The sequence below is a fragment of the Mesorhizobium sp. WSM4841 genome (assembly GCF_055811515.1).
The window spans coordinates 1-47,129 of the sequence record NZ_JBVVQC010000042.1; the positions used below are offsets into that span (position 1 = coordinate 1).

Sequence of the window (47,129 nt, forward strand, 5' to 3'; positions counted from 1 at the left end):
TGGCCGCCAAACCGTCGAACAAAGGGATGGCCGCCTTGAAAAGGCCCCTTGACAGCGAAAGCCCCATACAAGGTGGCGCGGCGAAGCCGCGACGGAGAGGGGGACTGCGCCCGCAATGAAAGACCCCTCTCTCCGTCCGCTTCGCGGCCACCTATCCCCCCGTTTCGCGTGGGCGAAGAACCAGGTCTTGAGAGGCTGGAGGGACGGCACCCGCGTTCACGCCTCGAGCCAAACCTTGTCGAAATGCTGCTCCAGCGACTGGTGCTGCTCGCAGCCATGCACGCCCTTGCGGAACGTCCGATAAACCGAGCGCCAGTAGGGCTGGATGATGATGCCGGAGTCGCGCAGGTTCTGCTCGATCTTGGCCATGATCTCGCGGCGCTCGCCGGCGTCGGGTGTGGCCAGCGCCTTGTCGAGCAAGGCGTCGAACTCTGGATTGGCGTAGGCGGTCTCGTTCCAGGCGGCGCCGGATCTGTAGGCCAGGGCCAGCACCTGGACGCCCAGCGGCCGGCCGAGCCACTCGGTGCAGGAGAAGGGATATTTGCTCCAGTCGTTCCAGAACGTCGCCGCCGGCAGCACGGTTCGTTTGACCTTCAGCCCGGCGTCGCGCATCTGCGCGGCGATGGCGTCGCCGGTGTTCTTCTGCCAGTCGACATCGACGGAGATGAGGTCGTATTCGTGGTCGGATTTGCCGGCCTCGGCAAGCAGCGCCTTGGCTTGATCGATATTGCGGACGGCCGGGCCAATATCGGCGTATTCGGCGTGCATCGGGCCGACATGGTGGTTCTCGGCCGGCTTGCCGCGGTCGTCCATGCCGATCTTCAGGATTGCGGCGTTGTCGACGGCGAGCTGGGCGGCGCGCCGCACCCTGATGTCGTCATAGGGCGGATTGCCGACGTTGAAACGCGCGACGATGGTCGAGCCGGTGGCAAGCTCCGAATTGCTTAGCTCCATGGCATCGGTTTGCGAAACCGTATCGGCGGCGGTTTCGTGGTTGGTGTCGATCTCGCCCGATTCAAATGCCGAAAACATCGCATTGGGATCGGAGCCGTAGTCGACCCATTGGATGCCGTCGAGCCAGAAGTCGCCTTTCCACCACGGCTTGTCCTTGCGGCGGACCTCGGCGCCGACTTCGGCGTCCCATGCCACCAGCTCGCAAGGTCCTGTGGTGATCGCCAGCGCCTTCAGCGGATCGCCGTCGCCATCGTAGCTGCGATGCATGATCAGCGCCGGATAGTCGGTCATGCCGGCAATCAGCGAAACGTCGGGCTTCGGCAAATTGAGCCGGACGGTAAAGTCGTCGACACGCTCGATGCCGCCGTCGACCGGTTTCTTGGTGGCGGCGTCGACCAGCGCGCCCATGCGCTCGGCGACCGAATTGCCGGCAACGCTTGCATCGCACCAGCGCATCAGGTTGTGGACGACGTCGTCGGCGTTGAAAGTGTCGCCGTTCGACCAGGTGATGCCCTTGCGGACGTGCAGCGTGAGCACGCGAGCGTCATCACTGGTCTCCCAGCTCTCAAGCAGCCACGGCTCGAAGGTGAAATCGCGGTTCCAGCGCACCAGATATTCGTTGCACTGGCGGGCGACGTTGGACATTTCGACGCCGTCGAAGGTGCGCGGGTCCTTCCAGCCCTTGACGTTCATGGCGACGCGCAAGACGCCGCCGCGCTTCGGCTCCTGCGCCCTGGCCGGGGAGGGCGCAAGGCCGCCAAGCGCCAGCGCGCCGGCGGCGCTGACGCCAAGTGCTGCCATGGTGGCGAGATATTCGCGCCGGTTCATGCCGCCCTTCTTGAAGCCGTCGGCGACGGGCTCGGCCTGCGGATGCAACGCTCTGTCGGTCAACATGAACTTCATCGTCGAATCCTCCCTGCCGGCGCCCGGTCGACCGCGTCGCGGGGGCGGATGCGGCCGCCGGGCGCCTTTGTCCATGGGCAATGATAGTGTGGGATTTAGCGGGAAAGTGTTCGGGTTTCCGCAGCTGTTGTGCGCTGTTCCGCAGAGGTGAAGAGTGGGGTGCTTGTAAGGCCCCCTCATCCGGCCCTTCGGGCCACCTTCTCTCCCCGGCGGGGAGAAAAGGCTGGCACCGGCGTGGGCGATCTCTTCTCCCCTCGGGGAGAAGGTGGCCGCGAAGCGGCCGGATGAGGGGGCCTTCGCGGGTTCCCTACAACCAGTCGCCCTTGCCGAGCGTGGCGATGGCGGCGACGATGCGGGTGAACGCTTCGCCGGCCCGCGGCACGGTTTTGCGGGCGCGCAGGAAACTGTGCACGAGGCGCTGCTCCTCGTACCACCAGGCGCGGCCGCCGGCGGCAAGGATGCGGTCGCGATAGGCCTCGCCGTCCGATGACAGCGGATCGCATTGCGCTGTGACGATGACCGTCGGCGGCAGGCCGGAGAAGTCGCTGTCGTGCAGCGGCAGGAAGGTCGGGTCGTCCGGCGACTGTGCCTTGCCGGAGCGGACCTGGCGATAGAATTCGATGTCGCTGAGGGTGAGCAGCGGCGCCTCGGCGTGCTCAACATAGGAGCCGGCGCTCTCGTCACCGCCCAGCTCGGGGTAGACCAGCACCTGGCCAATTGCGCGGCGAGGATGGCGGCGCGCCGCGTGCGCGACCGCGGCGGCAAGATTGCCGCCGGCGCTCTCGCCGCACAGCACAACCGGCAGCCCGCTTGTCGCCGCCCATTCGAACACCGCCAGCGCATCGTCGAAGGCGGCCGGATGCAGATGTTCGGGCGCCAGCCGGTAGTCGGCGGATAAGACCGCAAAGCCGGTGCCGGCGCAGATCTCGGCGCAGATGTCGTCATGGCTGTCGAGGCCGCCAAGCACAAAGCCGCCGCCGTGATAATAGACGACCAGCGCCTGCGGCGCCTTGCCCGCCAGCTGGTAGCGCCTGATCGGGATCGCGTGGCCGCCGGCAACAACCGTGCCGTCGCTGGCTTCAACGCCTGCGGGAGTGCCCGCGTGAAACGCCCGGCACATCGCGTCGTAGACCGACCGCTGCTTGTCGACCGGCAGGTCGATTTCGGGCGGATACCATGCGTTGACCCGGTCGATATAGGCCCACAGCGCCGGATCGAGCAGCGTCGCGTATTTTTCCCGTTTTGCTTTTTCGGTTTTTTCGGCGCCGCTGACCATCGCCATCCGGTCCCACCTGGAAGCATCAGAGCTCGTCGTAGAGCCGGGCCGCATTTTCATAGGTGAAGCGCAAAGGCACGGAACCTTGGACCTGCCATGCATCGACCGTCTCGCCTGCCATCAGCCGGCAGGCGCCGTCGGTGGTGGTCACGGCGCCGCCATAGAGCCGGTTGGCAAGGTTGAGGATTGCGGTCTGGTGCATTGCCGTGCTGCCGCTGCCGCAGGCATCCTTGACCAGCAGCACCCGAAAGCCTGATGACACCGCATCCCTAACGGTGGCGTCGATGCAGGCCTCGGTCCACACGCCGGCAACGACCAGCCACTCGATCCCTTCGGCCTTGAGCCGCCCCGCGGCGGGGCCTGCACCGAAGGCGCTGGCCTCGGTCTTGACCAGCATCATCTCGCCGGCGACCGGCGCCACTTCCGGACAGATCGCCGTCAGCGGATCGTCCTTGTCGGAGAAGGCCGACCTGCCATTCGCATCGACCGGATGGAACCGCCGCGCCTCCCTGGTGAGATCGACGATATAGGCCGAATGGTAGAGCAGCACATCGTTGACCCGCGCCGCCGCCTGCAGGCGCTGGACGTTGGCCAGAATGTCGGCAAAACCCTCGACCAGATAACGCTTGTCCTGCCGATGCTCCTCCTGGAGGTCAACGAACACCGCGGCCACCGTGCCGCGTTTGATCGAGACCGGGCTCTTCATTCGGATACCTGAACTTCGTCATTCCAGGGCGAATCAGCCGCGAAGCGGCGTCGCGAAGACCCTGGAATCCATGCCGTTACCTCTAGTGAAGAATGCAGCGGAACAGAGTTCTGCACCGTCTCGAAGCCTAGATGTAACGGCATGGATCCTAGGGTCTGCGCCGCGTCGCTGCGCTCCTTGCTCCGCCCTAGGATGACGAAAGCATGAGCGCTGCGGTTAGTCCCGAAGATTTGCGATACCGCACCGCGACCAGTGGTGGATGCTGGGATCAAACCTGTTTCTCCAGAAAATCGTCCTCATAGGGAAAGCGCGACAGAAGTTCGGTGCCGGTCTCGGTGACCAGGATCTCGTCCTCGAGCTTGACACCCTCGCGTCCGCCTTTCTCGCCAATATAGCTTTCGACGCTCACCACCATGCCGGGTACGACAAAACCGTCGCGGCCATAGGTCTCGTAGTCCATGGCGTGCGCGATGAACGGCGTCTCGCCATGCATGCCGACGCCGTGCATGACAGACGTATAGCGCTGGTCGACGAAGCGATCCGGGATATTCCAGGCCTTTTCGGCAATCTCGCGAAACGCCATGCCCGGCCTGACGATCGAGATGTTGTGCTGAACCTGATCGTGGGCCATGCGGTAGAGCGACTTCTGATAATCCGTCGGCTTGCCCGGCCCGCAGCGGAACGTGCGCGAGAAGTCCGAATAATAGCCGTAGCAGCCGATCGTATCGGTATCCAGCGCCAAAAGTTCGCCCGGCCTGATCTTGCGGCCGCTGGCCTCTTTGAACCATGGGTTGGTGCGCTGGCCCGAGGTCAGCAGGCGGGTTTCGATGAACTCGCCGCCTTGCCGGATCACCTCGTGATACATGATGGCGAACAGATCGTTTTCGGAAACGCCGGGCTTGATTGACTCGCGCACCGCATAGACGGCGGCCTCGGCGCCGGCCATCGACACCTGCAGGCATTTTATTTCCTCCGGCGTCTTCACTGCCCGCACGGCCAAGATTTCACCTTGGCAATCCCGGACCTCGCAGCCGCGCTTTTCCAGCGCCAGCGCCTGCAGATGGCCGCAGCGGTCGAGGCCGAGCTTCATCGAGCCGCCGCCATGCGCCTTGAGCAGTTCGGCGATCTCGTCGGCGAAGGGACCCGCGGTTTCGTCGTCGCGGCCCGAAACGGAAGACCAGACCAGCTTGGACGGACGCGCCTCGTCGATCGTGTCGAGCACCATCGAGACATGGTAGCTCTGCGGATACTCGAACAGCACGATCGGCCCTTCGGTGGGGATGAAGAAATAGCGTGTCGAGTTGCGCAGAAAATAGCCGAACATGTTGCGCGAGCCGGTGGCATAGCGCTGGTTGTAGGGATCGAATAGCACGACGGCGCCATAACCGGCCTCGCGCATCCAGGCGCGCAGCTTGGCTAGCCGCCCCTTGCGCAGCGCGTCCGCATCGATGAAGGACGGCTCGGTGTCTGACAGCCACATGCCGCCTGCCGGATCGGACGCCGCCGGGTGGCGCATGCGGTCTTTGAAATCCACGTCCTCGGTGCTGTCGGGGTCGAACACGACAATGCTCATGGGGTGCCTCCTGAAGCGGGGAAGATGAGCCATGCGTCGTTCAGAGGCTGTGCGGGATACCGCAGATGTTGTGCGGGATGCCGCTTGAAGTCGTTGCGTGGCGCTCTACGGCGCCCCCCTCTGTCCTGCCGGACATCTCCCCCACAAGGAGGGAGATTGGCAGCTGCGGCGCTCCGCTCACCCTTGCGACGCTGGAGATTGGCGAAAGCCGGGATGACAAGCCGATCTCCCCCCAAGTGGGGGAGATGCCCGGTAGGGCAGAGGGGGGTGCTGTCCCGCCGACGTCTTGGAGTCAAATTCCCCTGCGCCGAAAATCTACTGCCTGCGCGCCACCTTCGGCGCGTGGCCATGCTCCTCCCTGAACGCCCGCGCAAAGCTCGACATCGAAGCAAAACCGCAGGCGAGCGCCACGTCGCGCACCATCAGCGTCGAATGCGCCAGGAGATCGGCGGCGCGCTTCAGCCGCAGGCGGCGGTAATAGCCGTTGGGCGAGATGCTGAGCTCGGAGCGGAAGTTTCGTTCGAGCTTGTCGGAGGAGACGCCGAGCTTTTCCGCCAGATCCGCCATGCCGAGCCGCTCCTCGACCGCATCCTCCATGATGGCGATGGCCGACAGCACCAGCTCGTTCTGGACGCCGGTGCGTAACCGCAGCGGCATCAGCTTGCGGTCGACACTGGAGCGCAGCGGGCTGTGCACGAACCACTCGGCGACGCCGGCCGCGAGTTCGGCGCCAAAATCGTTGGTGATGATCTCCAGCATCATGTCGAGGCTGCCGACCCCGCCGGCCGAGGTGAAGCGCTTGCGGTCGATGACATAGAGATCGCGCCTGAGCTCGATGTCCGGGAACGCCTCGGTGAAGGCCGCCTGGCTGGTCCAATGCAAGGTGCAGGCATGGCCGTCGAGCAGGCCGGCCCGCGCCAGGAAGAAGGCGGCATCCGCCACCGCGCCGATATGAGCGCCGCCGCGCAGGCTCCTGCGGATCCACCCCACCGCGTCCTCCGCGACGAGATGATCGGCATCACCGCCCGAACAGACGACGATGCGGTCGACCTTCGGTGCATCGCCGGCGAAAAAGCCCGGCTGGATGACGACCCCGTTCGAAGCCTCGACCGGCCCTTCGGCGGCGCCGATGATGATCCAGCGGTAGCATTCTTTCTTGGCCAGCACGTTGGCCGCGCGCAACGGCTCGATCACCGAACTGAACGCCATCATGGGAAAACCGGGGAAGACCAGCACCGCGAAGGTGAGGGGAGTGTCGGCTGCCATCGGTTGGTGGTGCTCTCGAGTGGTCATGACTTCAACCGTGCCTGTGGGCAATTGCAGGGAAGGCCAGAATTCCGCCGGATACCACTCAGGTCAACGGGCGGTGGGTCAGTTTGAAAATTCCATCGCGCCTAGGCGTTGTCGCCTATCGGGCCGAACTCCTAAATGCTTGCCGAGCATTGGAGATAATGGTGGGGGCGCTGCGCGGCTCGTGCAAGCAGCGGATTTAGGTAGCTACAATTAGCTTCATGACCTGTTTACGGTCTTCCGGCGACCATTGCTTCGGGTCTTCCCCGTGAGCGATCGCGCCGTGAAGCTCGACATGCTTCATCACTTCCGCCTCGGTCTCTGCCGTGAACGTCGCTGGACAGGCCTCGTTTCCCGGATAGTCCCTGCAACGATACGAGTAAGCCATGACTTTCCCTCCAGGTTGCCCCGATAGCAAAGCGAGGGTACGTCGCCTTGTCAATTCACAGTTGGATGCGCCATTTAGCCGGGAAGTTTCAAACTGACCTCACTACCCAACGGGGCACGGGCCCCGCTCAACAGTCCCGCTTGGCCAGGACGTTGGCCGCACGCAGCGGCTCGATGACCGAGCTGAACGCCATCATCGGAAAGCCGGGGAAGACCAGCACGGCGAAGGTGAGCGGGGCGTCTGTAGGCTTTGGTGGGTCGCGCGGGTTCATGGGGCAGCGGTGCTCGTCGACAATTGCACGAAGCACAATTCTGCCGGACGCGCGTCAGGTCAACTGGTAGTCGGTGCTGATCCGCAAGGCTCGTTGCAAAAGCAAGGCGTCGATGCGCAGATATCGAGCCCACGAGCGGTAATGCGCTACAGCCCCGAGATATCAGGCTTTCCCTGGACGACGAAAGCTTCGAGCATCGCCCAGCAATTGTCGCGCAGGTAGGTTTCGGTCCCGGCGAGCCTGTCGCGCCATTTCGGCAGAAGCCCATCATGCATCTGGGAGACCAGGGTCTGCTCATAATCCTGATGGAGGTCCCAGGCCGTTCTTCCGGCGAGCCTCGGCGGATGCTGCCTTAGGAAGGCGGGGAAAGATAGGCTCGCATAGGCCAGTTCCGCCGCGTTGACGAGGTCCTTTACCAGTTCGGCCTGCGTCTCGACATCCTGGCGGTTGCCGGGACGGTCGATGTGGCCGGCGACAAGCGTTTCGAAATCGTAGGCAAGAACTTTGCGATGCGCCTCGACAAAGCCCGGAATGTCGATGGCAATGCCGAGATTCTTATAGGGCATCCAGCCGGGATAGACGACGTCGATGAACATGAGGGTCTTTTGGCGAGGCGCGAAGATGAAGATGTTGTCGATCGAATGGTTGATGCCCCCATACGCCAGTTCGAGGCGCTGGTTTCCCTGTTCGAGCGTGTAGGCCGTGTCGAAGGTTACGGTTGGGGCCGGACGTCGCGGGTCTTTCCGCGAAGCGAGCAGTTCGGCCGTCCGGGCGTTGGCGACGATCGTGACGTCCTTTGCGAACAGATGCGCACCGGCAATATGGTCGACATGTTCGTGACTGTAGACCAGATGCGTCACCGGCTTGTCTGTGACTTCAGCAATGGCCTTGAAGTAATTCTCCCCAAGCGTGGGTGGCGCATCGCAGGCAACCACCCCGGCCGACGAGACCATGAACATTGTGCTGTACGCACCGTCCGTAACCCAATAGAGCCCGTCGCCAATCTGCTGGACGAGGTAGCCCTTGCCAGGATCGACCAGAGGGCCCGTGCCGGACGCCGCGATGGTGCCGTCGGCCGCGAGCGCCGGATGAAGTCCACATCCGCAAAACCCGGCCTGCGCGACCGTGGCTGCGGCCACACATTGCAGGAAGTGGCGGCGGCCTCGATCGGCGCCGCCTTTGCTCGGTGCGCCGCGACCCGGCAAGTCCTCAGCTTCGGCTATTTCGGACATGCGGCTCCGCTCGTCATCCAGCTTTCGGCATCCTTCGTGAATTCCTCATAGGGGACGGGCGGGGTCGTTCGTGTCTTCCCGGTCCGGTCGACGCCTGGCGACCAGGCCCATCTGACGAGGGCCGATCTGAGATGATCGATGACCTGACCGCCATTGCGGTTTCCGTTGTGTTGTGGATCCTTCAGGTGTTCGCAAAGCTCATGTTGGGAAAGGCCGTCCCAACCCATGGTGAGGGGCGCGAGCCGCCACTCGTCGTTGGCGCCGGGAACGCCGCTGGCTGCGTTGTTCGATCGTCCGTGACAGGTGGAACAGGGCAGGCCGGCCGCACCATCATCCGCGGGTCCACGCTTTACATGGAACATGTGTCGATGCCGGTCGTCGCCCTGGCGCGGAAAGTCCGTCAAGGTGTGGCAATTCTGACAGCGAGGGCTGACCATGACGCGGGCAATCGTGTCGAAGGCGTCGGCCGACGACGTACTGTCGCCCTTCGTTTGCGACCACAGCGGCGGCACGAAGGCCAAGGCTGCCATCGCGCCGAGCATCACGCCGGCGAGTGCTCGCGCCTGAAGCGGACGGCCAATCATCACGCACCGCGCACGGCGCGATGCACCGCGGCGCGGATGCGGGCATAGGTGCCGCAGCGGCACAGATTGGTGATTGCCGCGTCGATGTCGTCATCGGTTGGATGCGGCCTATCTTTAAGCAGCGCGGCGGCGGCCATGATCATGCCGGATTGACAATAGCCGCATTGTGGAACCTGTTCCGCAATCCAGGCCTGCTGCAAGGGATGCGAGCGGTCGTCCGATAGCCCCTCAATCGTTGTGACCTGCTTGTCTTCCGCGTCAGCGAGCGAAAAGGAACAGGAGCGTACTGGCTGGCCATCGACGTGCACTGTACAGGCGCCGCAGGCAGCGATGCCGCAGCCGAATTTGGTGCCGGTCAGCCCGAGGTGGTCGCGCAACGCCCATAGCAGCGGCATGTCCGGATCGGCGTCGACCGTGACCGCACTCCCATTGACTGAAAATCTCGTCATTGTATGGCTCCCGTCAGACCAACTGATAGCCGCTGCGCGAAATCGGCAGGGTCCGGATGCGCTCGCCAGTCGCGGCGAACACGGCATTGCAGAAAGCGGCCTGCGTCGGCACCGGACCAATCTCGCCGACACCGGTCGGCTTGCCGCCGCTCTCGACGAATTGTGTCGTGATGACTGGGGTTTCCGACAGGTGCAGCGGATCGAATTGATCGAAGTTCGTCTGCTCGATCTCACCGTCCGCGAAGGTGACTTCCGTGCGCAGTCCGGAAAGGCCCCAGACCACGCCGCCTTCGATGTTGGACGTGGCAATGCCCGGGTCGAGCGTCTGGCCGACATCGACGGCGCTCCAGACATGGTGACACTTGATGTCTCTGACCTTGACGGAGATTTCGACGACTTGCGCGATATAGCCGCCGAACGCCTTGGCGAGCGCCAGGCCGCGGAACCGTCCGGCGGGCAGAGCATTCGACCAGCCGCACAGTGTGCCGACAGCTTTCAGCACAGCGACCGCACGAGGGTCGGAAGCGGCAAGCTTCAGCCGATAGGAAAGCGGGTCGTCCTTGGCGCGGTGCGCCAATTCGTCGACAACACTTTCCAGGACAAAGTTGTTCGGCCCGTGGCCGGTTGTGCGCCAAACGGAAACGGCAAGCGGCGTGTCGACGCGATGCTGCTCGACGGCGTAGTTTTGAATGGCATAAGGCGTCTTTGTCAGACCTTCGACCGCCATGCTGTCATAGGCTGCCGGCGGCATGATCGGCCGCGCCCAGTCGCCCTCTGCCTTGATGGCGCCGCGCGGGAAAATGTAGAGCATGTGGGAAGGCGAGACGACACGATGCGTCATGGCCACCGGCAGGTCGTCATTGCCGAGAGACGCCTTCACCGCATGAAGCATTGGCGGGCGGTAGGCGTCGTAGCGAAAATCTTCTTCCCGGCTCCAGATGACCTTGACAGGGCGGCCAGCGGCCTTTGCAACGATGATAGCGATCTTGGCGAAATCCGCGAGCAGCCGCCGGCCGAAGCCGCCACCGAGCAACGTCCTATGGATAATGATCTGGTCGTCCGCGAGGCCCGTCACCTGCCTGGCGACGGCATGGGTGATCTCGACGCCCTGTGTCGGAATCCATAACTCGCACCGGTCCTGCGTCACATGGGCCGTGCAGTTCATCGGCTCCATTGTCGCATGCGCCTGGGCGGGAATTTCGAATGTGACCTCCAGCACGTCGTTCGCAGCCGCAAGAGCGGCAGAGGTATCACCCGCTTTGACCATTGTGTCGAACGGGGCGGATTTCAGCAGCGCGACATATTCGGCCTTCTGGCCATCGGTTGAATATCCGGCGAGCGGACCAGGCGTGAATGAAAGATTGGCCCGATCGAGAGCCTGCTTCGCCGTCCAGTAGTCATTGGCAACGACGGCGAGGCCGGATGGAATTTCGACGACGGCAAGCACGCCACGTTCGGCCTTGATCGCCGCTGCATCGAATGCCGCGAGCGATCCTCCTTGCGAAGGGGCCCGGCGGATGGCGGCCACCACCATGCCAGGCACTTTCACATCGATGCCGAAGATGGCTGATCCATCGACCTTCGGGGGTATGTCGACGCGCGGCTGCGGCTTGCCGATCAGGTCCGAGCTGCTTGCCGGCTTGATCTGGGGATCTTTCGGGACCTCAAGCCTCGCCGCGTCCGCAGCAACCGAGCCAAAGGTCAGCATCCGGCCTGTCGGATCATGGTGGATGCGGCCCTTGTCGACGCGAAGACTGGCGGCCGCAACATCCAGACGCGCCGCGGCTGCCTCGACGAGCATCTCGCGCGCGGCAGCGCCGACGGTCCGCATGATCGGGAAGAAGGTCGGGATCGATTCACTGTTGCCGGTGAACATCCACTGATATTGCGGATGCCGGTATGCGGGATCGAAATCGGACCATTCCAGCCTTACCCGCGACCAGTCGGCGCCGAGCTCGTCCGCGAGCGCCAGGGGAAGGGTGGTTTGGATGCCCTGTCCCATTTCCGACTGGGACAGCACTATCGTCACTTGATCGTCCGGATCGATGCGCAGCCAGGCATTCACGAATTTGTCCGGGGATGCGGCCTGCGCTTTCACGGTCAAGTTCGCCGATAAGACTAGCGCGCCGGCCATGCCCAGGAACTGCCTTCGATCCAGTGATCCGGGCTTTGTCGCAACTGGGGTGCGCATCATGTTCAGCAATTCCCTTCCAAGCTCCACAGGCCATGGCAGTACCGGCGTCTAGCCATCGATCATAGGATTTGCCATTATTTGATCAACTGAAATCTCTAGATATGCGATATGAATGAAGTTGATATCGCTGAAACAGGTGATCGCGTGGCGAAGAGGAGATGCAGTTGATGCGCAAAGCCAATACCGATCAGCTGAAGCTGCGCCGGCTGGACTTCACCATGCTAGCAATCTTCCGCGATCTCGTACGGCTGCAGAAAACCACGCTTGTCGCGGCAGCGCTGGGCGTAAGTCAGTCCGCCGTCAGCCATGCGCTCGCGCGGCTGCGGGAGCTGTTCGACGATCCCCTATTCATCAGGCGTCCGAACGGGCTGGAGCCGACGCCTCGCGCCTCACAGCTTCTTCCGCAGATTGAAATCATTCTTCGGCTTGCCCACGCGGCGCTCGACGTTCCCACGCATTTCGAACCTGAAACATCATCGCGCACCTTCAGGCTCGCGGGCAACGACCTGGTCGGCGCCGTGATTGCCCCTCCGCTGATAGGGATGCTGCGCGCCGAAGCACCTGGATGCCGGGTCGCGTTTCAATTCGCTGTCGGAGCCGAAAGCCTGAACGCCCTGCGCACGAACGAAATGGAGATGGCGATTGGGCGCTTCTGGGATTTGCCGGATGAATTCCAGGCGATGCCGGTCTTCGATGAGGACTTTGTCGTCGTGGTCAGGAAAGACCATCCCGTTGCGCACGGTCCGATATCGCTCGACCACTACCTGGCACTCGATCACGTGCTTGTCTCATTCAGAGGCGGCTTTCATGGCATGGTCGATCAGGCTTTGAAAAAGCGCCGGCTCCGGCGGCGGGTCGTCGCGAGCGTTCCAATGTTCATGACCGCCATGGGCGTTGTCGCGAATAGCGATCTCTCGTCAACGGTTCCGGCCAGACTCGCCGCCAAATACGCCAATCAATTCGGGCTTGCGGTGCTTGAACCGCCGCTCGCTGTCGATCCCTTCACGTTCACCCTCGTGCGGCATGTAAGATCGGCATCAGATATTGGCCTGGATTGGTTGTCGGAAAAGATAATCGAGTGCGCCGGCTTGCCGCGGACCGGCAGCACAATCAGGCAAGGCAAAGCGAATGGCGCCGACAGTGATAAACCCGATCAATGACAGGCGCCGGCGAAGTTCAGTTGCTTGAAATGCGGCGCAGGTCAACGGACTAACCGCATGAACGCCCCTCAGCTCGCCAGCGCCTGATCCAGATCCGCAATCAGATCGTCACCATCCTCGATCCCGGCCGACAACCGCACCAGCGAATCGGAAATCCCGATCTCGGCCCGCTTCCCGGCCGGGATCGAGCCGTGTGTCATCAGCGCCGGGTGCTCGATCAGGCTTTCGACGCCGCCGAGGCTTTCGGCCAGCGTGAACAGTTGCGTGTGTTCGAGGAAGCGTTTTGTGCCGGCGAGGTCGCGGTCGAGCTCGACTGTGATCATGCCGCCGAAGGCGTGCATCTGCCGCCTGGCGATGGCGTGCTGCGGGTGGCTGGGGAGACCGGGATAGATGACGCGGCGGATGTCGGGACGGCTTTCCAGCCAGTGCGCGATCTTCTGGCCGTTCGACGAATGGCGCTCCATCCTGAGCGCCAGCGTCTTGAGGCCGCGCAGCGCGAGAAAGCTGTCGAACGGCCCGGAAATGGCGCCAATCGCGTTCTGCAGGAATTTCAGCCGGTCGGCCAGATCCTTGTTGTCGCCGACCACGGCGACGCCGCCGACCATGTCGGAATGGCCGTTGAGGTATTTCGTCGTCGAATGGACTGATATGTCGATGCCGACCTCCAGCGGCCGCTGCAGATAGGGGCTGCAGAAGGTGTTGTCGGCAACCGAGATTACGCCCTTGCGCTTGGCCAGCGCGGCGACCGCCTCGAGGTCGACGACACGCAGCAGCGGGTTCGTCGGCGTCTCGACCCAGAGCATTTTGGTTTCCGGGCGGATCGCCGCCTCGACCGCGGCCAGATCGGTGAAGTCGACGAAGTCGATCTGGAGGTTGGCCGAGCGCTTGCGCACCCGCTCGAGCAGCCGGAAGGTGCCGCCATAGATGTCGTCGGTGGCGACGACATGGGCGCCGGAATCGAGCAGTTCGAAAATGGTGGCGATCGCCGCCAGCCCCGAGGCGAAGGCGAAGGCGGCTGCGCCGCTTTCGAGGTCGGCCACGGCGCGCTCGAAGGCAAAGCGGGTCGGGTTCTGGCTGCGGGCATATTCAAAACCCTTGTGCACGCCCGGGCTCTGCTGGCCATAGGTCGAGGTCGCATAGATCGGCACCATCACCGCACCCGTCGTCGGGTCGTGGCTCTGGCCGCCATGGATCGTGCGCGTCGAGAAGGCCAGGCGATTCCTGCCCGATACGGTGGCTTTGATGGTCATCGGGCGCGCCTCAGATGGTTGATCAGGTCGATGCGGGTTATCAGGCCAATGAATTCGTCGCCATCGAAGACGATGGCGACTTCGTTGCGGTCGAACACCGGCAGTAGCGCGTCCAGCGTCTGGCTGGCCTGCAGCGTGTGCAAATTGGAGGTCATCGCCGTGCGGACCGGGGCCTTAAAACGGTCCCAGCGGCTGTCATAGGGGCCTTCGACGTGGGCGAGGATATCGCTTTCGTCGACGATGCCGACCAGCTTGCCGTCGTCCAGCACCGGCAGTTGCGAGACATCCGAACGGCGCATGCGGCCATAGGCGTTGAGCAGGCTTTCGTCCGGGCCGACAGACACGATGTCGCCGGTGCGTAGCGTGCGCATCACCAGATCGCGCAGATCGCCATGCTGCTCCTGCTCGGCCAACCCTTGCTCGGCCAGCCAGAAGTCGTCGAATACTTTCGACAGGTACTTGTTGCCGCTGTCGCAGACGAAGGTGACGACCCGTTTCGGCACGGTCTGCTCGCGGCAATAGCGAAGCGCGGTCGAAAGCAGCGTGCCGGACGACGAGCCGGCGAGGATGCCTTCCCGCGAAAGCAGGTCGCGCACGGCCAGCATGCTCTGCTTGTCGGTGATGGAGTAGGCCTTCTTGACCAGAGACAGATCGGCATTGGGCGGGACGAAATCCTCGCCGATACCTTCCACGGTCCAACTTCCGGCCTCTATCATCTTGCCGGTCTTGATCAAGGGCGCCAGCACCGAGCCGACCGGATCGGCGAGAATCATCTCGGTCTTCGGCGAGACCTTTGCGAAATAGCGGCCAAGCCCGGTCAGCGTGCCGCCGGAGCCGACGCCGACGACCACGGCATCGACGTCGCCATCGAGCTGTTGAAAGATTTCCGGACCGGTCGTGGTTTCATGGGCGAGCGGATTGGCCGGGTTGGCGAACTGGTTGGCATAGAAGGCGCCGGGCAGCTCGGCGGCGATCTTTTCGGCCATGTCCTGGTAGTATTCCGCATGGCCCTTGCCGACGTCGGAACGGGTCATGCGCACTTCTGCGCCGAGCGCGCGCAGATGCTGGATCTTTTCGCGCGACATCTTGTCGGGCACGACGAGAATGATGCGGTAGCCCTTGGGGATGCCGACCTGGGCGAGGCCAAGACCGGTGTTGCCGGCGGTCGCCTCGACGATGGTGCCGCCGCGCTTCAGCTTGCCCTGCTTTTCGGCGGCGGCAATCATCGACAGCGCGATGCGGTCCTTGATCGAGCCGCCGGGGTTCTGGCTTTCAAGCTTGATGAACAGCCGGCACTTGCCGATGTCGAATTTGGTCAGCTCGACGACCGGCGTCTGCCCGATCAGGTCAAGAACTGATGCATAGGGCGGACGCAGGCGGGACATTGCCCTGTCTGAGGATGGGGCCTCGTCCGAATGGGCACTGCCCGAGGGGGAACTGTCGGGTGCGGCAATCTTATGCTTGCTCATATCAGATGCTCCATGGTCAAGCGACCGCCTTGGGCAGGCTGTCAGCCTATCTTCTTTTCCAGCCGTTTGCAGTCTGAAAGAAGATAGATCGTGCCAATCCATTGGCCAGACGGGGAATGGGATTCCGGCTTTCGCTGCCGGTGGTCCCAACCCAAATGCCTTCTGCCTGCAACGATCCTTCCCACCCCCCTCCGGCATCAACAGGTTCTGCCTCACCCCAGCAACCGCTTGCCCAGCCGCGCGCACTGGACGCGAATATCCGGAATGGCGTCGATCTCGAAGAAGGTGCCGCGCGTCAGTGGCCCGACCGCGAGAATCTTGGCCGATACGGTGCCGTCGCTGGCGATGACCTCGCAATTGTCTGATACGTCGAGGCCAAGGCGCAGCGGGTCCGGCCGCGCCAGCCCGCGATCGACCAGCGATCGCACCACGCTGTTCGTGGTGGTAGAGATATCCCTGGCGATGCCGGTGCAGTCGTAGATGCGGGCGACTTCGAACGTCTCGATGTTTTGCGTGTGGCGCGACTGGACCTGCACGCTGAAATCGTCACCCGCGGTGATTCCGACGACGCGCCCGGCGACCAGCCGGATGCAGCCCGATTGAACCGCCTCGGTGACGCGGCCATAGACTTCCGGCGCCATGCGATGGCGGTGGATATCCCACCACGCCTTGGTGTGCTCGACGAAGCGGCGCTTGGCCGAAGACGGCCAGTTCTGCCAGATCTTCTGGTTGAACGGCCTGAGACCGTCGACGACGTCGCGCCAGTCGATGCCGGCCTTCTGGTTTTCCCGGATCAGATCGCGGAACCAGCCGACAAAGTAGGAAAGCTGGGTGCCGAGCGGAATGTCGGCGACGTCGAGCTTGATCGGATTGCCCTTGCGATGCGGCGAAGGCAGCAGACCGCGCCGCGACACCGCCACGATCTCACCGCGATGGCCGCGCTGTTCGAGCGACAGGAAGGCATCGACCATGCTCAAGCCGGTGCCCAGCACCAGGACTCGGGATTCGGGGTCCAGCGCGGTGTCGGCCTCTGATCCCATCCTGATCGCGTGGCCCTGGCCGGCGCCCGGCTCCTCGTCATGCCCGGTCGCCAGCACGGCAAGATGGGCGACGACGCTGGTGCCGTTGGCCAGCGTCACCTCGACCCCGGACGCAGTCGGCGAGATCGACAGGCTCTCCTCGCGGATCAGCCGAAGACGCCCGGTCTCGCGAGCCTCGAGCTCGTCCAGCAGCTCCTTCAGATAGCGGGCATAGACGCTGCGCGGCGCATAGGCCGGCGCCTGCTCTGGAGTTGCCAGGCCGCGTTCAAGCAGCCAGCGCCAGAAATTGCCGGGGTCGTCGGCATAGGCGCTCATGCCGGCCGCGCTGACATTCAGCACATGCGCCGACAGCAGCGTGGAATAGGCGATGCCCTGTCCGAAATGCGGACGCTTTTCGATCAGCGTGACGCGGAGATCGGGATTGGGCAACTTCAGGAGATGCGCGGCAAGGACGACGCCGCTGGCGCCGCCGCCGACAATAATGATCGAATTCGGGACGATCGAATTTGCGCGACCGGTCATGCGCGCACCAATTGCCTCGGGAGCCGTCGGTTCCGGCTCAGGCCTGAATCTCCAACGCAACCGAAAGGTCTTCTTCGCCGGCGATATCGCGCATCTCGGCGAGGCTGCGTTGATCCAGCACCTCGGCGATCGCTTGCCGGACCTCCAGCATCAGATGTCGGACTTGGCATGTCGCCTCGTTGCAGTCTTCACAGCGCTGATATCGGGTGCGGCTGGCGCAGGGGATGGGGGCCAGTGGCCCGTCGAGCACGCGCACCACATGGCCGATCTTGATTTCATCCGCCGGCCGCGCCAAGCGATAGCCGCCCTCCTTGCCCTTGCGGCTCTGGACGAAGCCGGCGTTACGCAGCTCGACCAGGATGGCATCGAGAAATTTCTTCGGAATGTTGTTTCCGGTGGCGATATCGCCAACGAAGGCGAGCTGTCCAACCGGCAGCCGCGCGAGATGGACGAGCGCCTTGAGGCCGTATTTGCCCTTTTTCGTGAGCATAGACCGAACGTTTCTCTGTTGTGCGATGGCGCAGGGCCACCGGTTGTGAAACGCCTGGCGGGCGTCCCCACCGCGTCCAAGCTTACATGACACATAAATTCTAGTGACATGATATACAAGCCGAGCACCGTTGATTTTGCTTCGTTTTCAAGCCGCTGCGGCCATTTTGGCGGACGTTTTGCGCCCTTGAGGGCATAGAGGCAGCTGGGCAGCCAGCGCGCTCGGCATTGAAGGCGGATGCCCCGCCGGCGATCGATATGGAGGCTGCCGTCGCTCATCATTCTCTCCAATTTCTGTAATGTCGATAAGACTACTATACTTAACCGCGAATACAGGGATCAGTTTTCAAATCCTCGGCCATCCGCAGCATGGATTTGCCTGAGGAGGATGCAAAACGAGAAATGTTTGCAGCCGGTTGCCCGAAACGCGGTGAAGGGTACCCGGCCTGATCAATGATCCATTTCAATGTGAATGTCAGGCCAGTATCAATGTCAGGGGCGCGAACGGTTCGCCCACACCAATCCGCCCAGCCCGACCAGCACGGTGACGATGCCGATATAGAGCCATTGCGACTGGCCGGTCATGAAGCTGCCTCCGACCAGGCCGACGCCCTGCAGCGACCAGAGCGCGCCGATGGCGAGCACGATCAACGCCAGCAGATTTTTGATCAATCTCATCGTCGGAATTTCCTTCCCAAGTCGATCCTCAATTCAGCCATGACCGCCACGGCAAAGCGAAAGGAAGCGACCCGATCGCTCTCACATCTACTTGCATGATAAGGCCGGTTCTTGCCGGCAACACCCGGGTGCGGGTGCGAAGACCACCAGACATACATCGGCACAATCTAAACATTCCCTGACAGACTGTTTCCCGCCGACTCCAAACGTGTACAGTAGTCATGGAACCGCCAGACGATTGCCGCATTTCGTGCCACATTCGATCCGTAACGGCCGGGTCTGTCAAACGGAGCCATTTGCCGCAGATGAAGAAACCAAACCAGACCGCGCTTGTCGCGGTGACGATCGCGGCTGGCCTGATGGTCGCCGCATCCCCTGCCGCCGCTCAATGCGGCCGCGCCTCCTGGTACGCGCTGCACTCGAAGACCGCTTCCGGCGAGCGGATGAACCCGTCGGCGCTGACCGCCGCGCACCGCACCTTGCCTTTCGGCACAAAGCTGAAGGTCACCAACCGCAACAATGGCCGCAGCGTCGTCGTGCGCATCAACGACCGCGGCCCGTTCATTAGAGGTCGCGTGATCGACCTGTCGAAGGGCGCCGCCAGACGGCTCGGCTTCATCAGTTCGGGCCATACCGCTGTGTGCACCGACCGCGTGTGATGCCACGCGTCTGAGATTATGCTGTAGCGATTGCCCGTTGCCGGCCTTCGCATTCGCACAATAAGCCGGCTCCCGCCGTTCAAAGCCGGTTTTCAACAGCTTAAACGAAAGTATGAGCATAAATCACTTCACTTGACGTATTGCATCGCAGCAGTTTGTTGTTAACCTCCGCGCGAGAGATTCAAGGCTCGACGCTGCTGTCGTCCCTTCGGTCGCAGCAGCGGGGTTCTCGATGTTCTACCAGTTCTACGAATTTAACCACGCCGCCGTGCAGCCGGCCCGCCTCTATGCCGATGCGGTGCGGATGTTCTATACCAATCCGCTCAATCCATTCACGCACACGTCGTGGGGCCGCTCGGTCGCGGCAACCGCCGAATTGTTCGAGCGCACGACGCGCCGCTACAGCAAGCCGCGATTCGGCCTGACCAAGACCGTGGTCGACTGGAAAAGCGTCGATGTCACCGAAAAGACCGTGTGGTCGCGGCCGTTCTGCAATCTCCTCCGATTCGAGCGGGCGGTTTCCGCCGGCCGCCGGCCTGATCCGAAGCTGCTGATCGTGGCGCCGATGTCGGGCCACTATGCAACGCTCCTGCGCGGCACGGTCGAGGCGATGCTGCCCCATGCCGACGTCCACATCACCGACTGGGTCGACGCCCGCATGGTACCGCTCAGCGAGGGCAGCTTCGACCTCGACGACTACATCGACTACATTGTCGACATGCTGCATGCGCTGGGGCCCGACACCCACGTCATGGCGGTGTGCCAGCCTTCGGTGCCGGTGCTGGCGGCGGTGGCACTGATGGAAACGCGCGGCGACCCGTTCGTTCCCTCGACAATGACGCTGATGGGCGGGCCGATCGACACCCGCCGCAATCCGACCGCGGTCAACCTTCTGGCCGAGGAGAAGGGCGTCGACTGGTTCCGCGACAACGTCATCATGCAGGCGCCGTGGCCGGTACCGGCCTTCGGCCGCGAGGTCTATCCCGGCTTCCTGCAGCTTTCGGGCTTCATGAGCATGAATCTCGACCGCCACATCATCGCCCATAAGGACTTCTTCATGCATCTGGTGAAGAATGATGGCGACAATGCCGAGAAGCACCGCGACTTCTACGACGAATATATGGCGGTGATGGATCTGACGGCGGAGTTCTACCTGCAGACGGTCGACACCGTGTTTGTCCGCCACGCCTTGCCCAAGGGCGAAATGACGCATCGCGGCGTGGCCATCGATCCCTCCGATATCCGTAATGTCGCCCTGTTCACGGTCGAGGGCGAGAACGACGACATTTCCGGCCTCGGCCAGACCCAGGCCGCGCACGACCTCTGCGTCAACATCCCGGCGGACAGGCACGCTCACTACATGCAGCCGGCGGTCGGCCATTACGGCGTCTTCAACGGCTCGCGCTTCCGCTCCGAAATCGTGCCGCGCATCATCGACTTCATCACCAGTTATGGCCGCCAGACCCGCGTTGCGGTGAAGCCGAAGCTGGTCCGCATCGCCAGCAAGTAAGGGAGCGGCCGGTGGAACGGCGGTCTCGTGTCCGCTCAGTCGATCTGTTGCACAATAGCCGCTGTTTCGGCCGCGCGGGTAACCATGTCGCAAAACTGGCCGTTGGTATAATTGACAGGGACTGTCAATCGCCCTTAACCTTTCGTTAACAACAAGGGACGAGGGGGACAATGATTTCCTCACCACTGGCGAGAACGCTACGCGTGTGCGCACTGTTTGGGCTGGCACTTGCGGCAGGCTGGTCGACGACGGCATCGGCGGCCGGACCAATGGCAACCGGCGGGCCGACATCGCAGCCGATCGGCCACTATGATTTCTGCAAAACCAGTCCGGCCGAATGCTCGATCCACCCGGGCCATCTCGCCCCCGCCACCATGACCGGTGCGCTCTGGCGCAAGATCCTCAGCGTCAATGCCAGGGTCAACACCGCCGTCAAGCCGATAAGCGACATCGACATCTATGGCAGGGACGAGGTCTGGGCCTATCCCGTCAAGGGCGTTGGCGACTGTGAGGACTATGTCCTGGAAAAGCGCCGCGAATTGAATCGCTTGGGCCTGTCCTACGCCAATCTTCTGATGACCGTCGTGCGCAAGCCGGACGGCGAGGGCCATGCCGTGCTGACGGTGCGCACAAGCAAGGGCGACTACATCCTCGACAATCTGGACGGAAAGGTCCGCTCATGGGACCGAACCGGCTACCGCTTCCTCAAGCGACAAGCGATCGACAATACCGGCCGCTGGGTCTCGATCCGTGATGGCCAGCCGGTTCTGGTCGGCGCGGTCCAGTAGCAGGCCGTCACTTTGGCTGCTTCAGCGCGGCGCGGATCGATGCGGTGATGCGGCGAAGCGCCGCTTCGTCGAGTTTTTCGATGTTTTCGGCCAAAACATTGGCAAGCTCGGTGGCGGCGGGGCTGAGGCCCGACGTGTCGAGCTTCACCCGTGGGTGCGAGGTCTCGGCCAGCCGTGCGAGTTCCTCGGCATCGTCCCATATGACGTTGAAATAGCCGATGATCTTCTGGATCAGCGTCCAGGTCGGCGCGCCGCGGCGACCATGCTCCAGCGCCGACAGATAGGCGGCGCTGACGCCGATCGCCTCGGCCATGGCCTTCTGACTGACGCCGCGTTCGCTTCGCAGGGCGCGAAGCTTTTCGCCGAACGGAGTCACAAGTGCATCCTCATGGGGTGCATTCTCATGTGCGCGCGCGCCGCAGGCGGACGTAGAGCGCGCCCGAGCCGCCATGGTTGCGGGCAGCATGGTCGTGGCTGGAGACGAGCGGCCTGAATGCGGGTGTCGACAGCCAGGCCGGCACGGCGCGCCGCAGGATGCCGTCGCCGCCCGACGAGGAGCCTTTGCCGGTGATGACCAGCACGTAGCGAATGCCGCCGGCGTGCGCCCGGTGCAGGAAGGAAAACAGCAGCGAATAGGCTTCGTCCTGGCTCAGGCCATGCAGGTCGACGCGGCCTTCGATCGGCAGCCGGCCCTTCGACAGCTTTTCCAGCGTCGGTTCGTCGAGTGCATGCGAAACATGCTGCGTCTTGGCTTTCGCCGCCGCAGCCGGAGCCATCGCCTGGACACGCGGCGGTGGCTTCGTGTCATCAGCGATGCCCGGGCCGATGTCCGGACTGTCGATGGCGGACTTGCCCTTCAGCGGCTTGGCGGTGCGCGCCACCAGGTTCCACAGGACCCGGTCGTCCTCGCTCAGCCTGTCGATGCGCCGGGTCATCGCCCCGCTCCCGGTACAAGCGGACGCGGTATCAGCGCGTAGAAATCGGCAGGGTTGCGGATAACGCCGGCGATCTCGCCGCCCGCATGTCCCGTTCCGGCGAACAGGTCGCCACGGGCTGGCCCGATAATGGCAGAGCCGGTGTCCTGCGCGATCATCAGCCGCCGGAACGGCTTGTTGCCGAAAGCGGTCAGCGACGGCCCATCGATGTAGAACGGCGTCCCGAATGTATGCAGCAGACGGTCGACAGCGACGGAGCGGCCCGGTGTCAGCGGCACTTTGGCGGCAGCGATCGGCCCGAGTTCCGGGTCGTCGACAGCCGCCTCGCTGACCGAAGTCTCGCGGAAAAAAATATAGGAGCGGTTGCGCCACAGGATCTCGTCGATGCGATCCGGATGCGCCTGGAACCAGGCGCGGACCGACTGCATGGTCACCGCTTCGAGCGGGATTTCGCCTGTCTCGCTCAGTATCTTGCCCGGTCCGGTAAAGCGCTGGCCGGATTTGGCGGCATAGGTGACGCGGCAAAGCCGGCCGTCGGTCATGGTGAGCCGCGCAGAACCTTGTACGTGGATGAAGAAGGCGTCGACCCTGTCGGCGAGCCAGGCGATTTCCAAACCCTTGCCAGCCAAACCCTTGCCAGCAAGCGCGCCGCGCTCGATCTCGCCGCGGTCGAAATACTCGACCGGTCCGTTCGGCGTGGCGCGGCCGAAGGCGAGATAGGGATCCATGCCGTGCGGCCGGTTGGCGTCGTCGATGTCGACGAGATCGGCCGGACGCGACAGCAGCGGCACCGCAAATCGTTCGGTTCGCACCGGCGAGGCGTCGACCACGGGTTCATAGAAGCCGGTGACGAGGCCGGCGCCGCCGCTTTCGGCTCCTATGTGCGCCGGGATGAAATGCCGCTCGAAGAAGGCGCGGGCTTCGCGCCGGTCGGTTGGCGACACGGTGCGGGCTGCAGCGTAGACTTCGGTGAAGGCATTGAAGTCGACGCCGAGCCCGCCGGAGCGATAGGGTTTCGTCATGACATGAAAAGCCGAGCGCCGGAAAGCGGCGAACGCAGCCAGATGGTCGTCCTCGTCCCAACCGGGCAGATCGTCAAAGGATTTTTCGCTGAACGCCTGAGAAAGCGACACGACAGACCCCGCCGTGGTCCGGGCTCAGTCTTCTTCTTCGGTGGCGACGAGCTTCCAGTTCGGGTCGCGCGAGCGCGTATCGCGGGCAAAGGTCCAGACATCCTTGACCTCAGCGACGGTTTCGGGATCGCCGTCGATGACGGCGCCGGCCTTGTCGCGCGTCGCCGAAATCAGTTCGCTGACGATGCGCAGCGTGATATGCGCCTCGCTGCCCTTCATCTCGGCGGAAACGATGTCGGCCTTGTCGATGCCGACGAAGGAGGACTGGATCTTTTCCGATTTCGCCTCGCGGTCGCCGATGGCCGCGACAAAGCCGTCATAGACCTCGCGCGACAACAGGTTCTTCAGCGTCTTGCGATCGCCATCGGCATAGGCCATGACGATCATCTCATAGGCCATCTTGGCGCCGTCGACGAAGGTCTTCGGGTCGAATGCCGGATCATTGTCCTTGATCGTGCGCAGGCCCTTGTTGAGATCGGTGTCAGGCTTGGCGAAGGCGTCGATCGCCGCATAGGCGTCGCTTGCCGGCTCTCCCGGCGCTCGCTTGCGCGGCAGCGAGACCACATTCTCGGGCTTCTGGGCGTCCTCGCGCGTGCGGCCCGCCGTATAGGGATCGAATGGCGGGCGTTCGCTGCCGGTGCGGCGGCCGAGCACATTGCGCAGCTGGAAAAAGATCACAACCGCCGCAACCAGAAAGAAAATCGTGCCGAAGTCGAAGAATCCCATATCTTCCGCCAATCAATCCCTACTCCGGCCGGACCGCCCGGCCAGGCAATGGCTGCGGTCGCATAGCGTTCAACATCCAAAGCATATAGAACGCAAGCTGCAATCATTCAAATTAAAGGCAGCCATACCTATCTAAAAGGTTCAGTGCCAGCGGCGATTGCTCGCCGGCCGGCAAAACATCGAAACGATCGGTCAAGATTTGCGCATTTCGCTGCTTCCCCTGTTCATCCTCGCGCTTCCGCTTCTGGAGATCGCCGGTTTCGTCATTGTCGGCCGCCAGGTCGGCGCGCTGGCGACGGTCGGCCTGGTGCTGGCTTCGAGCATCGCCGGCGCTCTGTTGTTGCGATACCAGGGTTTCGGCGTCATGACCCGGGTCCGCGCCGAAATGGACGCGGGACGTGATCCAAGCCGCCAGCTCGCGCACGGCGCCATGATCGTTCTGGCCGCGATCCTGCTCATCATTCCCGGCTTCATCACGGACATTTTCGGCATTCTGCTGTTCCTGCCGCCGGTCCGCGACCTCGCCTGGCGCCTGTTGAAAGGCCGCATCGTGCTGGCCACCAGTTTCGGCACCGGCGGATTCGGGGCCCGGCAACGCGACAAGACCATCGACCTCGACGACAGCGACTATTCGCGCGGCGACGAGCGCGGCCCGGATCACAATTCCCCCTGGCGCCGCCTCAAGGATGAGTAGGTCGCCTTTAAGGACGAGCAGGTCGCCAAACCTTGTCTTGTCATGCCGACCATGGTAGCGAACGCCCGATTTCAATCCGGTCAGCAACGCTGCCGAGGCAAAAGGACAAAGGCTTATGGCCAGCAAAGACGACGCGCCGACCGGCGCGGCCAGTGGCAACGGCGACGCGACGCAGCCTTCGCTCAACGTGCTTGCCCAATATGTGAAAGACCTTTCGTTCGAAAGCCCCGGCGCGCCGAACTCGCTGCGCGGCCGCGACAAGGCCCCCGGCATCGCCATCAACGTCAATGTCAACGCCAACCCGCTTTCGGACAAGCAGTTCGACGTCAATCTGACGCTGAACGCCAAGGCGTCCTTCGATAAGGAAGTGCTGTTCAACGTCGAGCTGGTCTATGGCGGCGTGTTCGCCATCAGCGGCTTCCCGCAGGAGCACATGCTGCCGCTGCTGTTCATCGAATGCCCGCGGCTGCTGTTCCCGTTCGCCAGGCAGATCATCGCCGAGGCCACCCGCAATGGCGGCTTCCCGCCGCTGATGCTCGACCCAATCGATTTCGCGCAGATGTTCCAGCAGAAGCTGGCCGAGGACCAGGCCGCCGGCAAGGCCAAGGCGAGCTGAGGCGATTGCTCGGTGACGTTTGAAAAACCCGGCCTCGCGCCGGGTTTTTTCTTTGGGACGCCGGAGGGACAGCGCCCCCTCTGTCCTGCCGGACATCTCCCCCACAAGGGGGGAGATCGGACTTCACACCGGCTTTCGCCAATCGCCAACCTTGCCGGAGTGAGCGGAGCGCCGAAACTGCCAATCTCCCCCCTCGTGGGGGAGATGTCCGGCAGGACAGAGGGGGGCGCGAAGGATCGCTACGGGTCGGCTGATCCTGAACGCTGCATTCTTCGGCTGAGGTAACGGCATGGATCCAGGGGTCTGCGCCGCGTCGCTCCTTGCTCCGCCCTAGGATGACGAAGTGGAGGGGCGTTTTCGGCCAATCTCGAAGATTTGCATATCGACGCCACTGCCGATCGGCACCCGTCAAAATCACTATGCCGCGGAACTCGCTTCGGGGGCGACGCGCAGCCAGAGCGCCTTTTCGCCTAATGTGCCGACCATGCTCGTGTGCGCGCTGCGCTCTGCGTCGGTCAGGCGAGACGGCAGCGCAATCGGCCTCACGCCGATGCTGATGTCAATATCGTCGACATTTCTTCTGCCGCCGGCCGGCGCCGTGGCACTGTCGAGGATGAGCGCCGCCTGCTTGCCGCCGATGAGCTCGATATAGACCTCGGCCAGCAATTCCGAATCGAGCAACGCGCCGTGCTTGGTTCGGCGAGCATTGTCGATGCCATAGCGCCGGCACAGCGCGTCCAGCGAATTGGGGCCCATCGGATGCTTGCGGCGCGCCAGCGCCAGCGTGTCGACGACAAGTCCGGGATCAACGACCGGGTGGCCAAGCCGACCGAACTCGACATTGAGGAAAGCGATATCGAAAGTGGCATTGTGGGCGACCAGCTTGGCGCCGTCGATGAAGGCAAGAAACTCCTCGGCGATGTCGCTGAAGGTCGGCTTGCCCATGAGGTCGGCGGCGCTGATGCCATGAACGGCCTGCGCCTCCGCATGAATCGGTCGTCCTTGCGGATTGATGTAATGGTGGAAGGTGCGGCCGGTCGGGAACCGATTGACCAACTCGATGCAGCCAAGCTCGATGACGCGGTCATCACGGAAATCGAGACCGGTGGTTTCCGTATCGAAGATGATCTCGCGCATCGAATCAGTCCGTTGGTTCCGGCGTTATTTCAGCCGAATCATGATTGGAACAAATTGGCAACATATTACGCCGGACGCAAGCGCCGTTAAGCAGGCTTGCCGGCTTTATCCCCGACCAGTTCGGCGACAATCGCATTAACCGCCGCGCGCGCCGCATCAAAACCTTGTCCGGTGTCGATGACGAAATCGGCGGCCTTACGCTTTTCGGCGTCGGGAACCTGCCTGGCCAGGATCGACGCCAGTTTCTCCTCGCTCATGCCCGGCCGCGCCAGCACCCGGGCGCGCTGGACGTCGGGCGAGGCGGTGACGACCACGACCTTGTCGACGCGGTCGCGGCCGCCGGTTTCGAACAGCAGCGGGATGTCGAGAACGACAAGCGGTACGCCGGCGCGGTTCCTGGCCAGGAAGGCGTCGGCGTCGGCGCGGACCAGCGGGTGGATGATCGCTTCCAGTCGTTTCAGCGCGGCTGCATCGCCGAGCACCCGCTCGGCCAGCTTGGTGCGGTCGACCGACCCGGATTTTGTCGTTCCGGGAAAAGCCGCCTCGACCAGCGGAGCGGCCTTGCCGACGTAGAGGCGATGTACCACCTCATCCGAATCGTGGACGGGCACGCCGGCTTCGGCAAACATCTTTGCCGTCGTCGACTTGCCCATGCCGATCGATCCGGTGAGGCCGAGCACGATCATGCTTTTCATTCCCTGGTCATTGCTTGGGCGCCAAGATCGGCGACAATCATCTGCCGCAATTCGGCAGTGACCTGCGGCCTGATGCCGAACCAGCGCTCGAAGCCGGGCACCGCCTGGTGCAAAAGCATGCCGAGCCCGTCGACGGTCTTCAGGCCCCGTGCTCTGGCTGCGGCCAGTAATGCCGTTTCCAACGGCACATAGACAATGTCGGTGACGATGGCATGGTGCGGCAGCCTGGCCGGATCGGCGGACAGGCCTTCATTGCCGTGCATGCCGAGCGCTGACGTGTTGACCAGCAGGCCGGCATCGGCAAGCAGCTCGCCGGTCGCGGCCGTGCTGTGGGCCGAGACCCCGCCGAAGCGGTGGCGCAGCTCCTCGGCTCGGGCGAGCGTCCGGTTGACGATGCGGATATCGTCAACCCCGCGCTGCTTCAGCGCATGGATGACCGCGCGCGAGGCGCCGCCGGCGCCGAGCACCACGGCCGGGCCATTGTCTGCCCAGCCCGGCGCATGCTCGTCGAGATTGGCGGCAAAGCCATGGGCGTCGGTGTTGCCGCCCCACAGTTTTCCGCCCTCGAACCAGAGCGTATTGACCGCGCCGATCTGTTCGGCCGCATCGTCGCGGCGCGCCGCCAGCGCGAAGGCGGCCTCCTTGTGCGGGATGGTGACGTTGCCGCCACGGTAGCCATTCGCCGCGAGCGTTTTGACAAATTCGGCAAAAGCCTCCGGCGCGACGTCGATCGCCCGGTAGCTGCCGTCGACACCGTACTTCGCCAGCCAATAGCCATGGATCTTCGGCGACCGGGAATGCGCTACCGGGTGGCCGGTGACGAAGGCCTTTTTCGCGGCCTCAGCCATCGATGGCGCCGAGGTCACGCAGCTTGGCCAGGACGGGCAGAAGCGGCAGGCCGACAATGGTGAAATAGTCGCCTTCTATTCTTTCGAACAGCTGGATGCCCTCGCCTTCGATCTGGTAGGCGCCGACGCTGGACAGCGCCTTGGCGCCGACTCGCGCCAGATGGCGGCCGATGAAGGCGGGCTCGAGCTTTCGCATGGTCAGGCTGGCGATGCCGACATGCCGCCACAGGGCCGCGCCGTCGCGGGCCAGCACGACGGCGCTGTTGAGTTGATGGGTCTTTCCCGATAGCGCCAAGAGATGGCGGCGCGCGGCTTCCATGTCGGCTGGCTTGTGGAACACTTCGTCGGCGAGCGACAGCGTCTGGTCGCAGCCGAGCACAAGGGCGCCGAGCTTTCGCTCACTGACCTCGGTGGCCTTGGCCTCGGCAAGCACCAGTGCGACGTCCTCGGGCGAGATACCGCTGCCCTGCAAGGGCGCTTCGAGCGCGCGCTCGTCGACTTCCGCCGGAACCGCCTCGACCGCCACGCCGGCATGGACAAGCAGCGCCTTGCGAAACGAGCTGCTCGAGGCAAGGATGATTTTTTCGGCCATTTTTTATCGCCCGATTCCTGACGCTCACTAGGGTGTGTCGAGATTCAGGTCAGGCCGAGCCGAAAATGGTGGCTTCCGAGAACCGGAGCGGAGCGTACTTTTCGTACGTGAGCACCGGAAGCGCAGGAAGCCGCCGTTTGCAGGCCGGCATCACCTGAATATCACACGCCCTAGCGCGTCTTGCCGCGCAGGGCAACGATAGCCGCCGCCGTCTCCTCGATCGAGCGGCGGCTGACGTCGATCATCGGCCAGCCATGCCGGGTGCAGATCTTGCGGGCATAGGCAAGCTCTTCGCTGATCGCGGCGCGGTCGACATAGTCGGTAGGCTCATAGGCGCTGGTGTTGCCGAGGATGCGGTTCTGGCGAACCTGCGAGATGCGCTCGGCGGTGGCGATGAGCCCGACGATCAGCGGCTTCGCGGCGTTGACCAGGCTTTCCGGCACCGGCACGCCGAGCACGATCGGGATATTGGCGGTCTTGATGCCGCGATTGGCGAGATAGATGCTGGTCGGCGTCTTCGAGGTGCGCGAAATGCCGACGAGCACAATGTCGGCATCGTCCATATTGGCCGGCAGCTGTCCGTCATCATGCTCCATGGTGAAGTTGAGCGCGTCGATGCGGCGAAAATATTCGGCGTCGAGGACATGTTGGGCGCCGACGCGGCGGCCGGCCGGCGTGCCGAGATAGGACTGGAACACGGTCAGCACCGGTTCCAGCACGGAGACGCAAGGCAGGCCCATTGCCGCGCAGCGTTCGTCGATGCCGCGGGCGAGGTTCTGGTCGACGACCGTATAAAGGATGATGCCCGGCTCCTCCTCTATGTCCTCGAACACTTTCGTCACCTGCTTTTCGGTGCGGATGAGCGGGTAGATATGCTCGATGGCGCGCGCATCCTTATATTGCGCGGAAGCCGCGCGCCCGGCCGCCAGCAGCGTTTCACCGGTGGCATCGGAAATCAGGTGAAGGTGAAAGAAGCTCTGGGGTTTGTTCACAGGGGTTCGTTCCAAGCTGTGGGCCGATGTGGATAAGGTCGGTCGGAAAGATCGGCCGGTTCGGGGCGACTGTATCAGATGCCAGTTTGTCCACAATTCGATGCGCTGTCGGCTTCGTCGGGCGGCTGGGGACAAGTTCGGGGACGGGCTTTTTTGACTAGGCGTCATCCACAGGTCCGTTTTCTTTGCGCGGGCGGCAACGCATTGTTCCCAGTTGGAAATTTCCAACTGTCCCCAAAGTCCTCCTATCCGGCAGAAGAAGCACGCGACAATATGCTGGCTGGCCTTTTCCGGGGCAAAGCGGGACAGGAAACAACCACCGATACCAACAGACTCTTAGAATCATAAGATTCCTAGAAATAGAATATTTAATTATAGAGAAGCCTGGAGAGGCGAGTGCTGAATGCCTGAAAACCGGATCATGCTGGACGTGTTGAAGGGCAAGGCTGCGTTTCCGCCGCCGATCTGGATGATGCGCCAGGCGGGCCGCTATCTGCCGGAATATCGGGAGACACGCAGGCGGGCCGGGTCATTCCTCGATCTTTGCTACGATCCCGATCTTGCCGTGGAAGTGACACTGCAGCCGATCGAACGCTTCGGCTTCGACGCATCGATCCTGTTTTCCGATATCCTTGTCGTGCCGCATGCGCTGGGCCGCGACGTGCGCTTCGAAGAGGGACGCGGGCCGCTGTTGACGCCGATCTCGGTGGCAGAGATTGCGGCTCTCGACGGCGAAACGTTTCACGTGAATCTCGAACCGGTCTATGAGACGGTCAGACGTTTGCGGGCCAAGCTGCCTCATGAAACGACGCTGATCGGCTTCTGCGGCGCGCCGTGGACGGTGGCGACCTATATGATCGCCGGCCACGGCACGTCCGACCAGGCGCCGGCGCGGCTGTTTGCCTATCGCGAGCCGGCGGCTTTCCTGCAGCTGCTGAACGTCCTTGCCGATCATTCGGCCGCCTATCTGATCCGCCAGATCGAAGCCGGCGCCGATGTGGTGCAGATCTTTGACTCGTGGTCCGGCGTGCTCGATGAAGTTTCCTTCGAGGCCTTTTGCGTCGCGCCGGTGGCGGAGATCGTCAGGCAGGTTCGGGCCGTCCATCCCAACGTTCCGATCATCGGCTTTCCCAAGGGCGCCGGCGCCCACTATCGCAGCTATCGCCAAAAAACCGGCGTGACGGGGCTGGGGCTCGACTGGACCGTGCCGCTGACGACGGCGAAGGAACTGCAGCGCGGTGGCGCTGTACAGGGCAATCTCGATCCGTTGCGGCTGGTGGCCGGCGGCAAGGCGCTAGCCGACGGCGTCGAGGCAATCCTGAAAGCACTGGGTGATGGGCCGCTGATCTTCAATCTCGGCCACGGTATCACGCCGGAGACGCCGATCGCGCATGTCGAGGCGATGGTGAAGATGGTGCGGGCACGTCGATGACCGACACGAACAACGCCAACAGTGTTGCGGGTAGCAGCGGCGGTGCAGCGATGCGTCGAGCAGCGATCGCCATCGTCATCTTCCTCGTCCTGGCTGGGCTTCTGTTCCTGTTCGGGCCGGATGATTTCTATCCCTGGGCAAAGGCGATCCATGTCATCGCCGTCATCTCCTGGATGGCGGGCATGCTCTATCTGCCGCGGCTGCTGGTCTATCATGCCGACGCCGAGAAAGGCTCCGCCCAGTCGGAAACCTTCAAGGTGATGGAGCGCCGGCTGCTACGCGGCATCATCAATCCGGCCATGATCATCACCTGGGTATTCGGCCTCTGGCTGGCCTGGAAAGGCTTTGCTTTTCAGGGCGGATGGCTGCATGCCAAGATCGCCGCGGTGCTCGGGCTCTCCGCCGTTCATGGCTATCTGGCAGGCGCGGTCCGCAAATTCGCCGAGGACCGCAACGAAAAGCCCGCGAAGCACTGGCGGATCGTCAACGAGATCCCCACATTGCTGATGATCGTCGTCGTCGTGCTGGTCATCGTGAAGCCGTTCTGACGCCGCCGCATCGGCCAGAAATCGGAATCGATTTTCGGAAAGTACGATGCGGGACTCGAAAAGTCTTACAGCGTCCCTTTGCGCGTCAAGAGAGACGCGCAGCGGCCACAAAAGGCGGCTTGCTCTTTTAGTCGACCGACGATAAAAGACGGGTCTTCCTTCCCGTCATGCGCCGCCCATTCATCGCTTCGGCCGCGCCCGGCATTTGTCGCATCCCGCCGATATTTTCCCCATGCTTACTCACTCAGAGTCCGTCTAATGATGCAAGAAATGAAACTCACCGAGTTCAAGAACAAGAAACCGCCAGAGCTGATCGCCTATGCCGAATCGCTCGAGGTCGAGAACGCCAGTGTGATGCGCAAGCAGGAGCTGATGTTCGCGATCCTGAAGCGGCTGGCGACCCAGGATATCGAGATCATCGGTGACGGCGTTGTCGAAGTGCTGCAGGACGGTTTTGGCTTCCTGCGCTCGGCCAATGCCAATTATCTGCCGGGTCCGGATGATATCTACATCTCGCCGTCGCAGATCCGCCGGTTCTCGCTGAAGACCGGCGACACGGTCGAAGGCCCGATCCGCAGCCCGAAAGAGGGCGAGCGCTATTTCGCGCTGCTCAAGGTCAACACGATCAATTTCGACGACCCGGAAAAGATCCGCCACAAGATCCATTTCGACAATCTGACGCCGCTTTATCCGACCTCGCGGCTGAAGATGGAAATGGATGTTCCGACCTCGAAGGACATTTCGGCCCGCGTCATCGACCTGGTGGCGCCGCTCGGTAAAGGCCAGCGCGCCCTGATCGTGGCGCAGCCGCGCACCGGCAAGACGGTGCTCTTACAGAACATCGCCCACTCGATCACCACCAATCATCCGGAATGCTATCTGATCGTGCTCTTGATCGACGAGCGGCCGGAAGAAGTCACCGACATGCAGCGTTCGGTGAAGGGCGAGGTCGTCTCCTCGACCTTCGACGAACCGGCGGTGCGCCACGTCCAGGTCGCCGAAATGGTGATCGAGAAGGCCAAGCGCCTTGTCGAGCACGGGCGCGACGTCGTCATTCTGCTGGATTCGATCACCCGCCTCGGCCGTGCCTACAACACCGTGGTGCCGTCATCCGGCAAGGTGCTGACCGGCGGTGTCGACGCCAATGCGCTGCAGCGGCCGAAGCGCTTCTTCGGTGCCGCCCGCAACATCGAGGAAGGCGGCTCGCTGACCATCATCGCCACCGCGCTAATCGACACCGGCAGCCGTATGGACGAGGTCATCTTCGAAGAGTTCAAGGGTACCGGCAACTCGGAGATCGTGCTCGACCGCAAGGTCGCGGACAAGCGCATTTATCCGGCCATGGACATCCTCAAGTCCGGCACCCGCAAGGAAGACCTGCTGGTCGCCCGCCAGGATCTGCAGAAGATCTTCGTGCTGCGCCGCATCCTGGCGCCGATGGGCACCACCGACGCCATCGAGTTCCTGATCGACAAGCTCAAGCAGACCAAGACCAACGCGGATTTCTTCGATTCGATGAATACGTAAGGGGTTGGACAGCGCTGCCCCTTCCTGCCTTCTCCCACAAGGGGAGAAGGAGAACCGCGCACCCCCTCACCTATCCGCGCCGCAACCGCCGCTCGAGCTCCTCAGTGTCCGTTATCACCGGCAGGCAGACCTGCCCGGTGCACAGCCAGGCGCCGGGCTCGGTCGTTGGCGGCAGAACGCCGCCTGGGAGCATCGGCAGGTTTGTCGCCGAACCGACCGGCACGATAGTGTCGATCCGGCGCGGGTCCGGATTTCGATTCGCGACCGGAACAAGCCCCGGATTCTCCGGGTTCTCCACCAGCACCAGCTTCAACGGCTCGATCGCCAAGGCACAGGCGTTGACGACACCCGCTTGGCCATAGGCCTGGTGCGCCGCACGGCCGGCCGCGTGTTCGGCGATCCTCAAGGTCTTTTCCTGCAATTCGAGATCGCCCGAAAGCGAAGACAATCGAACCAGAGCCTCGATGATCTGGCCGGCCGCTGACGGAATGGCCTCGTCGACATCGCCCCTGATGCGGATCGGCACGTCGCTGCTGTCCGACGCGGTGAGATAGTAGCCGATGTTGTTCTCATCGCTATGCCATTGATCGAGCTGCGCGATGAATTGGCCGGCCAGCTTGGCATAACTCGATGTGCCGGTAGCCTCGAACAATGAGATCGCGGCGTTGGTCATGGCGGCGTAATCGCTCGACAGCGCCGGAAAAAGCTTCTTTGCGCCAAGCATCGAATGCGGCAGCCGGCCGTCTCGACCAGCGCTGGCAATGGCAGCAAAGGCCTGTTCCGCCGCCTCGATCCAGTCGATCCGTTTCAGAGCGCGCCCGGCTTCGGCGAGAGCCGCGATCACCAGGCCGTTCCAATCGGTCAGGATTTTGCCGTCACGCCCGGGTCTGACGCGCTGCTCCCGGGCTGCCAGCAATTTTTCTTTCAGCGGAATGAGCCGGTCGCGATCGGCGACGCTTTGCTTTTGCTGGGCCTCAGTCTGGTGGATGATCGGCTTGCCCTCCCAGCCATGCGGGCCGGAAAGCGTGAAGTATTTGAAAAATAAGGCTGATTCGTCGCCGAGAGCGGTTTCGATCTCATCCCTGCTCCAGGTGTAGAACAACCCCTCTTCGCCCTCGCTGTCGGCGTCGAGGCTGGCAGCGAAGGCACCGCCATCGACGCGCATCTCGCGCAAGAGCCAACGAACAGTCTCTTCGATTCGTATCCGGAACAAATCACTGCCTGATGCCGCATAGGCCCAATTGCACAGCCGGATGAGCTGGGCGTTGTCGTAGAGCATTTTTTCGAAATGCGGCACCAGCCATTCGGCATCGGTCGAATAGCGGCTCAGCCCGCCGCCGACATGGTCGTAGATGCCGCCCGCCAGCATCTTCTCGAGGCTGAGCAGCACGGCATCGCGGTGAGACGTTGTGCCGTCGCGCAGCCAGGACAGCCAGAGCGTCTGCATGAATGGCGCGTTGGGAAATTTGGGCGCGCCGCGCAGGCCGCCCAGATCCCTGTCGATCATGCCGCCGATGCCGTTGGCGAGCGTTGCGAGCGTGTCGCGGTCGAGCACGGCCTTGGCGTGCGTGCCCGCCAGCCGCGCCTCGACATGCGTGGTCAGGCCATCGGCGCTTTGGTTAACGCTTTCTTTCTTCTCCCGCCATGCTTTGTCGACCGCCTCCAGCACCTGGACGAAGCCCGGCCGGCCGTAACGGGCTTCGCGCGGAAAATAGGTGCCGCCCCAGAATGGCTTCCCGTTGGGCGTCAGGAACATGGTCAGCGGCCATCCGCCCTGCTCGCCCATCGACGACAGCGCGGCCATATAGATCTGATCGATGTCCGGCCGCTCCTCGCGATCAACCTTGATATTGACGAAGAGACGGTTCATGACGGCGGCGACGTCGTCGTTCTCGAAGCTTTCGTGGGCCATGACATGGCACCAGTGACAGGCCGCGTAGCCGACCGAGAGCAGGATTGGCCGCTCGAGCGCCCTTGCCTCGGCAAGCGACGCCGGCGACCATGCCCGCCAATGCACCGGGTTGCCGCTATGCTGCTGCAGGTAGGGGCTGGCCTCTTCGGCAAGTAGATTTTGCGCGGGCAATGTCACGGTTGATAACTCGGCAATTGTCAATGAACAAGCGAAGCTAGGGCGGTTGTGCTGGGTCGGCAAATGATTTCCGGTGATTCCATAGTTGCCCTGTCGAGCGGCCGCCTGCCCGCCGGTGTTGCCGTGATCCGCATTTCCGGCTCGAAGAGTCGATTCGTCGTCGAAACGATTGCCGGTTCGATTGTTCAGAACCGTGTTGCCGCATATCGCAAGTTCAGGGCGCCCGACGGATCGGTGCTCGACAGCGGCCTGGTCGTCTTTTTTGCCGGGCCCAACAGCTTTACCGGCGAGGACATCGCCGAATTCCATGTCCATGGCGGGCGTGCCGTGGTGGCGAAGATGCTGGAAACGATCGCCGGCTTTGACGGCGTCAGGCATGCCGAACCGGGCGAGTTCACCCGCCGTGCGTTTCTCAACGGCAAGGTCGATCTGGTCGAGACCGAGGCGCTGGCCGATCTCGTCAATGCCGAGACGGAGGCGCAGCGGCGCTTTGCCGTGCAGAATGCCGAAGGCGCGCAGAGCGAGCTCTATGTCAACTGGCGCCGTCGGCTTATTCATGCACGGGCGATGATCGAGGCCGAGATCGATTTTGCCGACGAAGACGATGTGCCGGGTTCCGTTGCGGAGACGGTCTGGTCGGACGTCCGCGCGATGATCGACGAGATCGAACGTCATGTCCAAGGGTTCCGGGCCGCCGAGATCATCCGCGACGGGTTCGAGGTCGTCATCCTCGGCGCACCGAATGCCGGCAAATCCAGCCTGTTCAACGCTCTGGCCCGGCGCGAGGCGGCGATCGTCACCGAAGAGCCCGGCACCACCCGCGATCTGCTCGAAGTGGTGCTGGATCTGGAGGGGATGCGGGTAAGAGTAACCGACACCGCCGGCTTGCGTGAGACACCCGGCAGGATCGAGGCGATCGGTATCGAAAGGGCGAGGAGCAAGGCCGGCACTGCCGATTTGTTGCTGGTGTTGGAGGATATGGTGGAGCCGGTCCCCATCGGCGCAGTTCCAGCCGATGTCCCGTCATTGAGGATCGGGACGAAGGTCGATTTGCTGCGGGATGAATCGCTTGTGGCGCGCTACGACGTGGTAATCTCGACCAGGGACGGGACAGGGCAGGCGGAATTGCTGGCGGAGATCGGCCGTCGCGCCGCCGCGCAGATCGGCGTGGCCGGCGACATCCTGCCGTCGCGGCTGCGGCACGTCGAACTCCTCAATGAGACGAAGCGCTTCCTGGTTGCGGCAGTGGCAGGGGATGAGCGCGGGCAGGAGTTGCGGGCCGAGGAATTGCGGCTGGCAGCGGATAGGCTTGGCCGCATCATTGGAGCGGTCGATGTCGAGGACATGCTGGACGTTATTTTCTCGCAGTTCTGCATTGGCAAGTGACTCACGTGAAACACTTGGGGAGGTTGGGCGGCCTCGGATGATTCACGTGAAACACCACGCGATTAGCTCGAAGGCATTGTTTCACGTGAAACGATTCGCTGGGCAATCGCTTCATTCTTCCGGGGCGATGTGCGGCTCTTCCTTCTCCCCTTGTGGGAGAAGGTGTCGCCGAAGGCGACGGATGAGCATCTGTGTTTGTTGTCAAGGGGCGATTGGGCTCCAGAAGCGGTCTTGGGCGATGAGTGCGTTGGCCATGACGACGAGCTTTCGCATGACGGCGACGAGGATGACCTTTGCGGCCTTTCCGGCGTTGCGCAGGCGTGCGGCGAAGGCGGCAAGATCCTTGTTGTAGCGGCTTGCCGACAGCGCCGCCATGTAGAGGACGTTTCTGACAGCCTTGCGTCCGCCTTTGATTGCACGGCGGCCCTGGCGCGGCCCGCTGTCGTGGGCGACGGGGGCGAGGCCGGTCAGCATGGCCGCCTGTTTGGCGTTGAGCGTGCGGCGGGCAAGGGCGGAGTCGGCCGAGATCAGGCGAGCGGTTTGGGTTTCGAGACGGACGAGGTGGCGTTCGATCGCCAGCAGTCTGCGCTTGAGTTCGGCGCGCAGAAAGGGGCTTTGGAGTGTCGCCAGGCGGTTGATGAGCGCGGTGCGTTCGGCACTGGCGGCACCGCGCACGCCGACGATTTCCTGCAATGCTTCCATCGCAAGCGAAGCCGGTACCGTCTCGGCCGGTTCGAGTGCGACCCCCATCAAGGCCAGCAGCCTGGCGTCGATCCTATCGGTCTTGGCGAGCTGGCCGCAGGCTTCGGCAAGAGCCGAGCGCGCAGCGGGTTGACGACGGCCACGGCCAATCCCGCCTCGTGCAGCGAGCGTTGCGCCGCCCGATGATATTTGGACGTCGCCTCCATGACCACCCGCCTCACCGCAAGCTCGCCGAGCAGGCGCTTCAGCCGCCGCAGTCCGCCACTGTCATTGGCGACGCGGAAGCTCTTGCCGGCCGGATGGACGTAGACATCGAGCCACTCTTTACACACGTCGATGCCGGCATAGACTGGCGGCATCGCATTCGGTTCGGACAATACCTTGCCTTGCATGCGGGACTTGCTCCCCATCATCTGTTCAGGACCAAATGTGAGAACGAATGGACCTTGCTCATCCGCGGCTCACACCAAGGGGCGTACGGTCCCATCCGTCCACTCCCCGGCGGACGGCCATCCGTCGGGGAGTACAGCTATCTTGCACAAATAGCCGCAATCCGAACATGCAAGGGGTGTTCCAGCTTGGCAAAGTCGGCACTCCGGCCAGCACCCCTCAACCGTCTTGGCGCTGCGCGCCAATCCACCTTCTCCCACAAGGGGAGAAGGCAAGAGGGGGCGGCGCCGACTTTGGCCGTCTCAGCATGGGTTTGTCCCAGCTACATATCCGAAGAGATTACCCGCCAATCGACGGTGTTCTTGACAGCGCGTGCCTCCGGGCACATGTGTCGGTCCACTTGAATTCGGGATTCTAAAATGACCGGTCATTATGATGTGGTTGTGGTGGGTGGCGGCCATGCTGGTTGCGAGGCGGCCAGCGCGGCCGCGCGCGCTGGCGCGAGGACGGCGCTGGTGACGCTGCGCTTCGAGACGATCGGCGTCATGTCGTGCAATCCGGCGATCGGCGGGCTCGGCAAGGGGCATCTGGTTCGCGAGATCGACGCCATGGACGGGCTGATGGGGCGCGTCGCCGATGCGGCCGGCATCCAGTTCCGTTTGCTCAACCGCCGCAAGGGCCCGGCAGTTCGCGGGCCGCGGACGCAAGCGGACAGAAAACTCTATCGGCTCGCCATGCAGGCGGCGATTCGCGAGCAGGCCGGTCTCGACGTGGTCGAGGGCGAGGTTCTGGATTTCGAAATCGACAATGGACGCATAGCGGCCGTGCTGCTGGCGGATGGTCGCAGACTTGCTTGCTGCGCCGTGGTGCTGACGACCGGCACCTTTCTGCGCGGGCTGATCCATATCGGCGAGAAGAAGATCGTTGCCGGCCGCATGAACGAGCAGGCCAGCCTCGGCCTGTCGGCCACGATGAGCCGCGCCGGCTTCAAGCTCGGGCGGCTGAAGACCGGCACGCCGCCACGGTTGGACGGGCGGACGATCGATTGGGCGTCGCTGGAGAGTCAGGCGGCCGATGACAATCCCGTGCCGTTTTCGCTGATGACCGACCGCATCGACAACCAGCAGATCCATTGCGGCATCACGCGAACGACCGCGGCGACGCATGAGCTGATCCGCGCCAATCTGAGCCGTTCCGCAATGTATTCCGGCTCTATCGAAGGCGTTGGGCCGCGTTACTGCCCGTCGATCGAGGACAAGATCGTCAAGTTCGGCGACCGCGAGGGCCACCAGATTTTCCTTGAGCCGGAAGGGCTGGACGACGACACCGTCTACCCGAACGGCATTTCGACTTCGCTGCCGGAGGACGTACAGCTCGACATTCTAAAAACCATTCCTGGCCTTGAGCGTGTCACCATGCTGCAGCCGGGTTACGCCATCGAATATGACCATGTCGATCCGCGCGAGCTCAAGCCGACGCTGGAAACCAAGCGAATCTCCGGTCTTTTTCTGGCAGGGCAGATCAACGGCACCACTGGTTACGAGGAGGCCGGCGCGCAAGGGCTGCTGGCCGGCCTCAACGCCGCGCGGCAGGCTCCGGCGAGCGACCAGATCGTGCTCAGTCGCACCGAGGCCTATATCGGCGTCATGGTCGACGACCTGACCAGCCGCGGCATCGCCGAACCTTACCGGATGTTCACCTCGCGGGCCGAGTTCCGGCTGTCGCTGCGGGCCGACAACGCCGATGAGCGGCTCACGCCGCTGGCGATGAAGTTCGGGATTGCCTCGCAGGAGCGGATGCAACGGTTTAGCGACGTCGTGCAGGACCTTGAAAAGGCGAGGGACCTTGCGCTTGGCACGACCATGACCCCCAACGAAGCGGCGCGCCATGGGCTCGAGATCAACAGGGACGGTGTGCGCCGCTCCGCCTATGAGTTGCTGGCCTATCCCGGCGTCGATGTCGGTTGGCTGGCCCGAATCGCTCCGCAGTTTGCAGCAATCGACGCCAAGACGGCCGAGCGCCTCGAAACGGAAGCGAGATATTCGGTCTATCTCGATCGCCAGCAAGCTGACGTCACGCAGATCAGGCATGAGGAGAGCCGGCTGATCCCGAATTCACTCGATTTCGCCTCTGTTCCAGGCCTTTCCAATGAGCTGAAGCAGAAGATGCTGGCGCGTCAGCCGCGCTCGATCGCCGATGCGCAGCGTATGGAAGGCATGACGCCGGCTGCACTGGCCATCATTGTCGCGCATGTCCGCAACGCCGAGGCTGCTGCACGAAGGAATGTTGCGTGAGCGCTGCCTCATGGGCGAGCCTGCAAGAGGCTGCCGGTCCAGTTTCACGTGAAACATTCGAACGCCTGGTAGAGTTCGAGACGGTCTTTCAGAAATGGAACCGCCGGATAAACCTGGCGGCGCAGTCGACGCAGGACGATGTCTGGCGCCGCCACATCCTCGACAGCGCGCAGCTGGCGCGAATCAAACCAGAGGCGAAGCGCTGGATCGATCTCGGCTCTGGCGGCGGTTTTCCCGGCCTTGTGCTTGCGTTCCTGCTCGCCGAGCGCGACGGCGCCAGCATCGATCTGGTTGAAAGCAATCGGAAAAAAGCATCGTTCCTGCAAGCGGTCGTCGGCCAATTCAACCTGCCCGCCAGGGTCGTCGCGCGTCGCATCGACGACGCCTATCCGTTTGTTTCAACACCTCAAATCGTCACTGCCAGAGCGCTGGCGTCGCTACCGGTCTTGCTCGAACTGTCGGCGCCGTGGCTGACGGCCGGCGCGCGCGGCCTGTTCCACAAAGGCCGGGATTACCGTGCCGAACTGGCAGAAAGCGCTCAACGATGGTCGTTCGATCTGGTAGAACATGCCAGCGCGACCGACGCTCATGGCGTCATCCTCGAACTGTCTGATTTGTGCCAACTGACTTAGATCGGCGACCTCGGAATGAATTTCTGGCATAGACCCATGATGAAGAATGGCCCCCGAATCATCACCGTAGCCAACCAGAAGGGCGGCGTCGGCAAGACGACGACGGCCATCAATCTGGCCACGGCGCTGGCCGCGATCGGCGAGCGGGTGCTGATCGTCGATCTTGATCCGCAAGGCAATGCCAGCACCGGCCTCGGCATCGACCGGCGCGACCGCACCGTTTCCTCCTATGACGTGCTGACTGGCGAGCTCGATCTGGAGGCGGCGGCGATCCCGACGGCGGTGCCGGGCCTGTCGATCGTGCCGTCGACGCTCGACCTGCTCGGCATCGAAATGGAGATCGCGTCGGCGCCGGACCGGGTGCTGCGGCTGCGCAACGCCTTACGCGCCTCGGCTGATCGATCGGCCAATTTTGGCTATGTGCTGATCGATTGTCCGCCGTCGCTCAATCTTCTGACGCTGAACTCGATGGCGGCGGCCGATTCGGTGCTGGTGCCGCTGCAATGCGAGTTCTTCGCGCTCGAAGGCTTGAGCCAGCTGCTGGAGACGGTCGAGCAGGTTCGTCGCTCGATCAATCCCGAGCTGACGATCCAGGGCATCGTGCTGACCATGTTCGACGGGCGCAACAACCTCGCCAACCAGGTGGTGCAGGACGTACGGGCGCATATGGGCGACAAGGTCTATGAAACCGTGATCCCGCGCAATGTGCGTGTCTCCGAGGCGCCGTCCTACGGCAAGCCGGCGATCCTCTACGACCTCAAATGCTCCGGCAGCCAGGCCTATCTGCAGCTTGCCTCCGAGGTGATCCGCCGCGAGCGCAAACTGCGCGCCGCTTAGACGCCGATTCGATACCGAAACGATCTGGACAGATGATGAGTGAAGACCTTTCGAGAAAAAGACTGGGGCGGGGACTGGCGGCGCTGATCGGCGAAATCGATCGTCCGGCAGCGCCGGAAAAGCAGAGCATGAATGCCGACGGCAAGGTTCCGATCGAGTTCCTGAGCCCGAACCCGAAGAATCCGCGCCGGCATTTCGGCGACGCCGACCTGACCGATCTTGCCCAGTCGATCCGTGAACATGGCGTGGTGCAGCCGGTGGTGGCACGGCCGTCGCCGACGCAAGCTGGCCGCTACGAGATCATCGCCGGCGAGCGGCGCTGGCGCGCGGCACAGCGCGCCGGGCTGACCGAGATCCCGATCATCGTGCGCGATGTCAACGATCGCACCGCGCTCGAACTGGCGATCATCGAAAACGTCCAGCGCACCGACCTCAACCCGGTCGAGGAGGCGATGGGCTACCAGCAGCTGATCGACGATCACGGCTACACCCAGGCGGATCTCGGCCAGGTGATCGGCAAGAGCCGCAGCCACGTCGCCAACACGCTCAGGCTGCTGAAGCTGCCGGACGTGATCCGCGACATGCTGGTCGACGGCGCGCTGTCGGCCGGCCACGCCCGCACATTGGTGACGGCGCAGGATCCGGCGGGCCTGGCCAAGCGGATCGTCGAGGACGGGCTTTCGGTGCGCCAGGCCGAAGCGCTGGCGCAGATGCCGACCGGCGCTCCAACGGTAAAGCGACAGCCTGCAGCACCGGCACAGAAGGATGCCGATACGTTGGCGCTGGAAAAGCTGATGACCGGCACGATCGGCATGATCGTCACGATCGAGCACAAGGAGCGCGGCGGCGTGATCAGCGTCGCTTACCGGACGCTGGAGCAGCTCGATGAGCTTTGCCGGCGGTTGAAGCAGGAGCGGTGATTAGCCGGCAATGGCCTCGGGGTCTGCTTGTTTTAGGCGAGGATAGGCGACCTCATAGCCTACCTGCTCCAGCGTTTCCGCCGCCCCTCACCTGCCTGCCGGCATCCTCTCCCCGTATAGCGACGGGAGAGGGGGCTGTCATCGAGGGTTTCGCCAATCACCAACGTTGCAGAAAAGGTGCCGAGGCTGCGGTCAGCCTCTTTTCTTTCTCCCCGTTTACGGGGAGAAATGCCCGGCAGGGCAATGAGGGGCGGCGCAAGCATCGACAACTGCTAGCCTCCAAATTGGAGTTTTGTCTGGGCTGGACGCTCTCACTGAAGATTAATGACTATTGTGGCGGCAATCGCGAAGATGGCGAAGCCCACGAGTATCAGTTTGAATATAATAACGAAGTAGCCTGAGATACTGACGAGAAACTCATCCCTTCGTTTGAGTTCTTCGGAATCAGTAGTCGGATTAAGATCGCCATAACGAAATGCGAGCTTGATTCGCTCTGACAGATTGAGCTTTGGTTTCTTCTTTTCCACGAGGCCCCTACAAGCCGTTACCTCGGAGCAGCCGGGCGCTTTCCACAGCAATGCCGAGCAGCGCCTGCCGTGCCAGCGCGACCGAGAGGTCCGGCCGGCGCCGCGTCTGCAGGACCGCCGTCTGCAGCCTGGTCAAAGCGCGGCCAAGCGCCTCGCTGTTCCAGCGTTCGAGGGCTTTCTCCACCAACTTGCGCCGCGAGAAAAAAACCGGCGGGCGCGCCGCGGCAACGACCGCCGCGGCGTTGCGGCCGCCGGTGTCCATCAAGCCGCGCATCGCCTGGATCGCCTGCAGCTGCCGCATCGCCGAGGAAAGCACCAGAAAAGCCTGGCCGCCGGACTGGCAGTGGCGGGTGAAGGCCATGTCGAAATCGCCGACCTTGCCTTCGAGCACGGCATCGACGGCGTCGTCGAAGGACAGACCGGAGACGTCGCCCGATGTCGCCTTGACGTCGTCGAGGCCGATTTCGGCCTGACCGTGGGCATAAAGCACCAGCTTTTCGATCTCGCCGCGGGAGGCCAGCCGGTCACCACCGAGGTTACGGCGCAGCGCCTGACGGGCCTCCAGCGTCATCGACATGCCGGCCTTGCGCAATTCGTCGTCGATGACCGCATCGATGTCCCGGGCCTCGTCGGCGTAGCACGGCAAGGCCATGGCAATGTCTGCCGCCTCGACGATGGAACGCAACCCGACGCCTTTCTTCAGGTCGCCGGCCTCGATCAGAATGATGGCGTCACGCGGCGGCTCTGATGTCAGCGCCTTGACGTCATCGGCAAGCGCCTTCTGGCCCGAGGCATTGCGCACCCAGAGCAGGCGCCGGTCCGAAAACATCGGCACGGTGCGCGCCTCGTCGAGCAGGCGGCCCTCGTCGTGGTCGACTTCCGAACCGTCCAGCCTGACCACCGAGAACGGATCGTCGAGCGGCAGTCCGGTTTTGCCGGCAAAGGCCTTGGCCCGCTCGGCGACGAGCCCGCGATCGGGCCCGTAAAGCAGGACGATCGAGATGCGCGGGTCCGGCCGCGCCAACCACGAATCGACTTCGTAACCTTTCTTCTGTGCCATGGGTTCTGGTTAGCATGATGCGGGTGCGGGGTGAACGGCGCACCCCTCCTTTCCTTCTCCCCCTTGTGGGAGAAGGTGGATTGGCGCGTAGCGCCAAGACGGTTGAGGGGTGCTGGACGGAGTGCCGTCCTTGCCAAGCTGGAACACCCTCATCCGTCGCCTTCGGCGACACCTTCTCCCACAAGGGGAGAAGGAAAGGGGCGCCGCGAGAGGCCTCAATCCGACGCATTGTCTTATCTGGCGGGAAACCCGGCGCAATCATGCGCCAAATTGCGCATGGCGGCGGAAGATCGACAAGAAATTTCGCCGACATATCTTCATCTTGGCAAGTGCTGGCTGGCGCGTCGCTGGCCTGAAGCCCTGCCAGACGAATTGGCACTGGTCTGGCGGTGTGCAAATATCGCGCCGGGCAACATGGGAGGACGAAGGTCATGGCCGAAACAGGAATGTTGCGCTTCCATGTGCCGGAACCCGAGGTGCGGCCGGGCGGGACGCCGGATTTCTCTGATGTGACCATCCCCAAGGCCGGCTCGGTGCCGCGCCCGGAGATCGACGTCGATCCGCGCACCATCCGCGACATGGCGTTCTCGATCATCCGCGTGCTGAACCGCGCCGGCGAAGCCGTCGGTCCGTGGGCCGGCCTGCTTTCCGACGACGAGTTGCTGGAAGGGCTGCGCCATATGATGAAGCTGCGCAGCTTCGACGCGCGCATGCAGATGGCGCAGCGCCAGGGCAAGACCTCTTTCTACATGCAGCATCTCGGCGAAGAGGCGGTGAGTTGCGCCTTCCGCAAGGCGCTGGCGTCGGGCGACATGAACTTTCCGACCTATCGGCAGGCCGGGCTGCTCATCGCCGACGGCTATCCGATGGTCACAATGATGAACCAGATCTATTCGAACGAGGCCGATCCGCTGAAGGGGCGGCAGCTGCCGATCATGTATTCGTCGAAGGAGCACGGCTTCTTCTCGATCTCCGGAAATCTGGCAACGCAATATATCCAAGCGGTCGGCTGGGCGATGGCTTCGGCGATCAGCAATGATTCGAAGATCGCCGCCGCCTGGATCGGCGATGGTTCGACGGCCGAGTCCGATTTCCATTCGGCGCTGGTGTTCGCCTCGACCTACAAGGCGCCGGTCGTGCTCAATGTCGTCAACAACCAGTGGGCGATCTCGACTTTTCAGGGCATCGCCCGGGGCGGCTCCGGCACTTTCGCCGCCCGCGGTCTTGGTTTCGGCATTCCCTCGCTGCGGGTCGACGGCAACGATTATCTGGCCGTCCATGCCGTGGCTAAATGGGCGGCCGAGCGCGCGCGGAAAAATCTCGGGCCGACGCTGATCGAATATGTCACCTACCGCGTCGGCGCGCATTCGAGCTCGGACGATCCGTCGGCCTACCGGCCGAAGGCCGAGTCCGACGCATGGCCGCTCGGCGACCCGATCGTCAGGCTGAAAAACCACCTCATCCAGCGCGGCGTCTGGTCGGACGAACGCCACACTCAGGCCGAGGCGGAAATCCTCGAAACGGTGATCGCAGCGCAAAGGGAGGCCGAGCGCCACGGCACGCTGCATGCCGGCGGCAAGCCCTCGGCGCGCGACATGTTCGAGGGAGTCTATGCCGAGATGCCGCCGCATCTCAGGCGCCAACGCCAGCAGGCAGGGGTCTGACCATGCCAAGGCGGACCATGATCGAAGCGATCCGCGACGCCATGGACGTGTCGATGGCGCGCGACGAACGCGTCATCGTGTTCGGCGAGGATGTCGGCTTCTTCGGCGGCGTCTTCCGCTGCACACAGGGCCTGCAGGCGAAATACGGCAAGAGCCGCTGCTTCGATGCGCCGATCAGCGAATCCGGCATTGTCGGCTCGGCCATCGGCATGGCCGCCTACGGCCTGAAACCTTGCGTCGAGGTGCAGTTTGCCGACTATATTTATCCGGCCTATGACCAGATCGTCTCGGAGGCGGCGCGGCTGCGCTACCGCTCGAACGGCGATTTCACCTGCCCGATCGTGGTCAGGATGCCGACCGGCGGCGGCATTTTTGGCGGCCAGACCCACAGCCAGAGCCCGGAGGCTCTATTCACGCATGTCTCCGGCCTGAAGGTCGTCGTGCCGTCCAACCCGAACGACGCCAAGGGCCTTTTGATCGCGGCGATAGAGGATCCCGACCCGGTGATCTTCCTGGAGCCGAAGCGGCTCTACAACGGTCCGTTCGACGGCCATCACGAGCGCCCGGTGACGCCGTGGTCGAAGCATGAGCTCGGCGAGGTCGCGGACGGGCATTACACGGTCCCGCTCGGCAAGGCGGTGATCCGCCGGCCGGGTGCCGATGTCACCGTGCTTGCCTATGGCACGATGGTCTATGTCGCGCAGGCGGCGGCCGAGGAGACCGGCATCGACGCCGAGATCGTCGATCTGAGGACGCTGCTGCCGCTCGATCTCGAGACGATCGTCGGCTCGGTGAAAAAGACGGGCCGCTGCGTGGTCGTGCACGAGGCGACGCTGACATCCGGGTTCGGTGCCGAACTTTCGGCGCTGGTACAGGAGAACTGCTTCTATCATCTGGAAGCGCCGGTGGCGCGGGTCGCCGGCTGGGACACGCCCTATCCGCATGCGCAGGAGTGGGACTATTTTCCTGGTCCGGCCAGGCTCGGCCGAGCGCTCGTTGAAACGATGGAGGCCTGACGACGATGGGCGAATATGTGATCAAGCTGCCCGATGTCGGCGAAGGCGTCGCCGAGGCCGAGCTCGTCGAATGGCAGGTCAAGGTCGGCGATCTCGTGCGCGAGGACGCGGTGCTGGCCGCCGTGATGACCGACAAGGCGACGGTCGAGATTCCCTCGCCGGTCGATGGCGAGATCCTCTGGCTGGGCGCCGAGATCGGCGACACGGTGGCGATCGGTTCGCCCATCGTCAGGTTGAAAGTGGCCGGCGAGGGCAATGTGGGGGAGGGTACGACATCGTTAGAGGGTGAGGCGAAAGCTACCGGCGCTACCCCCACCCCTAGCCCCTCCCCACAAGGGGGAGGGGCTAGGGG

Annotated in this window: 45 protein-coding genes and 1 pseudogene; 17 read left to right on the forward strand and 29 right to left on the reverse strand. The window is 63.2% G+C overall.

All coding sequences use genetic code 11. From position 1 onward, the window contains the following. Window positions 1-216: 216 nt before the first annotated feature. The 11 genes and pseudogenes from AC0L14_RS31200 to AC0L14_RS31250 form a co-directional block, all read right to left on the reverse strand. Window positions 217-1,857 carry an ABC transporter substrate-binding protein gene (locus AC0L14_RS31200; RefSeq protein ID WP_473485778.1) on the reverse strand — a complete coding sequence of 547 codons (1,641 nt, stop codon included), beginning with the start codon at window positions 1,855-1,857 and terminating at the stop codon, window positions 217-219. A gap of 307 nt (window positions 1,858-2,164) precedes the next feature. Next, window positions 2,165-3,139, reverse strand: coding sequence for an alpha/beta hydrolase (locus tag AC0L14_RS31205; protein WP_473525974.1), 975 nt, complete (start codon window positions 3,137-3,139; stop codon window positions 2,165-2,167). Between the two features lie 19 nt (window positions 3,140-3,158). Continuing rightward, complete coding sequence (locus AC0L14_RS31210; RefSeq protein WP_473485780.1) at window positions 3,159-3,839, reverse strand: isochorismatase family protein; 681 nt, start codon at window positions 3,837-3,839, stop codon at window positions 3,159-3,161. 268 nt (window positions 3,840-4,107) lie between these two features. Beyond that, entirely contained in the window at window positions 4,108-5,412 is a 1,305-nt protein-coding gene (locus AC0L14_RS31215; protein WP_473525973.1) for a M24 family metallopeptidase, read from the reverse strand. Window positions 5,413-5,727: 315 nt separating this feature from the next. Further along, window positions 5,728-6,705 (reverse strand): GlxA family transcriptional regulator, encoded by a 978-nt coding sequence (locus AC0L14_RS31220; RefSeq protein ID WP_473751786.1) that lies wholly within the window; start codon window positions 6,703-6,705, stop codon window positions 5,728-5,730. 196 nt (window positions 6,706-6,901) lie between these two features. Beyond that, the gene (locus tag AC0L14_RS31225; protein WP_095519966.1) at window positions 6,902-7,090 is read right to left on the reverse strand and encodes a DUF1059 domain-containing protein; all 189 of its coding nucleotides are present in this window, start codon (window positions 7,088-7,090) and stop codon (window positions 6,902-6,904) included. Between the two features lie 130 nt (window positions 7,091-7,220). Next, window positions 7,221-7,361, reverse strand: a pseudogene (locus tag AC0L14_RS31230) (GlxA family transcriptional regulator); the annotation flags it as partial. Between the two features lie 146 nt (window positions 7,362-7,507). Next, on the reverse strand, window positions 7,508-8,593 hold the full coding sequence (locus AC0L14_RS31235) for an MBL fold metallo-hydrolase (RefSeq protein WP_473751787.1): 1,086 nt from the start codon (window positions 8,591-8,593) through the stop codon (window positions 7,508-7,510). Beyond that, window positions 8,581-9,177, reverse strand: coding sequence for a hypothetical protein (locus AC0L14_RS31240; RefSeq protein ID WP_473751788.1), 597 nt, complete (start codon window positions 9,175-9,177; stop codon window positions 8,581-8,583). Before AC0L14_RS31240 ends, AC0L14_RS31235 begins: the two co-directional genes overlap by 13 nt. Further along, window positions 9,177-9,626, reverse strand: coding sequence for a (2Fe-2S)-binding protein (locus AC0L14_RS31245; protein WP_473751789.1), 450 nt, complete (start codon window positions 9,624-9,626; stop codon window positions 9,177-9,179). The genes AC0L14_RS31240 and AC0L14_RS31245 overlap by 1 nt, the downstream gene beginning before the upstream one ends. 13 nt (window positions 9,627-9,639) lie before the next feature. Beyond that, window positions 9,640-11,820, reverse strand: coding sequence for a xanthine dehydrogenase family protein molybdopterin-binding subunit (locus tag AC0L14_RS31250; RefSeq protein ID WP_473751790.1), 2,181 nt, complete (start codon window positions 11,818-11,820; stop codon window positions 9,640-9,642). Window positions 11,821-11,987: 167 nt separating this feature from the next. On the opposite strand from AC0L14_RS31250, the gene AC0L14_RS31255 reads away from it, so the two are divergent. Next, window positions 11,988-12,980: a LysR family transcriptional regulator gene (locus AC0L14_RS31255; protein ID WP_473485826.1), complete on the forward strand. Its 993-nt coding sequence runs from the start codon at window positions 11,988-11,990 to the stop codon at window positions 12,978-12,980. Between the two features lie 68 nt (window positions 12,981-13,048). Here AC0L14_RS31255 and AC0L14_RS31260 read toward each other — a convergent pair whose 3' ends face one another. The 5 genes from AC0L14_RS31260 to AC0L14_RS31280 all read right to left on the reverse strand — a co-directional run bounded on the left by AC0L14_RS31260 (window position 13,049) and on the right by AC0L14_RS31280 (window position 18,428). Next, window positions 13,049-14,230 carry a cystathionine gamma-synthase gene (locus AC0L14_RS31260; RefSeq protein WP_473485788.1) on the reverse strand — a complete coding sequence of 394 codons (1,182 nt, stop codon included), beginning with the start codon at window positions 14,228-14,230 and terminating at the stop codon, window positions 13,049-13,051. Next, window positions 14,227-15,699, reverse strand: a complete 1,473-nt coding sequence (locus AC0L14_RS31265; protein WP_473525969.1) for a pyridoxal-phosphate dependent enzyme — start codon at window positions 15,697-15,699, stop codon at window positions 14,227-14,229. Before AC0L14_RS31265 ends, AC0L14_RS31260 begins: the two co-directional genes overlap by 4 nt. Before the next feature lie 212 nt (window positions 15,700-15,911). Next, entirely contained in the window at window positions 15,912-17,261 is a 1,350-nt protein-coding gene (locus tag AC0L14_RS31270) for an FAD/NAD(P)-binding protein (RefSeq protein ID WP_473751792.1), read from the reverse strand. A gap of 37 nt (window positions 17,262-17,298) precedes the next feature. Continuing rightward, the gene (locus AC0L14_RS31275) at window positions 17,299-17,751 is read right to left on the reverse strand and encodes an RrF2 family transcriptional regulator (RefSeq protein WP_473751793.1); all 453 of its coding nucleotides are present in this window, start codon (window positions 17,749-17,751) and stop codon (window positions 17,299-17,301) included. A gap of 491 nt (window positions 17,752-18,242) precedes the next feature. Continuing rightward, entirely contained in the window at window positions 18,243-18,428 is a 186-nt protein-coding gene (locus tag AC0L14_RS31280) for a hypothetical protein (protein WP_123148704.1), read from the reverse strand. A gap of 305 nt (window positions 18,429-18,733) precedes the next feature. Here AC0L14_RS31280 and AC0L14_RS31285 point away from each other — a divergent pair, with 305 nt between their 5' ends. The 3 genes from AC0L14_RS31285 to AC0L14_RS31295 all read left to right on the forward strand — a co-directional run bounded on the left by AC0L14_RS31285 (window position 18,734) and on the right by AC0L14_RS31295 (window position 21,385). Then, window positions 18,734-19,087: a septal ring lytic transglycosylase RlpA family protein gene (locus tag AC0L14_RS31285; protein WP_123148705.1), complete on the forward strand. Its 354-nt coding sequence runs from the start codon at window positions 18,734-18,736 to the stop codon at window positions 19,085-19,087. 232 nt (window positions 19,088-19,319) lie between these two features. Then, window positions 19,320-20,597, forward strand: a complete 1,278-nt coding sequence (locus AC0L14_RS31290) for a polyhydroxyalkanoate depolymerase (RefSeq protein ID WP_473485793.1) — start codon at window positions 19,320-19,322, stop codon at window positions 20,595-20,597. A gap of 170 nt (window positions 20,598-20,767) precedes the next feature. After that, on the forward strand, window positions 20,768-21,385 hold the full coding sequence (locus tag AC0L14_RS31295) for a transglutaminase-like cysteine peptidase (RefSeq protein WP_473485794.1): 618 nt from the start codon (window positions 20,768-20,770) through the stop codon (window positions 21,383-21,385). 7 nt (window positions 21,386-21,392) lie between these two features. On the opposite strand, the gene AC0L14_RS31300 is transcribed toward AC0L14_RS31295, so the two are convergent. Genes AC0L14_RS31300 through AC0L14_RS31315 form a run of 4 tightly spaced genes read right to left on the reverse strand, consistent with a single transcriptional unit; the run spans window position 21,393 to window position 24,179 of the window. Beyond that, on the reverse strand, window positions 21,393-21,761 hold the full coding sequence (locus AC0L14_RS31300; protein ID WP_123148708.1) for a helix-turn-helix domain-containing protein: 369 nt from the start codon (window positions 21,759-21,761) through the stop codon (window positions 21,393-21,395). A gap of 25 nt (window positions 21,762-21,786) precedes the next feature. Next, on the reverse strand, window positions 21,787-22,320 hold the full coding sequence (locus AC0L14_RS31305) for a Smr/MutS family protein (protein WP_123148709.1): 534 nt from the start codon (window positions 22,318-22,320) through the stop codon (window positions 21,787-21,789). Continuing rightward, entirely contained in the window at window positions 22,317-23,453 is a 1,137-nt protein-coding gene (mltA, locus tag AC0L14_RS31310) for a murein transglycosylase A (RefSeq protein ID WP_473751794.1), read from the reverse strand. The genes AC0L14_RS31305 and mltA overlap by 4 nt, the downstream gene beginning before the upstream one ends. Window positions 23,454-23,477: 24 nt before the next feature. Then, complete coding sequence (locus AC0L14_RS31315; protein ID WP_123148711.1) at window positions 23,478-24,179, reverse strand: Tim44/TimA family putative adaptor protein; 702 nt, start codon at window positions 24,177-24,179, stop codon at window positions 23,478-23,480. Window positions 24,180-24,378: 199 nt separating this feature from the next. On the opposite strand from AC0L14_RS31315, the gene AC0L14_RS31320 reads away from it, so the two are divergent. Together AC0L14_RS31320 and secB are read left to right on the forward strand one after the other, a co-directional pair. Continuing rightward, window positions 24,379-24,873: an FxsA family protein gene (locus tag AC0L14_RS31320; protein WP_473485796.1), complete on the forward strand. Its 495-nt coding sequence runs from the start codon at window positions 24,379-24,381 to the stop codon at window positions 24,871-24,873. Between the two features lie 115 nt (window positions 24,874-24,988). Then, window positions 24,989-25,489, forward strand: a complete 501-nt coding sequence (secB, locus tag AC0L14_RS31325; protein WP_123148712.1) for a protein-export chaperone SecB — start codon at window positions 24,989-24,991, stop codon at window positions 25,487-25,489. Between the two features lie 417 nt (window positions 25,490-25,906). On the opposite strand, the gene dnaQ is transcribed toward secB, so the two are convergent. The 5 genes from dnaQ to AC0L14_RS31350 all read right to left on the reverse strand — a co-directional run bounded on the left by dnaQ (window position 25,907) and on the right by AC0L14_RS31350 (window position 29,753). Beyond that, window positions 25,907-26,626: a DNA polymerase III subunit epsilon gene (dnaQ, locus tag AC0L14_RS31330; protein ID WP_473485797.1), complete on the reverse strand. Its 720-nt coding sequence runs from the start codon at window positions 26,624-26,626 to the stop codon at window positions 25,907-25,909. A gap of 86 nt (window positions 26,627-26,712) precedes the next feature. After that, window positions 26,713-27,312 carry a dephospho-CoA kinase gene (gene coaE / locus AC0L14_RS31335; RefSeq protein ID WP_473751806.1) on the reverse strand — a complete coding sequence of 200 codons (600 nt, stop codon included), beginning with the start codon at window positions 27,310-27,312 and terminating at the stop codon, window positions 26,713-26,715. Between the two features lie 5 nt (window positions 27,313-27,317). Then, on the reverse strand, window positions 27,318-28,169 hold the full coding sequence (locus AC0L14_RS31340; protein ID WP_473751795.1) for a shikimate dehydrogenase: 852 nt from the start codon (window positions 28,167-28,169) through the stop codon (window positions 27,318-27,320). Then, complete coding sequence (locus AC0L14_RS31345; protein ID WP_473485799.1) at window positions 28,162-28,761, reverse strand: Maf-like protein; 600 nt, start codon at window positions 28,759-28,761, stop codon at window positions 28,162-28,164. Before AC0L14_RS31345 ends, AC0L14_RS31340 begins: the two co-directional genes overlap by 8 nt. 170 nt (window positions 28,762-28,931) lie before the next feature. Further along, window positions 28,932-29,753 (reverse strand): pyruvate, water dikinase regulatory protein, encoded by an 822-nt coding sequence (locus AC0L14_RS31350; RefSeq protein WP_473485800.1) that lies wholly within the window; start codon window positions 29,751-29,753, stop codon window positions 28,932-28,934. 403 nt (window positions 29,754-30,156) lie between these two features. On the opposite strand from AC0L14_RS31350, the gene hemE reads away from it, so the two are divergent. The 3 genes from hemE (at window position 30,157) to rho (ending at window position 33,260) form a co-directional block, all read left to right on the forward strand. After that, entirely contained in the window at window positions 30,157-31,185 is a 1,029-nt protein-coding gene (gene hemE / locus AC0L14_RS31355) for a uroporphyrinogen decarboxylase (protein ID WP_473751796.1), read from the forward strand. Beyond that, complete coding sequence (gene hemJ, locus AC0L14_RS31360) at window positions 31,182-31,733, forward strand: protoporphyrinogen oxidase HemJ (RefSeq protein WP_473751797.1); 552 nt, start codon at window positions 31,182-31,184, stop codon at window positions 31,731-31,733. The genes hemE and hemJ overlap by 4 nt, the downstream gene beginning before the upstream one ends. Before the next feature lie 261 nt (window positions 31,734-31,994). Further along, a complete protein-coding gene (gene rho, locus AC0L14_RS31365; RefSeq protein ID WP_027153631.1) occupies window positions 31,995-33,260 on the forward strand; it encodes a transcription termination factor Rho in 1,266 nt (421 codons plus the stop codon). A gap of 70 nt (window positions 33,261-33,330) precedes the next feature. On the opposite strand, the gene AC0L14_RS31370 is transcribed toward rho, so the two are convergent. Next, on the reverse strand, window positions 33,331-35,349 hold the full coding sequence (locus tag AC0L14_RS31370) for a thioredoxin domain-containing protein (RefSeq protein WP_473751799.1): 2,019 nt from the start codon (window positions 35,347-35,349) through the stop codon (window positions 33,331-33,333). Window positions 35,350-35,412: 63 nt separating this feature from the next. Here AC0L14_RS31370 and mnmE point away from each other — a divergent pair, with 63 nt between their 5' ends. Further along, entirely contained in the window at window positions 35,413-36,735 is a 1,323-nt protein-coding gene (gene mnmE / locus AC0L14_RS31375) for a tRNA uridine-5-carboxymethylaminomethyl(34) synthesis GTPase MnmE (protein WP_473751800.1), read from the forward strand. Window positions 36,736-36,936: 201 nt separating this feature from the next. Here mnmE and AC0L14_RS31380 read toward each other — a convergent pair whose 3' ends face one another. Together AC0L14_RS31380 and AC0L14_RS31385 are read right to left on the reverse strand one after the other, a co-directional pair. After that, entirely contained in the window at window positions 36,937-37,485 is a 549-nt protein-coding gene (locus AC0L14_RS31380) for a transposase (protein WP_473751807.1), read from the reverse strand. After that, window positions 37,485-37,829: an IS110 family transposase gene (locus AC0L14_RS31385; RefSeq protein WP_473751801.1), complete on the reverse strand. Its 345-nt coding sequence runs from the start codon at window positions 37,827-37,829 to the stop codon at window positions 37,485-37,487. The genes AC0L14_RS31380 and AC0L14_RS31385 overlap by 1 nt, the downstream gene beginning before the upstream one ends. A 417-nt stretch (window positions 37,830-38,246) precedes the next feature. Here AC0L14_RS31385 and mnmG point away from each other — a divergent pair, with 417 nt between their 5' ends. From mnmG to AC0L14_RS31405, 4 genes are read left to right on the forward strand one after another with little or no spacing between them, the layout of a single operon-like run. Then, on the forward strand, window positions 38,247-40,121 hold the full coding sequence (gene mnmG / locus AC0L14_RS31390) for a tRNA uridine-5-carboxymethylaminomethyl(34) synthesis enzyme MnmG (protein ID WP_473525961.1): 1,875 nt from the start codon (window positions 38,247-38,249) through the stop codon (window positions 40,119-40,121). Continuing rightward, window positions 40,118-40,753, forward strand: coding sequence for a 16S rRNA (guanine(527)-N(7))-methyltransferase RsmG (rsmG, locus tag AC0L14_RS31395; protein ID WP_473751802.1), 636 nt, complete (start codon window positions 40,118-40,120; stop codon window positions 40,751-40,753). Before mnmG ends, rsmG begins: the two co-directional genes overlap by 4 nt. Window positions 40,754-40,789: 36 nt before the next feature. Next, window positions 40,790-41,590, forward strand: a complete 801-nt coding sequence (locus AC0L14_RS31400) for a ParA family protein (RefSeq protein ID WP_123148722.1) — start codon at window positions 40,790-40,792, stop codon at window positions 41,588-41,590. A 35-nt stretch (window positions 41,591-41,625) separates the two neighbouring features. Continuing rightward, window positions 41,626-42,510 carry a ParB/RepB/Spo0J family partition protein gene (locus AC0L14_RS31405; protein ID WP_095519984.1) on the forward strand — a complete coding sequence of 295 codons (885 nt, stop codon included), beginning with the start codon at window positions 41,626-41,628 and terminating at the stop codon, window positions 42,508-42,510. 534 nt (window positions 42,511-43,044) lie between these two features. Here AC0L14_RS31405 and holA read toward each other — a convergent pair. After that, window positions 43,045-44,097: a DNA polymerase III subunit delta gene (gene holA, locus AC0L14_RS31410; RefSeq protein ID WP_473525959.1), complete on the reverse strand. Its 1,053-nt coding sequence runs from the start codon at window positions 44,095-44,097 to the stop codon at window positions 43,045-43,047. 431 nt (window positions 44,098-44,528) lie between these two features. On the opposite strand from holA, the gene AC0L14_RS31415 reads away from it, so the two are divergent. The 3 genes from AC0L14_RS31415 to AC0L14_RS31425 form a co-directional block, all read left to right on the forward strand. Further along, window positions 44,529-45,761 (forward strand): thiamine pyrophosphate-dependent enzyme, encoded by a 1,233-nt coding sequence (locus tag AC0L14_RS31415; protein ID WP_473485808.1) that lies wholly within the window; start codon window positions 44,529-44,531, stop codon window positions 45,759-45,761. 2 nt (window positions 45,762-45,763) lie between these two features. Further along, a complete protein-coding gene (locus AC0L14_RS31420; RefSeq protein WP_473751803.1) occupies window positions 45,764-46,777 on the forward strand; it encodes an alpha-ketoacid dehydrogenase subunit beta in 1,014 nt (337 codons plus the stop codon). Between the two features lie 5 nt (window positions 46,778-46,782). Continuing rightward, window positions 46,783-47,129: biotin/lipoyl-containing protein (locus AC0L14_RS31425; RefSeq protein WP_473751805.1), on the forward strand; the 347-nt coding region annotated here is incomplete at its 3' end.

What these genes read in the sequence shown, in the direction of transcription:
- AC0L14_RS31200 (WP_473485778.1), bottom strand. Translation starts at nt 1,857, where the DNA reads ATGAAGTTCATGTTGACCGACAGAGCGTTGCATCCGCAGGCCGAGCCC.
- AC0L14_RS31205 (WP_473525974.1), bottom strand. Translation starts at nt 3,139, where the DNA reads ATGGCGATGGTCAGCGGCGCCGAAAAAACCGAAAAAGCAAAACGGGAA.
- AC0L14_RS31210 (WP_473485780.1), bottom strand. Translation starts at nt 3,839, where the DNA reads ATGAAGAGCCCGGTCTCGATCAAACGCGGCACGGTGGCCGCGGTGTTC.
- AC0L14_RS31215 (WP_473525973.1), bottom strand. Translation starts at nt 5,412, where the DNA reads ATGAGCATTGTCGTGTTCGACCCCGACAGCACCGAGGACGTGGATTTC.
- AC0L14_RS31220 (WP_473751786.1), bottom strand. Translation starts at nt 6,705, where the DNA reads ATGACCACTCGAGAGCACCACCAACCGATGGCAGCCGACACTCCCCTC.
- AC0L14_RS31225 (WP_095519966.1), bottom strand. Translation starts at nt 7,090, where the DNA reads ATGGCTTACTCGTATCGTTGCAGGGACTATCCGGGAAACGAGGCCTGT.
- AC0L14_RS31235 (WP_473751787.1), bottom strand. Translation starts at nt 8,593, where the DNA reads ATGTCCGAAATAGCCGAAGCTGAGGACTTGCCGGGTCGCGGCGCACCG.
- AC0L14_RS31240 (WP_473751788.1), bottom strand. Translation starts at nt 9,177, where the DNA reads ATGATTGGCCGTCCGCTTCAGGCGCGAGCACTCGCCGGCGTGATGCTC.
- AC0L14_RS31245 (WP_473751789.1), bottom strand. Translation starts at nt 9,626, where the DNA reads ATGACGAGATTTTCAGTCAATGGGAGTGCGGTCACGGTCGACGCCGAT.
- AC0L14_RS31250 (WP_473751790.1), bottom strand. Translation starts at nt 11,820, where the DNA reads ATGATGCGCACCCCAGTTGCGACAAAGCCCGGATCACTGGATCGAAGG.
- AC0L14_RS31255 (WP_473485826.1), top strand. Translation starts at nt 11,988, where the DNA reads ATGCGCAAAGCCAATACCGATCAGCTGAAGCTGCGCCGGCTGGACTTC.
- AC0L14_RS31260 (WP_473485788.1), bottom strand. Translation starts at nt 14,230, where the DNA reads ATGACCATCAAAGCCACCGTATCGGGCAGGAATCGCCTGGCCTTCTCG.
- AC0L14_RS31265 (WP_473525969.1), bottom strand. Translation starts at nt 15,699, where the DNA reads ATGAGCAAGCATAAGATTGCCGCACCCGACAGTTCCCCCTCGGGCAGT.
- AC0L14_RS31270 (WP_473751792.1), bottom strand. Translation starts at nt 17,261, where the DNA reads ATGACCGGTCGCGCAAATTCGATCGTCCCGAATTCGATCATTATTGTC.
- AC0L14_RS31275 (WP_473751793.1), bottom strand. Translation starts at nt 17,751, where the DNA reads ATGCTCACGAAAAAGGGCAAATACGGCCTCAAGGCGCTCGTCCATCTC.
- AC0L14_RS31280 (WP_123148704.1), bottom strand. Translation starts at nt 18,428, where the DNA reads ATGAGATTGATCAAAAATCTGCTGGCGTTGATCGTGCTCGCCATCGGC.
- AC0L14_RS31285 (WP_123148705.1), top strand. Translation starts at nt 18,734, where the DNA reads ATGAAGAAACCAAACCAGACCGCGCTTGTCGCGGTGACGATCGCGGCT.
- AC0L14_RS31290 (WP_473485793.1), top strand. Translation starts at nt 19,320, where the DNA reads ATGTTCTACCAGTTCTACGAATTTAACCACGCCGCCGTGCAGCCGGCC.
- AC0L14_RS31295 (WP_473485794.1), top strand. Translation starts at nt 20,768, where the DNA reads ATGATTTCCTCACCACTGGCGAGAACGCTACGCGTGTGCGCACTGTTT.
- AC0L14_RS31305 (WP_123148709.1), bottom strand. Translation starts at nt 22,320, where the DNA reads ATGACCCGGCGCATCGACAGGCTGAGCGAGGACGACCGGGTCCTGTGG.
- AC0L14_RS31315 (WP_123148711.1), bottom strand. Translation starts at nt 24,179, where the DNA reads ATGGGATTCTTCGACTTCGGCACGATTTTCTTTCTGGTTGCGGCGGTT.
- secB (WP_123148712.1), top strand. Translation starts at nt 24,989, where the DNA reads ATGGCCAGCAAAGACGACGCGCCGACCGGCGCGGCCAGTGGCAACGGC.
- dnaQ (WP_473485797.1), bottom strand. Translation starts at nt 26,626, where the DNA reads ATGCGCGAGATCATCTTCGATACGGAAACCACCGGTCTCGATTTCCGT.
- coaE (WP_473751806.1), bottom strand. Translation starts at nt 27,312, where the DNA reads ATGATCGTGCTCGGCCTCACCGGATCGATCGGCATGGGCAAGTCGACG.
- AC0L14_RS31340 (WP_473751795.1), bottom strand. Translation starts at nt 28,169, where the DNA reads ATGGCTGAGGCCGCGAAAAAGGCCTTCGTCACCGGCCACCCGGTAGCG.
- AC0L14_RS31345 (WP_473485799.1), bottom strand. Translation starts at nt 28,761, where the DNA reads ATGGCCGAAAAAATCATCCTTGCCTCGAGCAGCTCGTTTCGCAAGGCG.
- hemE (WP_473751796.1), top strand. Translation starts at nt 30,157, where the DNA reads ATGCCTGAAAACCGGATCATGCTGGACGTGTTGAAGGGCAAGGCTGCG.
- hemJ (WP_473751797.1), top strand. Translation starts at nt 31,182, where the DNA reads ATGACCGACACGAACAACGCCAACAGTGTTGCGGGTAGCAGCGGCGGT.
- rho (WP_027153631.1), top strand. Translation starts at nt 31,995, where the DNA reads ATGCAAGAAATGAAACTCACCGAGTTCAAGAACAAGAAACCGCCAGAG.
- mnmE (WP_473751800.1), top strand. Translation starts at nt 35,413, where the DNA reads ATGATTTCCGGTGATTCCATAGTTGCCCTGTCGAGCGGCCGCCTGCCC.
- AC0L14_RS31380 (WP_473751807.1), bottom strand. Translation starts at nt 37,485, where the DNA reads ATGGGGGTCGCACTCGAACCGGCCGAGACGGTACCGGCTTCGCTTGCG.
- AC0L14_RS31385 (WP_473751801.1), bottom strand. Translation starts at nt 37,829, where the DNA reads ATGCAAGGCAAGGTATTGTCCGAACCGAATGCGATGCCGCCAGTCTAT.
- mnmG (WP_473525961.1), top strand. Translation starts at nt 38,247, where the DNA reads ATGACCGGTCATTATGATGTGGTTGTGGTGGGTGGCGGCCATGCTGGT.
- AC0L14_RS31400 (WP_123148722.1), top strand. Translation starts at nt 40,790, where the DNA reads ATGATGAAGAATGGCCCCCGAATCATCACCGTAGCCAACCAGAAGGGC.
- AC0L14_RS31405 (WP_095519984.1), top strand. Translation starts at nt 41,626, where the DNA reads ATGAGTGAAGACCTTTCGAGAAAAAGACTGGGGCGGGGACTGGCGGCG.
- holA (WP_473525959.1), bottom strand. Translation starts at nt 44,097, where the DNA reads ATGGCACAGAAGAAAGGTTACGAAGTCGATTCGTGGTTGGCGCGGCCG.
- AC0L14_RS31415 (WP_473485808.1), top strand. Translation starts at nt 44,529, where the DNA reads ATGGCCGAAACAGGAATGTTGCGCTTCCATGTGCCGGAACCCGAGGTG.
- AC0L14_RS31420 (WP_473751803.1), top strand. Translation starts at nt 45,764, where the DNA reads ATGCCAAGGCGGACCATGATCGAAGCGATCCGCGACGCCATGGACGTG.